This is a genomic window from Micromonospora sp. CP22, from assembly GCF_009712475.1.
In the GTDB taxonomy this organism is placed as follows: Bacteria; Actinomycetota; Actinomycetes; order Mycobacteriales; family Micromonosporaceae; genus Micromonospora.
The window spans coordinates 1-56,971 of record NZ_VCJO01000023.1 but is presented as its reverse complement, the minus strand read 5'-3'; the positions used below and the strand labels follow the sequence as shown (position 1 = coordinate 56,971).

Sequence of the window (56,971 nt, the reverse complement as noted above, 5' to 3'; positions counted from 1 at the left end):
CGGATCCGGTGGCCGAAGTATTCGGTCATCGTCTCGGGTAGCTCGGTCGTCGCCGGCCGTTCATCGAGCCCTGCAATGCGGCTGCGCACCGTCTCCCAGGGCTTCAGATCACCCGTGGGGTTCTTGGCGTGAGTAGGGGCTGGCAGCGGGATCTGGCCGACTCGCGAGCCGATGACGATTGTCCGGGGCCGTCGCTGGGCTACGCCGTAGTCCGCCGCAAGCAGGACCCCGGGGGTGAGGACGTAGTCCTTGATCATGCCGTGGTCTGCCTCTGCGAGCAGAAGCTGGAACTCGCTGGTACGGGAGAAGCGCTCGACGTTCTCGATGACGAAGACCTGGGGGCGGGCCGTCACGACGAAGCGGAGATACTCCTTCCACAGCTTGTTACGAGGGTCATCGACGTCCTTGCTGCCGAGGTTGGAGAATCCCTGGCATGGGGGGCCACCGATGATGACGTCCGCTGGGGGAATCTCTTCCTCCCGCACCTTGGCGATGTCGGCCCACCGGGTGTGTGCCTCGCCGAAGTTCGCCGCGTAGGTGGAGGCCGCTGCCTGATCCCACTCGACCGCCATTACCGATCGGAAGCCCTCACGATGGAAGCCGACGGTCATGCCGCCGCAACCTGCGAACAGGTCGATCACGCTTGGCTGGTCGCTCACCTGAACCATGCTAGAGCTCCTCGTTGCTGAGATGTTGGGGGCACACCGAAGGAGTGTCGAACACATGTCTGACAAGTCGTGGGCGTCCTCCAGCGGGGTCCGCAAGTCGATGCAGGGCAACAAGGGACGTGACACCAAGCCAGAGCTTGCACTGCGCCGCGCGGTGCACGCCCTGGGGCTGAGGTACTTCGTAGGCAAGCGCCCCATCCCGTCCGTGCGTCGGACAGCAGATCTCGTCTTCCCGCGTCTTCGGGTGGCGGTTTTCCTTGACGGATGCTTCTGGCACGGGTGTGCGCAGCACCACACCGTTGCTAAGACCAACGCCGAGTTCTGGGCGGCGAAGGTCGCTGGCAACCGACGCCGGGACGCCGACACCGACGCACGGCTGGCTGCCGCAGGATGGACTGTGGTCAGAATCTGGGAGCACGAATCACCCGAGCACGCCGCTGCTCGGGTAGCAGAGGTCGTACGTGGCTCGGTGGGCAGCGGTCCAGTGAAACAGCAACCGAGCGATCCGCAGGAGCTACGACGCGACGACCACGAGCCGCCCGAGATCGACACGGCCCGAGAGATTCCATCGCCCGGAGCCAGGGATTAGAAGGTGGCTGTACAGCCATCCGTACAGCCAAGCCAGCCGACGGCCATGGTCCAGGATCGACGGTGGACGACACCGCGAGCAGGCCAGCGACTGTCACCGACGCCGGTCGACGGCAGTCTTGATCTTTGCAAGGCAGGGGTTAGGGGTTCGAGTCCCCTGGGCTCCACCACATCATCCGGCCAGGTCGCGGGCCATCTTCTCCCTTGGCCGGCTTTCCCGATAGTGCCCATGTGTACCTCCTTCAAGTTCCCGGTGAGCGGATCATGAAGGCAAGCGAGGGCGGACGCGCGAGAGCGCTCGGGTGCGGCAGACCCTGACCTCATCGGAAGGTCTGACTGCGCTGGTCAGAGGGTGTTCATCCGGCCGATGTCGCCCCAAGGCCGCCCCGGATCGGCTGCGATGGAAGGGTGGCGAGCAGTCGGCGGTTTTCGGATGGACGCTTCGGGGCTGGGGTGCTCCGGGGCCCGGAGAGCGCGCAGCAGGCCACCTACGTGGAGCTGTTCTTCGACCTGGTGATGGTGTTCGCGCTCAACCGGCTGGTGGCGTACGCGGAGTCCGCTCTTGAAGGTCCGGGCCTGACGAGTTCGGACGTGGCCAGACGATGGATCGCGATCGGGCAGATACTGCTGCTGTTCGCGCCGCTGATCTGGACGTGGATGCTCACCGCCTACGTCACGGCGCGGTTCGACCCACGGTCCCCGAACACGCAGCTGGTGGTTCTGGGTACGGCGTTCGCGCTGCTGGTCATGGGTACGAGCGTGCCGTACGCCTTTGACGCTGGCGGCCTTTCCTTCGCGCTGGCGTTCGCCGTCACCCACGTCGGCCGGGTTCTGGTGACCGGCTACCTCGTTCGCGGACACAAGCTTGCTCGGCTGCTCGTCCGGCCGATGATCTGGTCCGTCCCGGTGGCGCTGCTGTGGATCATCGGTGCGCTGAACACCGGATCGGTGCGGGTGACGTGGTGGATCGTGGCCGTGGCCGTCGACGTCGCCGGGGCACGGCTGGGCTGGCCGCTGCCCCGTCTGGGGCGTGGGAAGGATACGGCGTGGGCGCTTTCGCCGCACCACCTCGCTGATCGGTTCCAGCAGTTGCTACTGATCGCTCTCGGCGAGACGATTCTCGCGGTCGGCATCGTCTACGCCAGTAAGTCGGATCGGCCGGGCGGCTACCAGAAAGTTGGGCTGTATCTCGCGTTCGTCGTCGCGATCCTGCTGTGGCGTATCTACTTCCATCGTGCGGGGCAGCTGCTGGGGGTCGCCGTTGCCAGCGCCCGCGACCCGGCTTCGCTGGGTCGCTTCATCGGCACCGCTCACGTGGTGATGATTATCGGGATCATGTTCGTGGCGGCCGGGCACGTACTGATCCAGAACCATCCGCTCGGACGCATCTATCCGACCTGGCTCGCCGTGATCATGGGCGGTCCCATCTGCTTTCTGCTCGGCAGAGCCGCCCTCGAACGGGCGGTCTTCGACCGCGTCTCGCCGCGCCGCTGGAGGGCTGTCGCCCTGCTGATCGTGGCCGGGGTGCCGCTACTGGCTGCCCCGCCGTTGGCGGCGGGGATCACCGCTGCGGTCGTCCTGTTCGGCATCGCCCTCCTCGACGCCCTGCGGTCCGCTGGTTGTCCCCCCGAAACCCCGCGACCGGCCAACGCGCTGGCGAACCTGTCCTGGTGGCGGCGTGGCTCCGGTTAGGGCGGGCGGTGGGCGGCAGGCTAGCGTCTGAGCGTGAGCATCGGATCTCCTCGTGTCCTGCCCGCCGACGGTGACCTCGGTGAGGCGGCAGCCCTGCTGCGTACCGGTGGGTTGGTGGCCTTTCCGACGGAGACCGTCTACGGGCTGGGCGCGAACGCGTTGGACGCGCGGGCGGCGGCCCGGATCTTCGAGGCGAAGCAGCGGCCGAGCTTCGACCCGCTGATCACTCACCTCGCCGACGCGGCGGACCTGGAGCCGCTGGTGGGTCCGGTGTCGCCGGCCGTGGCGGCGCTGGCTGCCCGGTTCTGGCCCGGGCCGCTGACCTTGATCGTGGACCGGCCGGAGCAGATCCCGCCGATCGTGACTTCGGGGCTCGACAGCATGGCGGTGCGGGTGCCGGATCAGGAGCACGCTCGCCGGTTGATCGCCGCCGCCGGGGTTCCGGTGGCCGCGCCGAGCGCGAACCGGTTCGGCCAGCTCAGTCCCACCCGTGCGGAGCATGTGGTGCACGGGTTGGGTACGGCGGTGGACCTGGTGCTCGACGGCGGTCCGAGCCGGTGCGGCATCGAGTCGACGATCGTCGACGCCCGGGGGGAGCGCCCGGTGGTGTTGCGGCTCGGTGCCTTGCCGGTTGAGGAGTTGGAGAAGGTGACCGGTCCGGTGACGGTGCGACCCGGCAACTCGGGGCAGCCGGTCGCGCCGGGCACGTTGGCCGCGCACTACGCGCCGCGTACGCCGTTGCGGCTGGTGCCGGGGGCGGAGCTGGCGGATGCCGCCGGTGCGGGTCGTGGTTGTCTGGCGTTCCGGGATCGACCGGCGGGTGCCTGGACGGCGGTGGAGGTGCTCTCCGCCGCCGGTGATCTGACCGAGGCGGCGGCCCGCCTCTTCGACGCGCTGCATCGACTGGACGCGGCCGGGGTGGTCGAGATCGTCGCGGAGCCGGTGCCGGAGATGGGGGTGGGGCGGGCCGTCAACGACCGGCTGCGCCGCGCCGCCGCCACCTGGCATCCCGCCAGCGGAGACTGACCGTCAGTTGTCGTCGGTGTGGTCGCCTTCGAGCTGCGGGAACCCCGCGACGAGCCGGCTGAGGGCACCGTTGGCGAGGGTCGCGCCGAGCGCGGACCCGGTGGCGATGGTCCAGCCGACCGGCCCCAGCGGGGTGCAGCCGAAGAACTGACTCAACCCGGGGGTCTGCACCACCGCAGCCAGCACGCCGAAGGACGCGGCGGTGGAGGCGAGCACGGTCGGGCTGGTGCCGCCGGCCAGCACGGTCTGGCCGAGTTGCGTACCGACGAGGGAGACCAGGGCGACGGTGCCGGCGCGTCGCCGGGTGCCGGTGTATCGGGCCAGCATCCAGCCGGTGGTCGCACCGAGCGTCGTGCCGGCGGCTCGCAACCCGATCTCCCGGGTCATGGTCTGGCCGAGTGAGCTGTCCGGGCCCTCGCGGAGCAGTCCGTCGACGTTGTCGCCGCCGGGTGGCCGGACGGCGATGGCCAGCGCGGGTGCCATGTCGGTGAGCAGGTTGACCAGCAGCAGTTGACGTCCGTTGAGCGCGGCCCGCCCGGTTGCGGCGGCGGTCAGCACGCTGAACGCGATCTCGCCGAGGTTGCCGCCGACGAGGATGCTCAGCGCGTGGCGGACCGAGGACCACATCGCCCGGCCCTCGACCAGGGTGGCGATGATGGTCTCCAACCGGTCGTCGGTGACCACCAGGTCGGCTGCGGCGCGAGCCGCCGGGGTGCCCCGTTGGCCGAGGGCGATGCCCACGTCCGCCAGCCGGATGGCGGGGGCGTCGTTGGCGCCGTCGCCGGTCATCGCGACGGTACGCCCGCATTTCTGCAACGCCTGGATGATCCGGACCTTGTGCGTCGGAGTGCAGCGGGCTACCACGTCGGTGCCGGCCAGCCGCTCGGCGAGGGCGTTGTCGTCGAGTTGGTCGAGTTCGGCGGCGGTGACCACCCGTTGTGCCTCCCCGTCGCTGATGGTGGCGGCGATCGCCTCGGCGGTCGCCGGATGGTCGCCGGTGATCATGATCGTGTGCACGCCTGCCTGGCGGATCCGGCGGACAGCCGGCGCGGCGCTGTCGCGTACCCCGTCGGCGATCGCCAGGAAACCGGTGAAGACCAGGCCGTGTACGCCGTCGTCGGTGATATCCGGGTCGGCTACGGTGCACTCGGCGACCGCGAGGATCCGGTGCCCCGCGCCAGCCCGTTCGCCGAGTTGCCGCTGTAGGTCGGCCCGGCCCGCGTCGTCTAGCGGCTCGTCGCGTGCGGCGGTGCGACGGGCGGCGCAGCGGGGAAGCACCGCCTCCGGGGCACCCTTCACGCTGAGCAGCAGTCCGTCGTCGGTCGCGCCGACGGTGGCGTGGTAGCCGCGCGACGGTTCGAACGGCAGACCGCCGACCGCCCGCCAGCCGGGTGCCCCGTCCTGTTCGTCGACCCCGGCGGCGCGGGCCCCGCGAAGCACCGCGCGGTCGGTCTGCATGGACAGTTCCTCGGGGTCGTCGGCGGCGGGGGTGGCGCGCAGCGCCGCAGCGAGGGTGCGTCGCAACCGGTCGTCGAGTTGCTCCAGCGGGGCGTACGAGTCGCCGCCGCCCACTCCGGCCAGCATCAGGTGACCTTCGGTGAGGGTGCCGGTCTTGTCGAAGCAGAGCACGTCGACCCGGCCCAGTGCCTCGATGGTGCGTGGGTTGCGCACCAACGCGCCGTGCTCGGCGAGCCGTCGGGCGGCGGCCAGTTGGGCGGCGCTGACCAGGAACGGCAGTCCTTCGGGCACCGAGGCGACGGCCAGGTTCGCGGCGGTCGCGGCCGTCTGGGCCAGGGGTACGCCCCGGAGCAGCCCGGCACCGGCGACCGCTACCGCCGACCCGGCGGCTAGGGGGATCGCGGTGCGGGTCAACCGACCCAGTCGGGCTTCGACCCCGCTGACCGGTGTTGCCTGCCCGGCCAGGGCGAGACTGCGCCCGGCCTCGGTGTCGGCGCCGGTGGCCACGACCACGGCCTCGCCGCAACCGGCGGCGATGCTGGTCCCCTCGTAGACCATGGAGGAACGTTCGGCCACGGCGGCGGCGACCACCGGCTGGTCGGTCTTGCCGACCGGCAGCGACTCACCGGTCAGGGAGGACTCGTCGGCTTCCAGCCCGACGGATTTCAGGACCCGGCAGTCGGCCGGTACGGCGTCGCCGGATTCGAGCAGGATCACGTCACCGGGGACCAGGTCGTCCGCGGGTACCACCCGGGCGACGCCCTCGCGGCGGACCCGGGCGGTCACCGCCGAGCGGGACAGCAACTCGGCCAGCGACTTCTCGGTGTTGCGCTGGTGCACCGCGCCGACCAGTGCGGACGCTCCGACGACCCCGCCGACCAGGGCGGCGTCGATCAGTGAACCGAAGCTGGCGGAGAGCACCGCCCCGGCGGCGAGCACCGGGGTGAGCGGGTTGGCGAGTTCGTCGACGAAGGCGCGGAGCAGCCCACCCGGGCCCGCCGCCTGACCTGGTCGGGTGGCGTGTCGGCGCTGGGCCTCGGCCTCGGTCAACCCGTCGTGGCTGGTGCCGAGTTGGTCGATGATGGTGGGCACCGGCATCAGATGCCAGGCGGTGATCGCAGGTGCGGGCGCGTTGGCCGTCTCGGTCAGGCGACCGGCCCGCCACACGCCGTGAGCGAAGGCCAGCGCCGCCGCGCCGTTGACCGAGGCGAGCGTCCGGCCGGGCAGCAGGGCCGGGTCGGCGGTGAAGGCGGAGAGCGCGCCGAGGCCGGTGCCGGCCAGCCCGATCCGCATGTTCTGCGCGGTCATCCGCCGGGCCACCCCGGCCGCTTCGATGATCAGGGCGACGATCCGCAGATCGGTGCCGACCAGCAGGTGTGCTCCCCACGGCGGGGGATCGTCGTGGTCGGCGATGCCCAGTCCACAGTCGGACGCGGCCAGCGCGGATCGGTCACCGGAGACGAGCATCACCACCGCGCCCTCGCGTTGCAGGGTGCGTACCGACTGGGTGAGCTGGTCGTCGCCGGGCACCAGCGCGTCGGCGGAGGCGTGCCGTTGCGGGTCGCCGCCGGCCACGACGAGTCGCAGGCCGGCCTGCCGGGCGACGGTCGGCAGGGCTTCGACGCCGGGTGCCGGCTCCGGCTCCACCCGCAGCACGGCCGTGAGGGTGTCGCCGTGGGCCAGACCGAGCAGGGTGCCGCCGCGTTCGCGCAGCTGCCGACTGTCGTCGGTGTCGCCGGGATCCCGCACGTCGAGTCGGTCGAGCGGACCGAGTCGCCAACCGTCGAGGTGGCGTACCTCGTTCGGTGTGGTCGGGTCGAAGAGGGCGAACGCCTGGGCGGCCACCTGGGAGGTGTCGGCGTCGGTCAGGGGGGCCAGGTCGGCCAGGACGGCCCGGTCGGAGCCGAGGATCCGAGCATCCAGCACCAGCGTGTCGATGCGGTCGAGTTCGCGGAGCACGCTGCGGTCCATCGCGATGACGCCACGGCGGGCGAGGATCCGGCCGAGTTGGGCCGCGTAGCCTTCGCGTCCGCTGCCCGGCGCTTTGGGCAGGGCGGACAGGCCCAGTGCGGCGGCCCGTTTCGGACCGACCACGGGCGTCGCCGCGGCGAAGGCGGCGGCACCACCGGCGAGCATTCGGTTGATGTACTGCTCGACGGAGCCGTCGGGTTTCGGGCAGGGACGCTCGTCGGCGGGTACCCGGGCGATGGCGCGATCCGGTTCGCCGGTGAGCCGGGACTCGGCCTTCTCCCAGGCTCGCAGCTGGGCCAGCCCTTCACCCCACTGCACGATCCGCTGTGCGCCGTCGAGCACTATTCCCGTCCAGCCACCGGTGAGGCCCTGCACCACCGCTTCGGCGAGGGGGAAGAGGACCTCGGCGCGTGGGTCGCGGCGTAGTCCCAGACCGGTGAGGGCGTGCAGCTTCGGGTGCAGGTCGATGGCGCTGAGCAGTCCGGAGACCTCACCGGGGACCGGCGTGATGGGCAGGATCCGGGTGGCCGCGGAGATGGTCAGGCCGAGCGCGTCGGAGGCGAGGGCGCCGAGCGTACGCGGGGTGCGCGGTCCTTCCTCCGGTGGGTGCGGCGGCGGGATGTCCGGATCCGGTTCGTGCGGGCAGGTGCGTTCCACCCGGGCGATGGTGGCGACCAGCTCACGTACCTTCGGGCCGGGTGTGTCGACGGCGACGACCACCCGACCGGAGGGGGCGTTGACCCGCGCCCAGTTCACGCCCGGTACGCGTTCCAGCGCCGTCTCGACCTGTCGGGCGAGGGTGTCGCCGCCGTCCTGGCAGACGCCGTGGACCTCGATGTGGTGTCGGCCGGGGCGTGACCATATTCGCCGGCTGGTCAGCCCGATCGCTCGGGCGAGGCGGGTCGCGGCGGCACCGACGCTGCGGGAGGCGGCTCCCACCACCGGAGGTGCTCCGACGGCGCCAAACCGCATTCTCGCCTCCTACCGTTCGTGCCCGGCGGCCTGGCTTCCCGGCCGGACGTCCCTTATGCCCCCAGGAGCTGGGAAAACTTTCCTGCTCGGGCACGCATGGAGATGGGCGGTGGAGGAATCCGTGGTGCGTCGTCCGGCATGGGGAGGCGAGATGAGTACGTTGACACGACAGCTCAGTGGGACCAATGAGACGGTGCAGGCGTTCACCCGCCGAGTGAACGTGCCGTGGCTCGGTGAGGTGGCTGTGCCCCCGCCGGACAAGCTGACGTACTACGCCGGTATCGGGGTGTTGGCCGCACTCCAGGTGATCGAGTGGCCCCTGGCGCTGGTGATCACGGCCGGGCACCTGCTGGCCGACCAGCACCTGTCCGGGCTCGCCAAGGGGCTGGGTGAGGCGATGGAGTCCGCCTGAGGTGACGCCCCGTTGGCGGTTGAGTGCGCCGCGTCACTCTTGACTTGAAGGTGGGTTCAGGGCCGAGTCTTGAGCTGCGGTCGATCGGTCGCGGGCCCGACCCGCTGGTCCTGTCAGAGCTCTGGCGCGGACCGGTGTGCCCTGTGGGGCGGGTGAGCGTCGCACTGTTGCACATCGGGGGTCAGCAGCGTGACGTGCCGGGGTCGTGCCCATGCCGCGATCGGCCTGACCGGGCCCGGTGCCTCCTGCCAGGGGGTGCCGGTCCGGTCGCAGCACCGCCTGGTGACCAGGCGGTGGCTGGATCGCCGTTGCGGCCACGCGTGGCCGGTGCGACCGGCAGGATGAGCTGGCGTGACCTTTCTGACGTTGCTGCCGATGGCGGTGGTGATGGTCGCCGGCAGCCAATTGGTGGCGGCGGTCTTCCTCGCTTCGTCCGACCGGCCACGGGCGGCCTCGCTGGGCTATCTGGCGGGCGCGGCGATCGTCGTGTTCGGTGGTACGACCCTGGCTTGGCTGGCGGTCCGACTCTTGAAGATCAATTTCACCGGGGTGGGGCGCGGCGCGCTCGAACGGTGGCTCGACTGGTTGGTCCTGGCGCTGCTCGTGGTGCTGGCGGTGGTCGTCTTCCTGCGGCGGCATGGCGGACCGCCACGCTGGATGGGCCAAATCCAGCACGCGAGCCCCGGGTACGCGTTGAAGATGGGTCTGCTGCTCTTCCTGGCCATGCCGTCCGACGACCTGACCATGGCCGCCGTCGGTGCCAGTGCCGCCCGACACGGTCAGCCGTGGTGGCATCTGCTGCCCTTCGTACTGCTCACCCTGACCCTGCTCGCCCTTCCGCTGCTGGCCCTGCTGTTGCTCGGGAGCCGGGCGGCCGTGGTGCTGCCGCAAATTCGCCAGTGGGCGGACAGCCACTCCTGGGTGGTCAGCGAGGCGGTCATCGCGCTGTTCGTGGTGATCACCGCAGGGAATCTGGTGCGGTGAGTCCTGGGTACGGCCCGACCCGACACGTACGGGCGAACGCCGACCTGATGACACCTGCCCGGATTCACGTTCGCCCTACCGTCGAGCCATGCTCACGTTCGTCGTCACCAGTCTCCTGTACGTCTGCGGATTCGTCTTCCTCTACGGGGTGATCCGACTCGCGGTGCGGCACGCCATGGAGGACATCGAGGTGCGCCGCGTCCAGGCCGCGCGGGCGGAGGAGATGGCCGCCGCCCGGGACCGGGCGCTGCTGGAACGCCACGGCTTCCTGACCAACGAGGGCTGACGGTCTGGTCCCCGTACGCCTCGCCGACGTCGGATGCGACGATCACAGACGTGATGGGAACGTTGAAGACCGAGCCCGCGCGTACCCGTGCCGATCTGCTGGCTGCGCCGGTCGCCGCCGCGCTCGACCAGTGGCCGACCGACTCCCCGGTGGGTGTGGACGCGGTGCTGGTCGCGCCGATCGACGCCGACCTCGCCGACACGGCGGCTTTCTGTGCCGCGTACGACGTCGGGTTGGACGAATCGGCCAACTGTGTGGTCGTGGCCGGTAAGCGTGAGGGGGTGACCCGTTACGCTGCCTGCCTCGTGCTGGCCACCACTCGGGCGGACGTGAACGGGGTGGCCCGGCGGGCGCTGGACGTCCGCAAGGCGAGCTTCGCGCCGATGGCCGACGCGGTCGAGTTGACCGGCATGGAGTACGGCGGGATCACGCCGATCGGGCTGCCGTTGCAGTGGCCGATCCTCGTCGACGCACGGGTGGTGGCCACGCCGCACGTGGTGATCGGGTCGGGCGTACGACACAGCAAGATCGTGCTGCCGGGCGCGGCGCTGGCCGCGCTGCCCGGGGCGCGAGTGGTGGAGGACCTGGCCAAGCCGGCGTGACGATCGCCATCTGTCGATGTCGTTGCACGTGAAACATCAACGACGTCGATGGCTGGCGGTCAGCTGGCGGCGGCTTCCCGTCGTTCGACCTCGGCGAGCGCCGCGAGCAGGGTGTCCGCCTCCTGCGCCCCGGTGATCGCGTACTTCCCGGCGAGCACGAAGGTCGGCACGCTGGTCACCCCGAGCTGTCGGGCGGCGGCCAACTCGGCCGTCAGCTCGGCCACCCCTTGCTCGGAGTCGAGGAAGTGGCGGGCGTCGTCGCCGTCCAGCCCGACGGTGGCGGCCACCTCGGCCAGCGCCTCCCGGGAGCCGATGTCGACGCCATCGGTGAAGTGGGCTCGGTGCAGCGCCTCGACCAGTTCCCCGTCACGGTCCTGCTGGCCAGCCCAGTTGGTCAGTCGGTGGGCGTCGAAGGTGTTGGCCGCGATCATCCGGTCGTAGCGCAGGTCCAGACCGACGCTCGCCCCGACCTCGACGACCCGGTCGACCATCTGCCGAACCTGCTCCCGGCCACCGAACTTCTCGGCCAGCACGTCGAGCATCGGGCGCGGCGACGGAACCGGTGACGGGTCCAGCTGGAAGGGCCGGTTCCGGATGGTCACCTTTCCCTCGTACGACGCGAGCGCCTGGGTCAGGCGGCGTCGACCGATCCAGCACCAGGGGCAGACCAGGTCGGCGTAAATGTCGATCTCCATGCCCGGGGACAACCCGCTGACCGGCGGGTCTGTTCCCGACTGCCGCGCAGGTCACGGTGGCAGTCGGTGGTTCCCGTGCCGGGTGGACCTGGGCTCCGCCCTCGGCGCGTCGAGGGCGGGTCGACCCGTTCAGGCCGTCTGCTCGCGGACCTGTCGCTTGAGCCGGGCCAGGATGGCGGTGCCGCCGCGTACCCGCAGCGGGCTGATCGCCTGCGCCAGGCCCATCCGCTGGTAGAGGTCGTCCGGAACGGCGAGGACCTGCTCCGCGGTGGCGCCGGCCAGCCCTTCGGCGAGGATGCCGGCGAAGGCCCGGGTGGTCGGTGCCTCCGGTGGGCAGTCGAACAGGGTGTCGACGGTGCCCTCGGGTGTCACCTCGGCCCGCAGGAAGAACGGCGTCTGGCACTCCACGACCTGTTCCATGCCCTCGTGCCCGGGATGCCCGGCGGGCAGCGGCGGTACGGCGTCGGAGTATTCCAGCAGCATCTCCAACACCACGTCACGCGGCGCTGCGACGAACTCGTCCACGATCTCGGCCAGCCTGCTCGGCATCTCGGGCATCCCGCCAGGTTACCGGCCGCTGTCTGGAACCGAGTCACGTGTTAGGAAGGGGCCCTTCCTATACCGCAGGCGTTAATAAGGTGCCCTTCCTTACACCGTGGGGGACTGTTCGGTGATTTCGCTGAGTGCGGAGGTGGGGTCGAGCTGCATGGCCAGATCGCCGAGGGAGACGATGCCGACCAGCTTGCGCTCGTTGTCACAGACGAGGACGCGGCGGATGCCGCGCTCCCGCATCAGTGAGGCGGCCTCGCTGGCGGTGCAGAACTGCTCGATCATCACGACCTCACGGGTGACGATCGAACCGATGGTGGTGTCGGTGGCGGAGGCGTTCTCGGCCACCGCGCGTACCACGATGTCGCGGTCGGTGAGGATGCCGGCCAGGTTGGCGCCGTCGGTGACGACGACATCGCCGATGTCGGCCTCCTTCATGACCTTCGCCGCCTCGTCCAGGGTGGTCTCCGCCGGCAGGTAGATCACCTGCCTGGTCATCACGTCAACGACCCGGTAACCGGTCATGAGAGCCTCCAGAGATGCGTCGAGCCGATCAGACTGCGGTACCCCGTCCCCCGATCGCTACACCCCGACTCCGCCTACCCGCCTGACAGGTTCTCCACCAGGTCCGCCACCGGCAGTTCGGTGCGCATCCCGGTCGCCCGGTCACGCAGCTCGACGTACCCGTCGGCCAGTCGGCGTCCGACCACGACGGTGCGCGGGATACCGATCAGTTCGGCGTCGGTGAACTTCACCCCGGCGGAGACGGCCGTCCGGTCGTCGACCAGCACCCGCAGGCCCGCCTCGGCGAGTCGGTCGCCGAGCGCGAGCGCGGCGTCGAGCTGTGGTCCCTTACCGGCGGCGACCAGGTGTACGTCACAGGGCGCGACCGACGTCGGCCACACCAGCCCCCGGTCGTCGTGGTGCTGCTCGGCGATCGCCGCCACGACCCGGGAGACACCGATTCCGTAGCAGCCCATGGTGGGTCGGACCGGCTTGCCCTGTGGACCGAGGACATCCACGGCGAAGGCATCGGTGTAGCGACGACCGAGTTGGAAGATGTGCCCGATCTCGATCCCCCGGCGCATGGTCAACCGGCCGATCGTGCAGGCCGGACAGGGGTCACCGGCGCGCACCTCGGCCGCCTCTACCGTGCCGTCCGGGACGAAGTCCCGGCCACACACCACGTTGGTGGCGTGCCGACCGGGCTCGTTCGCGCCGGTCAGCCAGGCGGTTCCGGGCACCACCCGGGGGTCGACCAGGTAGCGGACGCCGAGCTTGGCGAAGATCTGCGGCCCGAGGTAGCCCCGGACCAGTTCGGGATACGCGTCCCAGGCGTCGAAGACGTCCACGGTGGCCGGTGCCAGCGCGGCGGCCAGCCGCTTCAGGTCGACCTCCCGATCGCCGGGCAACCCGACCACGAGCAGTTCGGTCTCCGTGCGGCCCGGTCGGCGTACCGTCAGCACGACGTTCTTGAGGGTGTCGGCGGCGGACCAGTCGCTGCGACCGGCCAGCCGACGGTCGTTGGCCAGCGCGACCAGGCTGGCGATGGTCGGCGTCTCCGGGGTGTCGTGCACTTCGGTGGCCGGTGGTACGTGCGGGTCACCGGCCGCCGGAGCGGGTGTCGTCACCGCCTCGGTGTTGGCCGCGTAGTCGCAGTCGGTGCAGCCGACATAGGTGTCCTCGCCGACCGGCGTGGTGGCCAGGAACTCCTCCGACGCGGAACCACCCATCGCTCCCGACGTCGCGTGCACCGTCGTGTAGTCGAGGCCGAGCCGGTCGAAGATCTCCTGGTAGGCCGCCCGGTGCCGGTCGTACGCAACGCGCAGGCCCGCGTCGTCCAGGTCGAAGGAGTACGCGTCCTTCATCAGGAACTCGCGCCCGCGCAGCAGACCCGCACGCGGGCGGGCCTCGTCGCGGAACTTGGTCTGGATCTGGAACAACGTCACCGGGAAGTCCCGGTAGGAGGTGAACAGATCCTTGACCAGCAGCGCCGCCAACTCCTCGTGGGTCGGTGCCAGCAGGTGTTCGGCGCCGCGTCGATCGGCCAGCGTGAAGATGTCGTCGCCGTACTCCGTCCACCGGCCGCTGGTCCGGTACGGCTCGGCGGGCAGCAGCGCCGGAAAGTGCACCTCCTGGTCGCCGATCGCGGTCATCCCGGCGCGCACGATCTCGGTGACCCGGTCCAGCACCAGCCTGCCCAGCGGCAGCCAGGTGTAGCCGCCGGGCGCGGCCCGTCGGATGTATCCGGCCCGCAGCAGCAGCCGATGACTCGGCACCTCCGCGTCGGTCGGATCTTCTCGTAGGGTCCGGATCAGCGACATCGACATCCGCAGCAACACCCCCGCACCCTAAGACCCCACCCCCGTCTCCACAGGGGTGATCAAGAAGTTTTCGTCGTGGATCGCGCGGATCCACGACGAAAACTTCTTGATCAACGCGGCGGTGGGTGGGTGAGGCCGGCGCGGTGGGCGATGACGGCGAGCGCGGTGCGGTCGCGGGCGTTCAGCTTGGTGAGCAGGCGGCTGACGTACGTGCGGGCGGTCGCCGGGCTGATGAACAGCGCCCGGCCGATCTCGTCGTTCGTCTCGCCCAGCCCGACCCGGGCCAGCACGGCACGCTCCCGGTCGGTGAGCACGGACAGTCGAGGATCGGGCGGCGGCTGTCGTGGTGCGGCGGCGAGCCGTTCCATGACCCGCCGGGCGACCGTGGGCGAGAGCAGGTTTCCGCCGGCCGCAGCGGTGTGCACCGCTCGACGCAGATCGTCCGAGGGAGTGTCCTTGAGCAGGTAGCCGGCCGCACCCAGACTGACCGCCTCGATGATGTCCTCGTCGTCGTCGAAGGTGGTCAGGATCAGGACTCGGGTGTCCGCCAGGGTTTCGTCGGCGCGGATCGCCGCGGTGGCGGCCAGGCCGTCCATCACCGGCATCCGGATGTCCATGAGTACGACGTCCGGCCGCAACTGGCGGGCCAGGCGCAGACCGGAACGGCCGTCGGCGGCCTCCCCGACCACGGTGAGCTGCGGGTCGACCGTCAGCAGGGTGGTTATCCCGGCCCGGACGAGATCCTGGTCGTCGACCACCAGCACGCTGGTCATACCGGCTCCCGCAGGGGTAGTACCGCCCGCACCACGAAACCTGTCCGCCGCTGCTCGGCGGTGAGCGTGCCACCGAGGCTCTCGGCCCGTTCCCGCATTCCGGCGATACCGTGCCCGCTGCCGCTGCCGCTGCCGCTGCCGCTGCCGCTGCCGCTGTTGGCTGGCGGCTCGACCGTGCCGGTCGCGGCAGCGCCGCGAGCCGACGGTTCGGCCCGCTCCGCGCCGCCTGCTGACACCGCGTGGTGCGCCGGCTCTGCGCTGGGGAGCGGGTCGGAGCCGGAGTCGGCGACGGTGACGGTGAGGTGGGTGCTGTCCTGCTCGGCGCGGATCTCGACGCGGCTGCCGGTGGAGTGCCGGACGACGTTGGTGACCGCCTCCTGCACGATCCGGAACGCGGCGGCCTCCACCGGCGCTGGTAGCGGCGTGTCCACGGCCACGTGCACGTCGACGTCGAACCCGGCGGCGGAGGCGGCTCGGGTGACCGCGTCGAGGTTGGCCAGCGAGACGACCGTGCGGGGCGCATCGTCGGCTGACCGCAGCAGCGTCACGGTGCGCCGGAGATCGTCCATGCTGCGACGGGCGGTGGACCGGATCAGCTCAAGCGCCGACCGGGCGGCGTCGTCGTCACGGCCCAGCGCCTCCCGGGCGACGTCGGCGTGCAGCGCGATCACCGAGGTGGTGTGGCCGAGGGAGTCGTGCAGGTCCCGGGCGATGGCGATCCGCTCGTCCCGCAGCCGGGCCTGGGCCTCCTGCCGGTATCTGGCCTCGGTCAGCTCGGCGATGCGGCGGGCGTCCGCCTGCGCGGCCCGCCGCGACCGCAGGCTGTCACCGAGGGCGATCGCCGCACCCATCAGCAGGACGTGACCGGCCAGCTCGTAACCGACGACGAAGGAGAAATCCTGCCCCTCGGCGAGCCGGAAGATCACCGAAACCGTGGTCACCAGCAGGGCGGCGACGACCGAGGCGGTGATCCGGCCGTGTTCGGCCGCCGAGAAGAGCGCGGCGGCGACCGGCACGGCCAGGCCGATGGCCGGGTAACCGGCGGCGTAGTAGGCGAACAGGCCGAGCACACTGACCGCCAGCACCACCACCGGGTAACGCCGCCGGACCAGCATCAGTGCGCCAAGACCGACCGCCCAGAGGTACGCGACCGGGTCAGGACCGTGTCGGCCACCCTCGTTCGCCGTGATGACGATCGACACGGTGACGGCGACGCCCACGGCGAGGAGCGCGTCGGTGACCTTGGGGGGTACCCTCCGCGGCGTCGACTGGCTGGTCACCAGCCCAGCGTACGGCGGGGTCGGCGGGGTCGGAGTCGTCGGAAGGCGACACCGTTGGTCGCTTTCCGACGTACCGGGACCGAGTCCGTCGACGGATGGCGTGGCCAGCGATCGTTCCTAGCGTTGCCGGCATGAACACGTCACCTCGCCCGGCCCTCGGGCTTCCGTTGCTCACCCTGCTCGGGTTGGCACTGCTCGGCCTGCCCCGAGTGGTGTTGCATGACCTGGGCCTGGTGCACGAGCGCACCTTCGTCAACCTGCTGCTGGTGGTCATACCGCCGGTCGTGTGGATCGCCGTGGTGCTGGCGAAGCGGGTGCCGAACCCGTTCCTGACCCTGCTCGTCGTCGGTCTGATCTACGGCGTCCTGCTGGCCGCGACCCATCAGCTGCTCTGGCAGGTGGCCTTCGACGAGCAGCCGACCCTCGGCGGCAACCTGGCCGATCTAGCTCCGGGGGCGCAGGCCGTCATCGTGCGGATCTTCGCCGCGATCAGCAGCGTCTTCACCGGCGTCATCGTCGGCGTCGTCGCGGGCCTGGTCGCCTGGGGCCTCTCCCGCGCCGACCGGCCGGGTGCGCCCCGCGCCGACCATCGCCAGCACCCCTGAAATCCTGGTTCGGCAGCGCCCGCTGAGGCGCTGCCGGTCCAGGATCTGGCTCAGCCGAGCTTGGCGTGCTCGACAAAGCGACGCCAGGCGGTCGCAGTGAAGGCGAGCACCGGGCCGGTGGCGTCCTTGCTGTCGCGTACGCCGACCACGCCGGGCAGGTCGTCGGCCACCTCGATGCACTCGCCGCTGCCGCTGCGGGTGGACTTACGCCAGGTCGCGCCGGTCAGATCGTGGACCACGACTCCATCACTTCCTTCATCAGCAGCTCGGACTGTCCCTTGGGGAGAGCCATGCTGCGGATGCTCTCCCACCTCGCCAGCAGCGTAGCGATTTCACCGTCCTTGTCGATGGTCGCGCCACCGACATGGTTCTCCAGGTGGCCGACCCAGTCACCATCGACTCCACGGGCCAGGGTGAGCGGGCCGATGAGCCCGACGTGCACGCTGACTTCGGCCGAGATGACGTGGACCAGAACGCCGCCGCGCTGCACGCAGTCGAGCAGGTGGCCAATCTGCTGGGCCATGATGCCCCGGAAGCTCTCGTCGGCCCGGCGTAGCGTCGCCTCCTCGATCACCGCGACCAGGATCGGCGGGTCCGGCCGGGTCAGCACCGCCTGCCGGTCCATCCGTACTGCCAGCCGCCGCTCCACCTCGTCGTCGCTGAGCAGGTCGTCGGCGCGGATCACCGCGCGGGCGTAGTGCTCGGTCTGGAGTAGACCGGGGACCAGCGTCGGGTGGTAGCAGCGCAACTGCTGAGCGACGCGTTCGGCGTCCAGCCACGGGCGCAGGAAGTTCGGTTGGCCGTGCAGTTCGGCGATGCGCAGCAGGCCCAGCAGCAGGCCGTCGCTGTTCAACACCTCGTCGGCCCGCTTGAGGAAGAGCCGGTCGAACGGACGCTGACCCAACTCGATCGCGGAGATCTGCGAGCCGGAGAAATGCACCTGCTTGCCGAACTCCTCCTGGCTCAGGTTGGCGGCCAGCCGCAGCCGACGCAATTGTGCCCGGATCAGTTCGGCGGTCGGCTCGGATTCCACAGTGCCTCCACGATCGTTCGGCTGCTCGGGTGGGCTTCCCGGCTGGCCTTCGACCCCGCCACGGCCAGCGCTAACGCCTTCCGAGAGTAGTCACGCGATCACCACACTGTCACCTGGTGGTCCTGCTCCCATCCATCGGGGACGGGGTGGGGTTGCCCTGGGGCCGCCCTCACTTCCCCCGTGTCGGGGCGGCCCCTTCCTGCTCACCGCCGGAGGTGAAGATGCCCGAACCGAACGAGCCGCGCCCTGACGTCGTCGGCGCTCCGACCGACCCGGAACAGCCTCAGCGACCGGGCGTACCGTCGCGTGGTCGCCTTGCCGGGATGCCCGTGCCGCGTCGCGGCCTGGCGGCCGCGTGGCCCCGGCGGCATCCGGTGAACAGCCCGAAGCATCTGCCGTTGCGCCCGCTCTGGTTGTGCCGCGCCTGCGGGCTGTCCTGGCCGTGCGCCGAGGCCCGTCTGCTGCTCCGCGTCGAGTACGACGACCGCTGGCTCGACCTGTCGATTTACCTGTCCGGGCTCTACTACGAGGCGACCCACGACCTGTTCCGGCTCGACCCGGAGGGCGGCCCGACCCCGCGTGAGCTGTTCCAGCGGTTCGTGGCCTGGGCCCCGTACCGTCGCCCGGCGGTCGCTATGCCGCCAACCTGCACCGGCCGCTGCCGTACCACCTGACCCGGACCAACCCGGGGCTGGTCCAGGTCAGGGCTGGTCCGGGTCAGGACCGTTTCGGGTCAGGACGGTGGCAGAGAGGTCAGGAAGCGGTGGTGTCCTCGCCGGAGACGAACGCGACAGGTCGGCGGCGTCGAGCGAGCAGCAGCGCGATACCCCCCGCGACCATGACGAGACCCGCTCCGGCGATCAGCCCGGCCTGCGGCCCGGTCACCGGCAGACCCCCGCCGTCGCCGCCCCCGTTTCCGCTCTCGGCGGCGGCGACCACCACGGCGTACCCGTCCTTGTTGTCGCTGGCGTCGACGTCGGCTGCCGGTACGGCGACGGCGTTCGCCGGGAGCACGGTCCGCTCCGGGGCGGAGCGGGCACCGATGCCGTCGGACAGGCCCTCGACCTGCACGCTTCCGCCCGCCAGGGTGACCGGTGCCTTGACGTCGGCCGGCACCGTCACCAGGTTGTACAGCTCGACAGCGGAGTGGACGTCCCAGTCCGGCTCGCTGTTCCGATTGGGCGGTACGAGCGCGAGCGAATCGTAGGTGCAGACCGCCGAACGTCCGTCGTCGTCGATCACGCACTCCTGCGGCGGCCGGGTGAACGTCACGTTCTCAGGCAGGCGCAGGGTGACGGTGACACCGCTGACCGGCTTCACGCCGTGGTTGACGATCCGGTACCGGACCGCGCCGGTCTCGCCCGGATTCAACGTTCCGGTGTTTTCGAGTCGGCCACCGGCGCCGACGCGCACCGACTGCTTGACGTCCGGCGCCACCACCCACAGGTCGGCTTCGGCGTCGTCGACGAGGCTGACGGTGAACTCCCTGGTCTCGGTGATCCGCTTCCCGTTCTCGCCCCAGATCATGTAGATCTCGATCTGGATTTTGCCCTCGAAGGGCTCCTTCACCGACCCGGTACTGACGGAGATGGGGTAGTCCACCGTGCCGCCGGGCGCCGGGCGCAATTGCGGAGCACTGACCGCGTCGGAGCGGCAGTACCAACCAGCAGAGTCGCCATCACACTGGCCGGAACCACCACCCTCCCCCCAGAGGAACCAGGCTCTGTCGTCCCAAGCAGCATCGTCGGGCCGGACGGAATACTCGATGACGCTCGGGGTTTCATCGGTCAGATTGGTCACCTTCAGGTGCATCGTCTTGTGCGTGAATCCGACCGGAATCGTCGTACCGGTCAGTTCGAAGGTGAACTTCGGATCCGGGTCGACCGCCGAGGCGGGACCGGCGGGGACTGCGACCCCGCCGACGAGAAGCAGCGTGGCAGCCGTCCGGGACAGCCAACGACGACCAACAGCCACAGCGGTCTCCTTCGAGAGTGTGGGGGGGTGTGTGGGTGAGGACACTACTCGCGACGCGCCCGTGGCGTGGACCCATTAAGCCGGAGCGCGCCACCCACCAGGGGCGCTTCCGGCCGCACCAGCGTTCGTGCAGGATCGATGACGTCCGCCACGTTCCGCCGCACGGGGCACCGCCAGGTGGGTGCCCGATGCAAAACTTCCAGCGGTAGGCGGGAGCTCTTCCTGCCCGCCCCTACTCGCACGTCGGAGGAGTGAGCAGTGCGCTGGCGCAGTTTCGTCGCGGTCGGGGACAGCTTCACCGAGGGCCTGGACGACGCCTACCCGGACGGCAGTTTTCGCGGCTGGGCGGATCTGGTGGCCACCCGGCTCGCCGCCGAGGCCGGGCCCGACTTCGCGTACGCCAATCTGGCCATCCGGGGACGTACCTTCCCGAGCGTGGTGGCCGAGCAGGTCCCGGCGGCGCTGGCGATGAAGCCCGACCTGGTCAGCTTCGCGGCTGGCGGCAACGACGTGCTGCGGCGCAGCTTCGACCCGGACAGCCTGGTCAGCCGGTTCGACGAGGTGGTCGGTCGACTGCGTGGCGGCGGTGCCGACGTGGTGTTGTTCCGGTTCGCCGACGTGATGGCGCGGCTGCCCGGCCAACGGCTGATCGCACCCCGGGTCGCCCTGCTCAACCGAGCCGTCGGGGAGACCGCCGAGCGACACGGGGCCATCCTGGTCGACCTGTACGCCGACGACACGTACCTGAATCCGTTGCTCTGGAGCACCGACCGGTTGCACCTCTCCCCGGCCGGGCACCGCCGCGTCGCCGGCCAGGTGCTCACCGCCCTCGGTGTCGGCTGCGACGAGGAGTGGCTGCTGGTCCCGCCGCACCCGGAGCCCACTCCCTGGCTCTCCGCCCGCACCGCCGACCTGCGCTGGGCGGGCCAGCACCTGGCCCCCTGGATCACCCGCCGCCTCACCGGCCGCTCCTCCGGCGACACCCGCACCGCCAAGCGCCCCACCCTCACCCCCCTCACCCCACCGAGTTGATCAAGAAGTTTTGGTCCTCGGAGGGCGAGGAATCCGACCAAAACTTCTTGATCACCGGGGCGGGGGCGGAGCACGGCGTACGTTGGGGACCATGTCTGTGCCGAACGATCCCGATCCCCGACTCCAGTCGTACGCGGACCCGCAACGACTGGTCACCACCGACTGGTTGGCCGAGCATCTGGGCGACGACGGTCTCGTGGTCGTCGAGTCCGACGAGGACGTACTGCTCTATGACAGCGGCCACATCCCTGGTGCCGTCAAGGTCGACTGGCACCTGGAGCTGAATGACCAGGTGACCCGGGATTACCTGGACGCCGAACGGTTCGCCGAGCTCTGCGCCGCCAAGGGCATCGGCCGCGACGACACCGTCGTCTTCTACGGCGACAACTTCAACTGGTGGGCCGCGTACGCCCTGTGGGTCTTCACTCTCTTCGGCCACCCGGACGTGCGGCTGCTCGACGGTGGCCGGCAGAAGTGGATCGCCGAGGGGCGGGAGTTGACCCGCGACAAGCCGAACCGACCCCGGGCGAACTACCCGGTGCCGCAGCGTGACGACGCACCCGTGCGGGCGTTCCGCGAGGAGGTGGCGGCACACGTCGACGCCGGCCGACCGCTGGTCGACGTGCGGTCGCCGGGCGAGTACACCGGCGAGATGCTGCACATGCCGGACTACCCGCAGGAGGGTGCGCTGCGCGGCGGTCACATCCCGGGCGCGGTGAACAAGCCGTGGAAGTCCGCCGCCAACGACGACGGCACCTTCAAGCCGGCTGACGAGCTACGTGCGATCTACGCCGACCAGCTCGGGCTGACGCCGGAGGACGACGTCATCGCGTACTGCCGGATCGGCGAACGGTCCAGCCACACCTGGTTCGTCCTGCGGCACCTGCTCGGCTACCCGAAGGTGCGCAACTACGACGGCTCCTGGACCGAGTGGGGCAACCTGGTGCGCGCCCCCGTCGTCAAGGGCCCCGACCCGAAGTGACCCGTCGCGTGGTCTCGGTGCTGCCGTCGATGCGGCACCGAGACCCCGCTCCGGCCTCGACCAACGCCTGAGCGCAGGCGCAGGTCCCGGCAATCGGACCGGCGGGTAACCACGGTCCCACGCTGTCGACAGTCGGGTCTACGCTGGCCCGGTGACGGTGGAGCAGCAGGCCCGGGGCACGAGCGGCGGGGCCACGGGCGCGGGACGACGCCGCTCCCGCAAGGACGAGATTCTTGAGATCGCGGTAGGTCTGTTCGCCTCCCGGGGCTACCACGGCGTGTCGATGGACGACATCGGCGCGGCTGCCGGGGTGACCGGCCCGGCGCTCTATCACCACTTCGCCGGCAAGGAGGCGATGCTGGTCGCCGCGCTGACGCCGGTCAGCGAAGGGCTGCTCGACGGTGGTCGGCAGCGTTCCGCCGCCCACCCCGGCGACCCGCGCGCCGCCCTCGAGTCTCTGATCGACTTCCACGTCGACTTCGCGCTCGCCAACCCGGCCGTCATCGCGCTGCACCTGCACGAACTGGACCGCCTGCCGGAGGAGCCCCGTCGGCGTATCCGTCGGCTCCAGCGGCTCTACGTCGAGGAGTGGGTCACCGTGTTGACCGCGCTGCACCCGGGGCTGCCCGATGGCGAGGCGCGGGTGTTGGCGCACGCGGCGTTCGGCCTGATGAACTCCACCCCGTTCCTCGGCGGAGAGGTCGACCATCGGCGTCGGGCCGAGCTGCTGCGCGCCGCCACGCTGGCCGCGCTGCTCGCGCCCACCCGCCCAGCCTGACCGGCGTCAGCTCGCCGGGGGCAGGCCGCCGGTCACAGGGCTCGACACCCACGGCCGAATACCGGCCACGGCGTCGGTAGGGGGTCTTTCTCGCGCTCGGCGTGACGTGATTGGCTAGCCCGCGTCCCACAAAATGGAACGCTCGGAGGAACCATGATCGAGTCGCTGCTGGTCGCCAACCGGGGCGAGATCGCCCGCCGGATCATCCGTACCGCCCGGCGACTCGGGGTCCGAGCGATCGCGGTGCACTCGGAGGCCGACGCCGACCTGCCGTTCGTCGCCGAGGCGGACGAGGCCGTCTGCGTCGGCCCGGCCAACCCGGCCCAGAGCTACCGCAACACCGAGGCGATCCTCGCCGCCGCCCAGTCGACCGGCGCGCAGGCGATCCACCCCGGCTACGGCTTCCTGTCAGAGAACGCCGACTTCGCCCGTACCGTCGAGGCCAGCGGCCTGATCTGGGTCGGGCCCGGCGCGGACGCGATCACCGCGATGGGCGACAAGATCAATGCCCGGAACCTGATGGCGGCGGCCGGTGTGCCGGTGGCGGCCGGGACCACCGAGCCGGCGGCCGACCTGGCGGCGGCGGTCGCGGCGGCGGCGGAGATCGGCTACCCGGTGATGGTGAAGGCCGCCGCCGGTGGCGGGGGCATGGGCATGGGCGTCGCCGTCGACGAGGCCGCGCTGCGCACCGAGTACGACAAGGTGCGGACCTTCGCGGAGCGGATGTTCGGTGACGGCTCGGTGCTGTTGGAGCGGTACTTCCCCCGGGTGCGGCACGTCGAGGTGCAGATCCTCGGCCTGGCCGACGGTCGGGTGCTGGCGTTGGGCGAGCGGGAGTGCTCGGTGCAGCGGCGCAACCAGAAACTGGTGGAGGAGTCGCCCTCGCCTGCGGTTTCGCCGGAGCTACGGGCCCGCCTGCTGGCGGCGGCGGTGCGTGCGGGCGAGGCGGTCGACTACCGCAACGCGGGCACGGTGGAGTGCCTGTTGGTGCCGCGTCAGCGGGACGCCAAGGGCGACGCCGACGAGTTCTTCTTCCTGGAGATGAACACCCGGCTTCAGGTGGAGCACCCGGTGACCGAGCTGGTGCACGGCATCGACCTGGTGGAGGAGCAGCTGCGGGTGGCCGCCGGTCTGCCGCCGACCTTCGACCCGGACGCGCTGACCGCCCGGGGTCACGCCATTGAGCTGCGGGTCAACGCCGAGGACCCGAAGCGGTTCCTGCCCGGCCCGGGAACGATCACCACCTGGGTGGAGCCGACCGGCGAGGGGGTACGCGTCGACTCCGGCTATGTGGAGGGGAACACCGTCACCCCGTTCTACGACAGCCTGATGGCGAAGCTGATCGTGCACGGCCAGGACCGGGACGAGGCCATCGCCCGCGCTCGTGCCGCGGTGGCCGCCTTCGAGCTGACCGGCCCCAAGAACAACCTTCCCTTCTTCGTCGACTTGCTCGACGACCAGCAGTTCCTCTCCGGCGACTACGACACCACCATCGTCTCCCGTCTCCGCTGACCCTCGCCCGTACCGACCAGTTGATCAAGAGGTTTGGGTCTCCTGCGGCGTGGCTCCAGACCCAAACTTCTTGATCGACATGGCGGGTGGGTGGCGTGACATGCTTGGGGTGTCAGCGACAGAGACGTGTCACAGCGAGGTGGCCGCATGGCGGAGATGCCGAAGTACGTGTCCATTCGTGAGGTCGGGCCGCGCGACGGTTTGCAGAACGAGGCGCCGATCCCCACCGACGCCAAGGTGCGGCTGCTCGACGCGCTCTCCCAGACCGGGGTACGACGCATCGAGGCGGTGTCGTTCGTGCACCCCAGGGCCATCCCGCAGATGGCCGACGCCGACGAGGTGTGGCGACAGGCGAAGCGCGTCGACGGGGTGCGGTACTCCGCGCTGGTGCCGAACACGCGCGGAGCGCAGCGCGCACTGGCGGCCGGTTGCACCGAGATCGAGGTGGTCGTCTCCGCCAGCGACACGCACAACCGGCGCAACGTCAACCGCTCCACCGACGAGTCGCTGGACGACATCGCCGAGTTGATCGACCTGCTGCACGGGGCCGGTGCCCGCGCCGAGGTGATCGTCGCGACCAGCTTCGGCTGCCCCTACGAGGGCGACATCGATCCGGCGCGGGTGGCCGCCATCGTGGACCGGGTGGTGCGCGACGGCGCCGACCGCGTCGCGTTCGGCGACACCACCGGCATGGGTACGCCCCGACGTGTCCGTGACCTGATCACTGCGGTACGCGACCGCAACGCGGACGTTCCGGTGCTGCTGCACTTCCACAACACCCGGGGTACCGCGCTGGCCAACCTGCTGACCGCGCTGGAACTCGGCGTGACCGAGTTCGACGCCAGCGTCGGCGGCCTCGGCGGCTGCCCGTACGCGCCCGGGGCCAGCGGGAACCTGGCCACCGAGGAAGCGGTGCACATGCTGCACGACATGGGCGTCGACACCGGCATCGACCTGGACGCCCTGATCGAGGTGGCCGAGCTGGCCGAGGAGTTGACCGGCCGCAGCCTCCCCTCGGGAGTGCTGCGCGCCGGGCCACGATCCCGACTCACCGCCCTGCCCGCCTGACTTCTCGACACCCGAGCCGCGCGGCGGGTGCCCGGCTACCGGCCGTCCACCTGACACGGATCGATCCGTACCCGCGTTCCGGATGGTGTCCCGACAACGAGCCGGGCGCGTCGGCGTAGGGTCGCCGCCGTGGGCCGCGATGCGTTACCCTAACGATCGTTCAGGCTGGTTGGGGCCCGTGCCGTGGCGGCGACGGGAGGCGGCGAGGGGGCGGCGTGACGCTCGACGGTGAGGCACTGGAGCAGCTGCGCAAGCGGATCCGTGCCGGTGGCGCGGAGAAGTACCACGCGGCGAACGCGGCCAAGGGGAAGCTGTTCGCCCGGGAGCGGGTCGCGCTCCTCGTCGACGAGGGCAGCTTCGTCGAGGACGGCCTCTACGCCAACGCCCTCGCCGAGGGGCTGCCGGCGGACGGGGTGGTCACCGGCACCGCCTCCATCGACGGTCGTCAGGTCTGCCTGATGGCCAACGACTCCACGGTCAAGGCCGGCAGTTGGGGTGCCCGCACCGTCGAGAAGATCATCCGGATCATCGAGCGGGCGTACGACACCGGAGTCCCGATGGTCTACCTGGTCGACTCGGCCGGAGCCCGGATCACCGACCAGGTCGAGCTGTTCCCCGGTCGGCGCGGCGCCGGGAAGATCTTCTGGAACCAGGTCCGTGCCTCCGGCTCGATCCCCCAGGTCTGCGCACTGTTCGGGCCCAGCGCGGCCGGTGGGGCATACATCCCGGCGTTCTGCGACGTGGTCGCCATGGTCGACGGCAACGCCAGTATGTATCTCGGCTCGGACCGGATGGTCGAGATGGTCACCGGCGAGAAGACCACCCTGGAAGCGATGGGCGGGGCACGGGTGCACTGTGCCGAGTCCGGCGTCGGGCATTTCCTCTGCAAGTCCGAGGAAGAGGCGCTCGACGTGGTGAAACGCTACCTGTCCTACCTGCCGGCGAACTGGACGCAGCAACCACCCGTGGCCCCGGCCGTCGAGGCACCGGCCAAGACCGACCTCGCCGCGCTGGTGCCGGCGAGCGAGCGCCAGGCGTTCGACATGCGGCGGTACGTCAAGGGCCTGCTCGACGAGGGCAGCTTCTTCGAGATCCAGGCCCTCTGGGCCAAGGAGCTGACCATCGGCTTCGGCCGGCTGAACGGCGAGGTCGTCGGCGTGGTCGGCAACAACTCGATGTTCAAGGGCGGGGTGCTCTTCGTCGACTCGGCCGACAAGGCGACCCGTTTCGTGCAGCTCTGCGACGCGTTCAACGTGCCGCTGCTGTTCCTCAGTGACGTGCCCGGGTTCATGGTCGGCAGCGCGGTGGAGAAGCAGGGCATCATCCGGCACGGCGCGAAGATGATCACCGCGATCTCCGAGGCGACCGTACCCAAGATCTGCGTGGTGGTCCGCAAGGCATACGGTGCCGGCCTCTACGCCATGGCCGGGCCGGGCTTCGAGCCGGACGCCACCATCGCCCTGCCCACCGCGAAGATCGCCGTGATGGGTGCGGAGGCCGCGGTGAACGCCGTGTACGCCAACAAGATCGCGGCGATCGAGGACGAGGCCGAGCGGGCCGCGTTCGTCGCCGCCCGGCGCGAGGAGTACGAGCAGGACATCGACGTGGTACGACTCGCCAGTGAACTGGTGGTCGACGCGATCGTTGAGCCACAGGAGCTGCGCACCGAACTGGTACGCCGGTTCGCCGCCGCGCGTAGCAAGCAGCGGCACTTCTCCCGGCGACGGCACGGCGTCACCCCGGTCTGAGTCGCCCGTCCGGCACCAGCACGTACCCGTCCCGGCGTCACGAGCGCCCGACGGACCGTCCACACAGGAGGAAACCCGATGGACTTCCGGCTCACCGAGGAGCACGAGGCGCTTCGCGACAGCGTGCGGGACTTCGCCCGCGAGGTGGTCGCCCCGGTCATCGCCGAGCACTACGAGCAGCACACCTTCCCGTACGAGGTCATTCGCCAGATGGGCAAGATGGGCCTGTTCGGCTTGCCCTTCCCCGAGGAGCACGGCGGCATGGGCGGGGACTACTTCGCCCTCTGCCTGGCCCTGGAGGAGTTGGCCCGGGTGGACTCCAGCGTGGCGATCACCCTGGAGGCGGCGGTGTCGCTGGGTGCGATGCCGATCTACCGGTTCGGCACCGAGGAGCAGCAGGCCCGGTGGCTGCCGAAGCTGCTCAGCGGCGAGGCGCTGGCCGGATTCGGGCTCACCGAGCCGGGCACCGGCTCGGACGCCGGGGGCACCGAGACCCGGGCGGTGCTGGACGGAGACGAGTGGGTCATCAACGGCTCGAAGGCGTTCATCACGAACTCGGGTACGGACATCACCGCCCTCGTCACCGTCACCGCCGTCACCGGCACCCGGCCGGACGGCTCGAAGGAACTGTCCACGATCATCGTGCCGAGCGGTACGCCCGGCTTCACCGTCGCGCCCGGCTACTCCAAGGTCGGCTGGACCGCCTCGGACACGCACGAGTTGACCTTCGACGACTGCCGGGTGCCGGCGGAGAACCTGCTCGGCGAGCGCGGGCGGGGCTTCGCCCAGTTCCTGCGCATTCTCGACGAGGGGCGGATCGCCATCGCCGCGTTGGCCGTGGGCCTCGCCCAGGGCTGCGTCGACGAGTCGATCAAGTACGCGAAGGAGCGGCACGCCTTCGGTCGGCCGATCGGCAACTACCAGGCGATCCAGTTCAAGATCGCCGACATGGAGATGAAGGCGTACACCGCGCGGCTCGCCTACTACGACGCCGCTGCCCGGATGCTGGCCGGCGAGCCGTTCAAGCGGCAGGCGGCGATCGCCAAGCTGCACGCGAGCACGATCGCGGTGGACAACGCGCGCGAGGCGACTCAGATCCACGGTGGCTACGGCTTCATGAACGAGTACCCGGTGGCCCGGTTCTGGCGGGACTCCAAGATCCTGGAGATCGGTGAGGGCACCTCCGAGGTGCAGCGCATGATCATCGCGCGTGACCTGGGGATGTAGTCAGGTTTCGGCACGGGATCGTCGGGTGGCCGACGATCCCGTGTCCAATGTCGGTCCTGGCCCGTATTGTCCCTGCGCATGGCTCCCGGTCATGATCGTCAATCCATCCCGTCGCACGCCGCCTTAGCGGAGCTGTTGCGGGCGCATCGGCTGGCTGCCGGGGCGACCCAGGCTGAGCTGGCAGCCCGCGCCGGTATCGGGGTGCGGACGGTCCGTGACCTGGAACGTGCGCGTTCCACCCGGCCGCAGCGCACCACTGTCGAACTGCTCGCCAAGGCGCTCGGACTGACCGGCCCCGACCGGGCGGCCTTCCTCGCCGCCGCCCGGGGCACCGGCCCGACGACCCCACCGCCTGCGACCGGCACGCCATTGGGTTTGCCGCCCGCGCCGGAACTCATCGGGCGGGAGCGCGACCTAACCGAACTGGCCACCCTGTTGAGCGAGTCGCGCGGCCCCCGGGTGGTGAGCCTGGTGGGGCTGGCCGGCGTCGGCAAGACGGCACTGGCGTTGGCGGCGGTCCACGCCGCCGCACCCGCCCATGCCGGCGGTGTCGCGGGTGTCCTGATCGGAGCCGGATCGGACGCGGCCGACGTGCTCGCCGCCGCACTGACCGTCTTCGGCGTCGCCCGGGACACCGAGTTGGCCGCACGGCTCGGTGACCGGCCGGCGCTACTGCTGGTGGACGCCGTGGAGCGGGCGCCCGACCCGGTGGCCGGCACCCTGCGACGCCTGGTCGACGCGGTACCGTCGCTGCGGGTGGTGGTCACCGGGCGGCATCCGGTCGGGTTGCCCGGTGAGTGGGTGCGTCCCGTCTCGCCGTTGGAGGTGCCACCACCGGGAGCCACTGATCCGGCGACGCTCGCCCGCTGTCCGGCGGTCACCCTGTTCCTCTCGCGGCTGGCGCAGGTCCGGCGGGAACCGCCGACCGACGCCGAGTTGCCGGCGTTGGCCGCACTGGTGCATCGGCTGGGTGGGCTGCCGCTGGCCATCGAACTGATGGCGGCGCGCGGTCGGCTGCTCGACCTGACCGAACTTCTCGACCGGTACGGCGACCGGGTGCTGGACCTGGACACCTCGGCCGCCACGCACAGCGGGTGGGAGACGCGGCCCCGGGGCGACGAGCCCCGCACCGCAGTGGCGGAGACGCTCCGCGACGCGGTGGCCACGAGTTACCGGCTGCTCGCCGACGAGGAGCGGGCGGCGCTGCGCCACCTCGCCGCCTTCGGCAACAGGTGGTCGGTCGAGATGGCCGAGGAGATGCTCGCCGGCACCGGCGTCGACCCGGTGCCGCTGCTGAACCGCTTCCTCGATCTCGGGCTGCTGAGCGTACGAGGTGGCGGCTCGTTCCGGTTCCGACTCGTCGACGCCGTCCGGGACTACGCGGTCGAGCAGGCTTCCGGCGCCGGTGAGTCGATGATGATCCGACGCCGACACGCGCGGCTGGTGACCCGACTGGTGGAGCGGACCGCAGCGGGGATGACCGGTGCCGGTGCCGTTGCGGCGGCACACCGCCTCGACGAGGTCACCGGCGACATCAGTTCGGCACTGGCGTACGCGGCGGTCGACGACCCGCTGACCGCGTTGCGCCTCGCGGTGAGTCTGCCCCGGTGGTGGCGGTTACGCGGGCGGGACGTGGTCGGGCGGCAGTGGCTGCTGCGTCTGCTGGCCGATCCGCGTACCGCCGATGCCGACCGGGCCCTGCGGGCGCGGGCCTCGGTCGGGGTGGCGATGCTCGCCGGGGAGCACGGTGCGGCGGCGATGGAACTGCCGACGGCCCGTGCGGCGCTGGCGGAGTTCCGTCGGCTCGGTGACGTGTCGGGCGAGTTGGAGGCGCGTACGGTGCTGGGCGTCCTGCTGGCCGCCACCGGTCGGCCCGGCCTGGCGCGGGAGCAGTCGGAGGCGGTGCTGGCCCTGGCCACCGAGCACGGCCTGACCCGCCAGATGGCAGTCGCACAACACCAGTTGGCGTGGCACGAGATCAGACTCGGTGAGCTGGCCACGGCACGCCGTCGGCTGGCCGTGGTGGACCGGCTCGGTGGGCAGTGTGCCGAGCAGCGACTGCGGGTGCTGGCCCGGGGCACCGTCGCGGAGGTGCTCCGCCTGGAGGGCCGGTACGCCGAGGCGGTGGACGAGGCCAGGCGGGTGTTGGCGGCCTTCGGCGAGTTGGGCACTCCGCGTAGTCGGCGGCGGGTGTTGGGGACGCTGGGTCTGGCGCTCGCCCAGGACGGGCGGGCGGCCGAAGCCGAGCAGGTGCTCGCCGAGCTGCGTCCGCTCGACGGCACCGGGGCGCTGATCGAGGGCCACCTGGCGCTGCATCGTGGGGACCGGGAGGCCGCGGCGGAGTGGTTCGCGGCGGCGGAGCCGGACGAGGCCGGTCGGGACCGACGGACGGTGGTGGAGGCTCTGGTGGGTCTGGCGGCGAGCACCTCCGACGCGGCGGTCGCCGATCGGGTGGAACTGGCCTGCCGCCAGGGTGGCATCCGGCTGCTGAAACACGAGGAGGAACTGCTCCACGCGGTGCCGGTGACGCGGAACGCCTAGGGTGGCCGGGCGGTCGGTGATCCCGACGCCAGCGGGTGTCGGTGGCGGGGACGGGGGCGGCGCGGACGAGGAAGCCCCCTTGTTGCCACCCCTCGCTCATCGCCCGCGCCGGTGCCCCCGCTGCCCCCCGCCGGTGCGACATTAGCGAGGAGCAGTGAGGCCAGCTGTCGGGTTTGACGGCCTATCGCCTATTGATCCTTTGGTTCTGCCGGTCATTCTGCCGGTGATGTCACCCTTGGCTGTCGGCGCGAACACCGAGGGTTCGCATGGCGGCCGAGATGTCGTACGGCATCGCGGGTATCGCTCATCTCCCCTCGTCGCACTCGGTCGACGGCTCGTCGTTGCCACTGCCGGCGGTCGCGCAGGGGTGCACGGCGTCGCGTACCCGGCGCAGTCCGCTGAGCAGCGCGTCGAGTGCGGCTGGGTCGAGTTGCCCGGTGAACCAGTCCTCGATGAGCTGCAGGTGTCCGGGCAGGCTCTCGTCGAGGCGGCGCAGTCCTGCGGGCGTCACAACCGCGTACGAACTGCGTCGGTCAGAGGGGCAGGCGCGGCGAGTGATCAACCCGTCGCGTTCCATCCGGTCCACCACGCGGGTCACGCCGCTGGTGGACAGTGAGGTCTGGGCGGCGAGATCCGTCATCCGCAGCTGGTTCGCGGGTGAGCGGGTGAGTCTGGTCAGCACCTCGAACTCGACCGGTGACAGACCGTGCTCCTCCAGTTGCGCGGCGAATCGCGCGGCCAGCCCGGCGTGTACCTCGAAGAGCAGGCCAACCGCCGTGATTCGAGGATCTTCGAAGGCGTTCGCGTTCACAGGTACATCGTACCAATCCTTGACAGCTGGAATATTGCCGAAGGTATAGTTGTTGAAGCAGCTGTTGTGCTACTCAACAATATCTTCCCGGAGGGCAGTTTCTCATGACCAGCAGCACCGACCCGGTTACCCGCGAGTGGAACGGCCTCACGATCCCCGCAGCCGGCACCTACCTGCTGGACGCGGCGCACAAGCGAGTCGGCTTCGTCGCCCGACACATGATGGTAAGTAAGGTCCGCGGCGACTTCGCCGACGCGAGCGCCACCATCACGATCGCCGAGGAGCCGCTGGAGTCTACGGTCTCCGCCACCATCCAGGCCGCGAGCATCAACACCGCCCAGGCGGACCGGGACGCGCACCTGCGCAGCCCGGAGTTCCTCGACGTGGAGAAGTTCGCCACGCTGGAGTACCGCAGCACCGGTGTGAAGTCCCACGAGGGCAACGAGTTCGTCCTGGCCGGTGAGCTGACCATCAAGGACGTGACCCGCCCGGTCGACCTCAAGGTCGAGTTCGAGGGCGTCGGCCGCAGCCCCTTCGGTCAGGACATCTTCGGCTTCTCGGCGAGCACCGAGATCGACCGGGAGGAGTTCGGCCTGACCTGGAACGTCGCCCTGGAGTCGGGTGGCGTCCTGGTCGGCAAGAAGATCAAGATCGAGATCGAGGGCGAGGCGATTCGCCAGTCCTGACCCGCATACCCCGACAGGCCCGCGCCCGCACCGCGCGGGCCTGTCGGCTGTCCGGGTACGGCTCCTCGTCCCGGCCGCTCGCAGGTGCGAATTGTCACAACCTGTTCTTCGACGAATACCGAGGGCCCGACGAGGCGGCTGGGTAGGTAGTCGGGCGGGAGTGATCGACCTGGTCCGTGTCGGTGCCATCGGCCTCAACGGCGAGGCGGGCGGCGGCAATAGACCGGCCTTCGGGGTGGCCTGGCTCGACGTTTCCAGCGAGTATGGTTCACAGTGCGCTCCGGAGCGGCACCGTTTCGTGGGCGTCGCGCGCCGGGAGGAAACATGGGCAGGGACGTCGATCGAGCCGCCTTCTCCCGTGAGGATCGGATTCGGTACCGGCAGAAGGTCCGTCGCTGCCTGGACGTGTTCGCGCTGATGCTCGACGACTTCGGCTTCGACGCCGACCGGCCGATGACCGGTCTGGAGATCGAGCTGAACCTGGTCGACCCGGCGGCCGAACCAGCCATGCGCAACGAGGAGATCCTCGCCGCGATCGCCGACCCGTTGTTCCAGACCGAGCTGGGGCAGTTCAACCTGGAACTCAACGCCAACCCCCGGCTGATCTCCGGTAACGGGTTCGCGGACTACGAACGCGACCTGTGCGCCAGCCTCAACCGCGCCAACGAGCGGGCCGCGCGGTCGGACACCCGGATCGTCCTGGTCGGCATCCTGCCCACGTTGAACGAGCGACACCTGGTGGCGGACAACCTCTCCACCAACGAGCGGTACCGGGTGCTGAACGACCAGATCGTCGGGGCCCGGGGCGAGGACATCGAACTCGACATCCGAGGCGTCGAGCGACTGCGTACGCACAACGACTCGATCGCGCCGGAGGCGGCCTGCACCAGCCTCCAGTTCCACCTCCAGGTGGCACCGGACAGCTTCGCCGACTACTGGAACGCCTCGCAGGCGATCGCCGCCGCCCAGGTGGCGGTGGGTGCCAACTCGCCCTTCCTGTACGACCGCCAGCTCTGGTCGGAGACCCGAATCGCCCTGTTCGAACAGGCCACCGACACCCGGCCGGACGAGTTGAAGACCCAGGGCGTACGGCCTCGGGTCTGGTTCGGTGAGCGGTGGATCACCTCGATCTTCGACCTCTTCGAGGAGAACGTCCGCTACTTCCCGCCACTGCTGCCGATCTGCGAGAGCGAGGACCCGGTGGAGGTCCTGCACGCCGGTGGCGTACCCGAACTGGCCGAGCTGCGACTGCACAACGGCACCGTCTACCGGTGGAACCGACCCGTGTACGACATCATGGACGGTCGCCCGCACCTGCGGGTGGAGAACCGGGTGCTGCCGGCCGGACCGACCGTGGTCGACATGTTGGCCAACGCGGCCTTCTACTTCGGGCTGGTCCGGGGCATGGCCGAGGCCGATCGGCCGATCTGGAGCCAGCTCACCTTCAGCTCCGCCGAGGAGAACTTCCACGCGGCTGCCCGCCGCGGCATGGACGCGGTCCTGCACTGGCCCCGGCTGGGCGATGTTCCGGTGACCACGTTGGTGCTCGACACGCTGTTGCCGATCGCCGCGGCCGGTCTCGACGGCTTCGGCGTCGCCCCGGCCGACCGGGACCGGCTGCTCGGCATCATCGAGCAACGCTGTCGTACCGGCCGCAACGGTGCGGTCTGGCAGACCACCACGGTGTGGGCCGCCGAGCGGCAACTGGGTCTGGATCGCCGGGCCGCCCTGCACCACATGCTCCAGCGTTACGCGGAGCTGCAGTACACCAACGAACCGGTGCACACCTGGCCGCTCGACTGAGCAGCCGTGCCGGGCCCGTCCCGAAGTCACCTTTCGCGGCGGTGATTAGCGGCCCCGGCGCTGTTGCCGGCCGCGACCCCCGCCACTGCCCTGGGGCGTCGTGTCGTCGCCGGAGGGCGACGGGTCGCTCTCCGTGCCCGCCTCCACCGGACTCGGCTTCGTCGTCGAGGACTTCGGTGCGGGCGACTTCTTCGATGCGGATGACCTGGCTGCTCCCGGTTCGGCCGGTGCCAACTTGGATGTGCCGGAGGTTGGTGCGGGCTTGGACGCGGCGGGCGTCGGTGCGGGCTTGGACGCGGCGGGCGTCGGTGCGGCGTCCGTCCGGGGCTCGGTCACCTCGCCGGCTGTCGTCCCGGCCCGGGGTCGGGTACCCGGCTCGGAACGGTCGGTGTCCGGATCGGACGCCTCGGTGAGGCGGTCGGTGTCCCCGACCCGTTGCCGGGGCAGCACCGGAGCGGCGCCGGGACTGCTCGACCGGCTCTGTGCGAGCCGGGCAGACCGTTGGGCGAGCGCCGCCAGCAGGACCGACCCGCCGATGCCGACGATCACCGCGTACGGGGCGATGAGGTGGGCGGACACCTGCTCCGGGCTGATCGCCGTGAGCCTCGGCACGGCGAGGAAGTACGCGATGGCCACCAGCAGCGGTCCGGCGGCACCCGAGGCGGTGGCACCGACCCGCCGGTCGGCCGTGCGTACTCCACTGCGAGCGGCCAGTGCGCCGATGATCAGCGCCGAACCGAGCGACAGCACCGCACCGGGCCAGTAGAAGTAGTCCCGGATCCAGAACTGGTCGCTGCCGGAGCTGAGTTGCCAGATGCCGAGCTGTGCGGTGGTCAGCCCACGACCGGCGATCACCGAGTCGACGACGGCGATGACCGCGAGCAGCCAGAGCCAGCCAGCGGTGGCGATGACGTTGGTGGCGGCGGCGCGGCACCGCAGCGTCCAGACCGCCACGAGCGTCCCGACCAGCACGCCGACCGCTGCGTACCCGGCGGCCATGTCCCGGGGAGACGGGGTGTCCGGCACCACCGCGACCCGGGCCGGTACGGCGACCAGCAACACCGTGATCAGTGCGCCGAGCCCGGCGGCCACGGCCAGGGCGATCCCCCACAGCCCGCCACCGGCCGGCTTGACGATGGCGGCGGGCGGTTCACCGGCGGGCGGGACCGGCGCATCGGACGCCGCTGATTCGTCGACCACGGCGTCGGGCGGGGACGCGGCCTGACGGCGGTCGTGCAGCCGTTGCGCGCAGACCGCACCGAAGATGGTCGAGGTGGCAGCGATCCAGGTGGCCCAGATCAGGCTGGCCACCCAGGCCGCCGTACCGACGGTCGCCTCGTCGGGTGCCCAGTTGAGAATGCCCAAGCCGTACCCGAAGCCCAGTTGGGCGGCCCCGGCACCGGCTGCCACGCCGCACGCGGTGGCGATCGATCCTCCCCAGCCCTGTCTGGCCATGCCGGGCAGCGTAACGTCCTGTGGTCGGTGCGGCGAGTTGTGCGCGGGCATCGACCGGCAACGGTTACGGACAGTGCTTGGCCCGGATCGCTACGGTCGCGGGTTATGAGGTGGTGGGCGGGATGACGGACGGGACCACGGGTGGGCGGCCGGGACGCGGTGACACCGGCCCGGATCGGACGAAACTGATCATCACTGGTGGGGCCGCTGCCGTACTGCTCGCCATCATCGGTGGGACCGGCGGGTGGATGCTCGCCGGCGATCACGCGCGGCAGGACAAGGTGGCATCCGATGCCATCGACGCCCCCACCCCTACCCCCGCCGTTCGCAGCTCGCCACCACGGGAGCGGCCCAAGCCGACCGTCTCGGCTTCGCCGAGTAGCAGCCCCAGCCAGTCGCAGCCGAGCGGACTCACCGTCCCGGACCTGGTCGGCCTGGACTTCGAAGAGGCCCGGGACGAACTGCGGAAGCTGGGCCTGGGCTGGCAGCTCATCTTCGGCAGCGGTGACAGTTCCAGCGTACGCAGCACCGACCCGGCCCCGGGCACGCCGGTGCGACGCGGTGTCACCGTCAAGGTCAACGTGGCTGGGGCGGCCCCACCGAACGAGGTGCCGGACCTCGTCGGTGAGGCGTGCAACGAGGCGGGAGCCGAACTCGTCGAGGACGGCTTCTCCCCCCGCTATCCCAACGGCCGCTCCGGCACGGTCACCAGGCAGCAACCGGTGAGCGGAACGGTCGGCAGGTGGAACGACGTGGTCCAGCTCTGGTGCGGCGCGCCGCAGAGCGAGGAGGACAGCGCTCCGGCCCCGTGACGCGGACCCGACACGCTGATGCCGACCGATGACCGGCGGAACCGCTAGGTTGGCCGTCAGGGGCCTGTTGCCCGCCCGACCGGCGGAAAGGACGTGCCATGAGCGACGACCGCCAGGAGCCGACCGACGGGCAGCCGGACGACCGGACCCGCCCGATCCCCTCGGACAGTCCAGACGAGACCGCGCCGTTGGGGCGTACGCCCGACGAGTCGGCGCGGGCGGCGGACGAGACCGCGCCGCTGGGGCGTACCGCTGACGAGACCGCACCGCCGGACCGGGCGACCGACGGGCCGACGCCGCCCCCCGACGCCACCGCGCCGCTGCCACCGACCCAGCGTTCGGCGGCCTGGTCCGGTCGGGCGGAGGTGCCCTCGGTACGGCCGGGAGCGGACCAGGAACTGACCGGCGACTGGTACGCCGACGAGCAGCCCGGCCGAGCGTGGTGGCTACCGATCCTCTGGGGCATTCTGCTGTTGCTCCTGCTCGCCCTGATCGGAGGCGGTTTCTGGCTGGCGAGCCAGGGCCTGCTCGACGACGACGGGCCGGCCTCGGAGTCGCCATCGCCGACCACCCAGGCCACACCGACGACGGCATCGGCCTCGCCGACCACCGCGTCCCCGTCGGCGTCATCACCGCCGCCGACGAGCGCCGCCCCGGCGCTGGTGCCGGTACCGCCGCTGGTCGGGTTGCCGGAGGCTGCCGCGCGGGCGGCGTTGGACGGGCTCGATCTCGACTATCGGGTGGAGTACCGCCCGTCGGATCAGACGCCGGGAACCGTCGTCTCCACCGACCCGGGGGCCGGGGAACTGGTGGAGCCGGGTGACGAGGTGCTGCTGGTGGTCGCCACGGCCAGTCCGAGTCCGTCGCCGACGACGGATGAGCCGACGCCGGACGAGCCGACGACCGAGCCGTCCGTCACGACGAGCCCCACCCCGTGATCGCTGGCGTCACCACATGCGGCGTCTGGTGCCCACCAGTCCGAGACCGGCGAGGGAGATCGCCAGTCCGAACACTCCGGACCAGAAGAGTGAGCGGCGCAGTTCCTCCCGGCGGTGCTCATCCGTGGCCTGGGCGGGCGCGCCCTGGTCGGTGCGGTAGGTGGACTGCCCGGAGCCGCCGTTCGGGTCCGCCGGTGCGTCGACCGACCGCTCGTAGCGGCCGTCGTACGCGTAGGTGTCCCATACCTCCCCGGCCGGTGCGTCGGGCTCGACCGGTTCGCTCTCCACGACGGTGATCTCCGGGGCCGGTACGGGCTCGGCCAGCCGGGTGGACGACAGGGCGGGATCGCGGCCCAGCACCACCAGGGTGACGGCACCGAGCAGCACCAGGAGCCCGAGGGTGTAGGCGATACGGGACCGGTGAGGCTCCCGCGCGGACATATTGACCATGGCCATCCCAGACTCGGGGTCCGGGAGGCGCGGGGTGGAGACATGCCGGGGTGGGCACACCGATTCTATGTCGGCGGCACGCCCCCCGAATCCTTTTCACCTCGAACGAAGGCGGCGTGTGGCGGACCGCCGGGATCGCCGGCCCGCCCCGCCGACCAACTGGGCGGTCGCGCTGCTCAGCGCACCCGAACCGGAGTCCGTACGGTCGGTCGGCGTGCCGTACGCACCGTGTGTGGACGCGGCTGCGGAGCGGCCTGGACCTGCCGTAGCCCGGCCCGCTGGACGAAGATCGAGCGACGGTCGACCGCGTCCCCCGCCGCGTTCAACTCGTAGCCTTCGAGCCAGAGCCAGCCGTCGTAGGTGGGCCGGTCGAGCACCCGGATGACCCGGAACAGGATGGGTTTGCGGAACTGGACACTCGCCGCGCGAGTCACGTGCAGTACGTCACCGGAGCGGGGAAGCACATGGGCTCCTGGAAAGTCGGCCGGCGGGGAAGGGGCCGGCGAAGGACGATGGGGGGGTTGTCGCCGGGCTCCGGCGTCGAGATCGTGTCTCGGGGACCGGGGTCGGCTGGCTCGACCGTCGGTGTGGGGCCGCTGGTGGGAGGCTCCGACGCGATCGGTCGGCTGATCAGGAGGTGTCGCCGTGGCTGTCGCCGACAGGGTTGGGCGAGTGGCTCCCGATCCCGAGGGCCGTGTTGGCAGCTGACGGCCGGGAACGCCGATGACCCACCGCTCCACAAGCTTGATCACTCGTGGAGACGGATCGGAGACGGTCAGTAACCCGGGCCATAGGGACAGAGTGCATGAGGAGCGTGCGTCATGCAAGTTGCACGTCGACTTTTGCCGATACGTGAGCGGCTCGCGCGAAACGGCGCTTGAACGCGTTGGCACCCGGGCGGCACACTGAGAGCCGGCTTCGCCGCCGCGGCCGGCCGAGGACCGGCACCACCCACGCCGCGAACCCTCGCCGGGGAGGATCGCGCCACGGGCGAGTGGTGACAGGGGCGCGTCGAAGCGGAGAGGTGACACGGTGAGCGAGCGGCGCAGCCCGACCATCCGGCGGCGCCGGCTCGGCGCGGAGTTGCGCCGCCAGCGCGAGTCCGCCGGGATCACCATCGAGGCGGTGGCGGAGCAACTGGAATGCTCGGCCTCCAAGATCTCGCGCATCGAGACCGGCCACACCACGGCGACTCCCCGCGACGTTCGGGACATGCTCCGGATCTACGGAGTGGTCGGGGCGGAGAGCGACGAGCTGGTGCAGATCGCCCGTGAGGCGCGGCAGAAGGGCTGGTGGCACCCGTACAGCACGGTGCTGGTCGGGGCGTACGTGGGCCTGGAGGCGGCGGCCAGTTCGATCCGGGCGTACGAGCAGCAGGTGGTGCCGGGGCTGCTGGAGACCGAGGACTACGCCAGCGCCATGATCCGCGCGGCCCGCCCCGATTTCAGCGCTGATCAGGTGCAGCAACGGGTGCGTGTCCGACTCGGTCGTCAGTCGTTGTTGTCCCAGGACGATCCGGTCGATCTTTGGGTGGTGCTCGATGAGGCGGTGTTGAGCCGTCCGGTGGGCGGGGATGCGGTCATGCGTGACCAGCTCCTGCGGTTGGTGGAGGTGGCCCAGCTGCCGAACGTGACGCTTCAGGTCCTGCCGTTCGAGGTGGGGGCGCACGCCGGCATGGACGGCACCTTCACGATCCTCAGCTTCCCCGAACCCGGTGATCCGGATGTCGTGTACGCGGAGAACGCCACGGGTGGGCTCTTCCTGGAGAAGAGCGACGAACTACAGAAGTACAGCTTCATCTTCGATCACATTCGAGCAGCGGCCAAGCGTCCGGAGGAGTCTGTCGAGTACATCGCGAGACTGGCAGAGGAGCCGTTGTGGAAGTGGCGACGCAAGGATTCTCCGTGAACCTGGCGCAGGCGACATGGTTCAAGAGCTCGAAGAGCGGGCCGAACTGTGACAACTGCGTCGAGGTGGCGTACGTGACCGGGGCGGTCGGCGTCCGGGACTCGAAGGACAAGGCCGGACCGGCCCTGGTCTTCGCGCCGGGCAACTGGCACGCTTTCGTCGCCAGCACCAGGGACGGCGCGTTTCCCGGGCCTGACGCCCAGGGACGGTGACGACGGATCCCCGTTCGGCCAGTGGCCGAACGGGGATCCTGCTGTTGTCGGCCGAATCGCGTGGCCTGTCCCCCAGGGGTGCTCCGCCCGGCTGCCGTCGCTACATCGTGCCCGTCTCGTTGTACCTCTCGGTACGCGCTGGTCGACATCCCCCCGGCAGGGCGGGTAACCGAGCGAGGCAGGCGAGACGGATGACGAGTATCGGTTCGGAAAACCTCACCAACGGGCCGGGGAAGCCGGAACGGTTTGGCGGGAAGTATCGCGGGGCTCGGCGGGACACCGTACTGACCGAGGTGGTCTCGACGGAGACCGAGCACACGGGCCGGGAGACCCAGGCCGCGACGGAACAGTCGCCGCCACTCACCCTGCCGTCGTTGGACCCGAACCCGCTCACCGAGCCGTCCTTCCCGGCTGGCGGCTGGTCGGCGGCGGACGACGGATCCCTCGTGGACCACCCACTGCTACGCGGTCTGTTGATGGAATTGCCACCGAAGGGCAGCGTACCGCCGCCCGGGTGGCTCGACCGCTGGTTCGAGGCGACCAGGGCGATCCTGGAGCTGCTATATGTGCAGGGCGCGAGCCGGGCGCGGTGACGACACCCGCTCGGGCATGGCCCGCTCGGCCAGCCGGTTGTGACGCAACGCGTGTCGTACGCCGATCGCCGCGACGACCAGCGCCGCGACGGTGATCACCGGCCCGGTCGCCGCCGGGCCGAGGAACTGGCCGGCACCGCCCGCCGTGGCCACAGCCGGCAGTAGCGCCAGCCCGGTCACCTGCAACGGCAGTCCCACCAGCGGGTGCGCGGCGGCGGCGCGCAGTCCGTGCGGGGCGGGCGTTCCGGAGGCGACGGCCAGCGTGCCGGCTCCGGCCCACAGCCGGCGTAGCCGCCGCACCGTGCTGACCGCCACCAGCAGGGCGGGGACGGCAGCCAGCGCCAGCCCGTCGGCGGCCCGGTCGGCGAGCGTCGGGCCGACGGTGGTCAGCCCGGCGACCGGCAGAGCCACCAGCAGACCGAGCCCGGCCAGCGTCAGTACGAGCAGCCAGCCGGTGCGCTGGCGCAGCTCGCGAGCGTGGTTCAGGCGAGGGAGCCCCTCTGCGAGATAGCCAGCAGCCCACCAGACGGCGGCGACCGGAAGCAGGAGGGCGAGATGGCTCTGCATGCCCATCAGCCTTGCCCGATTTCCGGCCCGCCGAATCCGGGCCCACCCCCCGTTCGCCCCTGGACCGCCCCCGTAGGGGGAACCATCTCGTCGATGTTATGAGGGATCCGACATGTTTAACTGTCCGCGCACATCCAACTACCCTCACCGTGATCGGCATTCATCGATCAATCTGTCACGAGCAGATGGACGGTCGATGCCGGTCGGAGGGAGGTAGGAAGATGGCTCTTCCACAAAGGTCCGTGTTCGTCGGGCTGGCCGCGCTGGCCATGGTGGCGGCGGCTACGCCGGCCATGGCGGCCGAGCCGGTCGGCACCATCCGAAGCGCCGGCGGCGCGACCGCCGTCGAAAACAGCTACATCGTCGTGTTCAAGGACAGCGAGGTCAGCCGTAGCGCCGTCGGCTCCTCCGTGGACCGGCTGCTGCGCCGGCACGGCGGCGAGACCGCCCGGACCTACAGCGCGGCCGTCCGGGGCGCCGAGTTGCGCGTCAGCGCGCGGGCCGCAGCGCGGATCGCGGCGGACCCCGCCGTCGCGTACGTCGAACAGAACCACGTCGTATCCATCGCGGGCACCCAGACGAACCCCCCGTCCTGGGGCCTGGACCGGATCGACCAGCGGAACCTGCCGCTCAACAACTCGTACACCTACCCCAACACGGCCACCAACGTGACCTCGTACGTCATCGACACCGGCATCCGGACCACGCACTCGGACTTCGGCGGTCGGGCGATCTGGGGCACCAACACGGTCGACACCAACAACACCGACTGCAACGGTCACGGCACGCACGTGGCGGGCACGGTCGGTGGCTCGGCGTACGGCGTGGCCAAGGCGACCCGCCTGGTGGCGGTCAAGGTGCTCAACTGCTCCGGCAGCGGCACCAACGCCGGTGTCATCGCCGGCGTCGACTGGGTCACCGCCAACGCGGTGAAGCCGGCCGTCGCCAACATGAGCCTGGGCGGCGGGGCGAACACCGCCCTCGACAACGCAATCATCAACTCGATCAACTCCGGCATCACGTACGCGGTGGCCGCCGGTAACGGCAACTCCCTCGGCCAGCGGCAGAACGCCTGCAACTACTCGCCGGCCCGCGCCGAACCGGCGATCACCGTCGGTGCCACCCAGAGCAACGACGCCGCCGCGAGCTTCTCCAACTACGGCACCTGTGTGGACATCCTCGCCCCCGGCGTGGGCATCACCTCGGCCTGGCACTCCAACGACACCGCGACGAACACCATCAGCGGCACCTCGATGGCTTCGCCGCACGTCGCCGGGGCGGCGGCCCTGGTGCTGTCGGCCAACCCGACGTGGAGCCCGCAGCAGGTCCGCGACTACCTGGTCAACAACGCCACCCCGAACGTGATCTCGAACGTGGGCACCGGTACCCCGAACCTGCTGCTCTACGTGGTCAACGGCGACACCCCGCCGCCGGTCAACGACTTCTCGGTCTCGGTGTCGCCGACCTCCGGCTCCACCGCGCCGGGCGGTTCGGTGACCACGACGGTGGCCACCGCCACCACCAACGGGTCGGCCCAGTCGGTCAGCCTCTCGGCCAGTGGTCTGCCGTCCGGAGCGACCGCCTCGTTCAGCCCGGCCACCGTCACCTCCGGCGGGTCGTCCACGCTGACCATCAGCACCTCGGCCAGCACCCCGGCCGGCACGTACTCGGTGACCGTCACCGGTACCGCGGCCTCCGGCTCGAAGAGCGCGACGTACTCGCTGACGGTGACCGGCGGCAGTGGCGGTGGCTGCTCCGGGACCAACGGCACCGACGTGGCGATCCCGGACGCCGGCTCGGCGGTGACCAGCTCGATCACGATCTCCGGCTGCAACCGGAACGCCTCGTCCTCCTCGAAGGTCGCGGTGAACATCGTGCACACCTACCGTGGCGACCTGGTCATCGACCTGCTCGCCCCGGATGGCTCGTCCTACCGCCTGAAGAGCAACAACATCCTCGACTGGAGCCCCAACGTCAACACCACCTACACGGTGAACCTGTCCAGCGAGGCGGCGAACGGCACCTGGCGTCTCCAGGTGCGCGACGTCTACGGCGGTGACACCGGCTACATCAACACCTGGACGTTGACCCTCTGACGTCCGGACAGCGACGAACGGGCCCCGGCACAGCGCCGGGGCCCGTTTCGCCGGGTCAGGTCAGACCGCGAACTCGGTCGGGCGCTCGGTGGCCGGCGCGGGCGGCCGGGCCTTCCACAGCCCGGTCTTCTGCGCCAACAGCCGGCCCAGGTACGCGGGGTTCAGGATCACGTAGCGCCGCCACAGTCGCTTGGGCTCCAGGCCGAGGCGCCAGAACCACTCCAACCCGGCGCGCTGCATCCATGGCGGCGGCTGGCGCAGCAGCCCGGCGTGATAGTCGAAGGCCGCGCCGACCGCCATCATCGGCATGTCCAACAGCGGGCGCATCGCGTACGTGAAGATCTCCTGCCGGGGGCAGCCGAGCCCGACCAGGACCAGTCGAGCCCCGCTGGCCTTGATCCGTTCGGCGATGTCGGCGTCCTCGCCCGGCTGCACGCTACGGAACTTGGACGCCTCCACTCCGGCGATCTTCAGCGCCGGGAACATCCGCTCCAGCTCCGGGATCAGCCGGGCGAGCGTCTCCTCGGTCGAGCCGTACAGGTAGACCGGGAGCCCTTCGTCGGCGAAGCGGGAGAGTACGTGCAGGGTCAGCGTCGGACCGTAGACGCGATCGGTGAGCCCGGCACCGTGGAGCAGGTTCAGCGCCCAGCGTACCGGCTGACCGTCCGGGGTCACCACGTCGAAGGAGTTGAGCCGGGCGTTGTGCGCCGGGTCCAGCACGCCGGTCATCACGCCGTGCACGGCCAGCGCGGTCAGCGCCAGCGGTCGACGCTCCTGGGCGGCGGCCACGACCCGTTCGGTGGCCTCGGCGTAGGTGGTCGCGTCGACCAGGACGCCGAGCACGTTCTTCTTGGTCATGCCCCCGGCACCCACTTGTCCACGTTGGCCTCGTAGATCTCTCGCATGATCATCGGTACGTCGTACACCTGCTTCCAGTCCGGGTAGTCGGCCTGGAACGCCTCGTTGGAGCCGATCCACCACTTGTGGTCGCCGATCCGGTTGGCCTCGACGTACTCGGTGATCATTTCCTGGCCGGTGATCTGCTCGGCCAGCGCGAACGCCTCCCGGTTCGAGGTGTTCGAGTGCCGACCGCCGCCGAGGTTGTAGACAGCGGCCGAGCGGGGACTGCGGAAGAACGCCTCGAACGCCGAGACCACGTCCGAGCTGTGGATGGCGTCGCGGACCTGCTTACCCTGGTAGCCGAAGATCTTGTAGGTGCGGCGCTCCATGTTCGCCCGCATCACGTAGCCGAGGAAGCCGTGCAACTCGGTCGCGGAGTGCGCCGGCCCGGTCAGCGTGCCGCCCCGGAAACAGGCCGTCTTCATGTCGAAGTAGCGGCCGTACTCCTGCACCATGATGTCCGCCGCGACCTTCGAGGCACCGAAGATCGAGTGCAGGCAGGCGTCGATCGACATGTCTTCGCGGATGCCCTGCTCGTACGGGTGGCCCGGCTCGATCTCCCAGCGGGTCTCCAGTTCCACCAGGGGGAGGCTGTTCGGCCGGTCGCCGTAGACCTTGTTGGTGGAGCAGTGGATGACCGGGGCGTCGATGCAGTGTTCCCGCACGCTCTGCAGGACGTTCAGGGTGCCGGCGGCGTTCACGTCGAAATCCGTGAACGGGTCGCGCACCGCCCAGTCGTGCGAGGGCTGCGCGGCGGTGTGGATCACCACAGCCACATCCCGGCCGTACCGCCCGAACAGCGCGCCGAGCGCCGCCCGGTCCCGGATGTCGATGCTGTGGTGGGAGTACGCCCCACCCAACTCGTCCGTCAGCCGGCGGACGTTCCAGGCGGTGGACGCCTCCGCGCCGAAGAACTCCTGCCGCATGTCGTTGTCGATACCGACCACGTCGAGACCGAGGCCGGCGAAATGGCGGACCGCCTCAGAGCCGATCAGACCGCCCGACCCGGTCACGAATGCGACACTCACGAGCCACTCCTGGTGCGTCGGAGGCAGAAACCATCGGAGCATAGCGTGACGTCCGGCATGCCCTGATACGGAGCGAGGGCCCCGCAGCTGCGGAGCCCTCGTCTTGTGGTGGGGAAGGGGGGAGTTGAACCCCCACGTCCTTTCGGACACACGGACCTGAACCGTGCGCGTCTGCCATTCCGCCACTTCCCCGTGGCTGGACCCTGGTTGAACGTGCGTCTGAACCGGGGCTTCGCCGATCACCGGCGGGCCTCGGCCATACTACGTGACCTTGGTCTGTTGCCGCGAATGGCTTTCGCTGCTCACAGCGGTTACCGTTCGTGGCGGACGAAAGAGTAGCACGACAATCAGGGGCCGTCCGAACGGGCCGTGGCCTGCCGGCCGAGCGGCGTGTGAGCTGCGTGCGCTCTGGACGGATACCATCATGTCCTCGGGACCCGAGGAGGAGCCGGTGAGCGTGCTGCAACGCTTCGAGAAGCGTCTGGAAGGCCTGGTCGAAGGAGCTTTCGCCAAGGTCTTCAAAGGGGTGGTGCACCCCGTTGAGATCCTCAACGCCATGCAGCGGGAGGCCGAGGCACACAAGGCCATCCTGGCTGGTGGGCGCACGTTGGTGCCCAACCGCTACGTGATCGATCTCTCCCCGTACGACCACAGCCGGCTGGCGCCGTACGCCGCCGCACTGGCCCAGGAGCTGGCCCAGTCGCAGGCGGAGTTCATCGGCGAGCAGGCCTGGACGGTCTACGGGGATGTGATCGTCGAGATCGAGCGCGGCGAAGGACTGGACACCGGTATGTTCCGGGTCACCGCGGAGGTCTACACCGGTGGCGAGGTGGCCCCGGTCTCCGCCCCCGGCTACGACGCCGGTCCGCCCGGCTACGACGCCGGCCCGCCCGGATATCCGTCGTACGACCAGGGTGGTGGCTACGGTCCGCCTCCGGGTCACGGCGGGGGCCGCAACATCCGGCTGGTCTCCGGCGACGGCCGCACCTATCCGCTCCAGATGGGCTCGACCGTGATCGGTCGGGGCGACCAGGCCAACCTGCGCCTGCCGGACGTCGGCATCTCCCGGCGACACGCCCGGCTGGACTTCGACGGTGGCCAGGTCGTGCTGACCGACCTCGGCTCGACCAACGGCACCATGGTCAACGGCCAGCGGGTCTCCGCCGTGGCGTTGAACCCCGGTGACATGATCCAGCTCGGTACGACCACCCTGACCTTCCGCGTGGACGGCTGATCCGCCTTGCCGGAACTCGTGATCACCGTTGCCCGGTTCGGATTCCTCGTCCTGCTGTGGATCTTCGTGTTCACGGTGGTCGGCGTCATCCGCCGGGACCTCTTCGCGGGGGCCCGGTCGGGTCGACTGGTGGCCGCGCCCCGGATGGTGGGCGCGTCGACCGGTCAGGCGACGGCGAAGCCGGCGAAGGTGAAGCGGGGGCGGGCGGCGCACCAACTGGTGGTGACCGCAGGCCAGTTGGCCGGCACTCGGATCACGTTGGGTGAGGCGCAGATAACGATCGGTCGGGCCGAGGACTCCACCCTCGTCATCACCGACGACTACGCGTCCGCGCGACACGCCCGCCTCGTGCCGCGTGACGGGCAGTGGTTCGTCGAGGACCTCGGTTCGACTAACGGCACGTACCTAGATCGCGCTAAGGTCACCGGACCAACCCCCGTTCCCCTCGGCGTGCCGATCCGCATCGGCCGCACCTCTCTCGAATTACGGCCATGACTCTGACCCTGCGCTATGCGGCCCACAGCGACCGCGGTCTGATCCGAGACGGAAACCAGGATTCCGTCTACGCCGGACCGCGGCTACTCGCCGTTGCCGACGGCATGGGCGGCATGGCCGCCGGTGACGTCGCCAGCAATATCGTCATCGGTGCCATGGCGCCGCTGGACGAGGACGTCCCCGGTGACGCCCTGGTCGACGCGCTCCGCTCCGCCGTGGGCACCGCCAACCAGCAACTCCGCGAAACGGTGGAGGCCAACCCACAGTTGGAGGGGATGGGCACCACGCTGACGGCGACCCTCTTCTCCGGCAGCAAGCTGGGCATGGTCCACATCGGCGACTCGCGGGCCTACCTGCTGCGTGACGGAGAGTTCGCGCAGATCACCAAGGACGACACCTACGTCCAGATGCTCGTCGACGAGGGCCGGATCAGCCCGGAGGAGGCGAGCAGCCACCCGCAGCGTTCGTTGCTGACCCGGGCCCTGGACGGCCGCGACATCGACCCGGAGTACTCGGTCCGCCAGGTGCTGCCCGGCGACCGTTATCTGATCTGCTCCGACGGCCTCTCCGGCGTGGTGAGCGCGGAGACCATCGGCGAGACCATGCGGGAGTACGCCGACCCGCAGCAGTGTGTCGAGCGGCTCGTCCAGCTCGCCCTGCGTGGTGGCGGTCCGGACAACATCACCGTGATCATCGCCGACGCCACCGACCGGGACATCGTCGAGGCGGCGCCGATCGTCGGCGGTGCCGCGGCCCGGGACCGGGGGATGGCCACCTCGGCGGACGTCTCCACCCCGGCGGCTCGTGCCTCGGCGCTCTCTGCGCCCCGGCCACCGACCCCCGAAGAGTCCGCCGCGAACAACGACGACGAGCCCGAGGCGCGTCGCCGTCCGCTGCGTGCCCTGGCGATGACGACCGCCCTGATGGTGCTCGTCGGCGGCGGGGTGTTCGCCGGCTGGAGTTACACCCAGCGTCAGTACTACGTGGGCGCGACGGAGAACGGCCAGGTGGCCGTGTTCCGTGGCATCCAGGGCCAGATCGCCGGAGTGGATCTCTCCCGGGTGCACTCGGAGAGCACCGCGCAACTGGACGACCTCACCCTGGCCGCCCAGGAGCAGGTCAAGCAGGGCATCCCGGCCAAGAGCGAGCCGGACGCGGAACGTCGGCTGGCGGAGCTGACGATGGACAGCCCGACGAACGTCAACCTCAAGCCGATCTGCCCGCCGACTCCGAGCCCCACCCCCTCGGTGGTGGATTCGCCGTCACCGCCACCGAGCGCCCCGGCCGGCTCGCCGAGCCCGGTGGGCAGTACCGCACCGAGTGGCGAGGCCACGGCCTCGCCGCCCGTCGACGCCTCCACCGCCCCGGACAGCACCCCCGACGCGCCGCCCGTCGACACCTTCACGCCCACGGTCGATCCGGCGGCCTGCCGGTCGCCCGAGTAGGCCACCGGCTCCGACCCGAGGACGAACGTGACCGCACCGGCCACCCCGGCTTCCTCGCCCGCGACCGCGGGCGAGCGGCCCGGCGTACGCATGGCCCGGTCCCGGCGCAACGCCGAGCTGTCGCTGCTGCTGTTGGCGATGGCGCTGGTCGCCGCGTACGGGGCGATGGTCGAGGCGAAGGTGCTCGACACGGTCACCCCGGGCTTCTGGGTGCCGGCGGCGACGCTCACCGCCGTGTTCCTCGGCGTGCACCTGGTGATCCGGTTCCTGGCACCCTTCGCCGATCCGGCCCTGCTGCCGGCGGTAGCCCTGCTCAACGGGTTGGGCGTCGGCTTCCTCCGCCGCCTCGACCTCGCCAAGGCGGCTCCCGAGGAGCGAGCGGATCTGGCCATCTTCGCCGGCATCGGCGGCCGACAGCTCGCCTGGACGTTGATCTCGGTGGTCCTCGCCGCCGGGCTGCTGGCGCTGATGCGCGATCACCGGTCGGTCTCCCGGTACGCGTACACGCTGGGCCTGGCGGGCATCGTGCTGGTCATGCTGCCGGCGGTGCTGCCGCCCAGCATCTCCGAGATCAACGGCGCGAAGCTCTGGGTACGCATCGGCAGCTTCTCCATCCAGCCCGGCGAGTTCGCCAAGCTCGCGCTGCTGGTCTTCTTCGCCTACTACCTGGTGCGCAAGCGCGAGGTGCTGTCGTTGGCGAGCCACCGGTTCCTCGGCATCGACTTCCCGCGTGGGCGTGACCTCGGCCCGGTGCTCGTCGTCTGGGCGATCAGCCTGCTGGTCCTCGTCTTCGAGAAGGACCTGGGCACCTCACTGCTCTACTTCGGCATGTTCGTGGCCACGGTCTACATCGCCACCGAGCGGGTCAGTTGGCTGCTGATCGGCCTGGTCCTCTTCTTCGGTGGTGCCTATCTCGCGTACGTCCTCGGCGACGCGGTGGGCGGTCCGTTCGCGAACTTCTACCTGCGGGCGCAGATCTGGCTCGACCCCTTCGCCCAGCCCTACGACGACGGTTACCAACTGGTCCAAGGGCTGCTCGCCCTCGGCTCGGGCGGGCTGTTCGGCGCCGGGCCGGGTGGTGGCCAGCCGCTGTTGTTGCCGGAGGTGCAGAACGACTTCATCTTCGCCGGCATCGGTGAGGAGATCGGCCTCTTCGGCCTCTCCGCGCTGCTGGTGATCTACCTGCTCATCGTCGAGCGGGGTCTGCGGGCCGCCCTGGCGGTTCGGGACTCCTTCGGCAAGCTGCTCGCCGGTGGCCTGGCGTTCACCCTGGCGCTCCAGGTCTTCGTGATCGTCGGCGGGATCAGCAAGCTCATCCCGCTGACCGGCCAGACCACGCCGTTCCTCTCCGCCGGTGGCTCCTCGCTGATGGCGAACTGGCTGCTCATCGCGGTGCTGTTGCGGGTCTCCGATGCCGGCCGTCGCCCGGTCGACGGAGTCGGGGGCAGGGTGACTCGGCCCTCCGGTCCGCCCGAGCAGCTGCACGGTGCCCCCACGGAGGTGATCAAGCCGTGAACGCACCCCTGCGCCGGGTCGGCGTCGTCGTCATCGTCCTGTTCGGGCTGCTCTTCGCGAACCTCAACTGGATCCAGGCGTACAAGGCAGACGAGTACCGCACCAGCGACTACAACGGTCGGGTCCAGGTCGCCAAGTACGACCGCAAGCGCGGCAACATCGAGGCCGGCGGTACCGCCCTGGCGGTCAGCAAGGAGACCGACGGCGAGCTGAAATACCTGCGCACCTACCCGGGCGGCGGCAAGTACGCCCACGTGCTCGGGTACGAGCCGGTCAACGGGTCGGCGACCGGCCTGGAGCGGGCCGAGAACGACTTCCTCGCCGGCACCAGCGACCAGCTCATCGTCAACCGGTTGCGGGACATGGTCACCGGCGACACCACCGCTGGTGGCAACGTGCTGCTGACCCTGTCCAAGCGCGCCCAGGACACCGCGTACGACGAGCTGCGGAACAACAACCGTGGGGCGAGCAAGGGTGCGGCGATCGCCCTCGACCCGGCCACCGGGGCGGTGCAGGCGTTGGTCTCCATCCCCAGCTTCGACCCGAACCCGCTGGCCAGCCACAACACCAACGAGGCCACCTCGGCGTACAACAAGCTCGAAAAGGATCCGGCACGCCCGCTGCGGAACCGGGCGCTCGGCGAGGTGCTGCCACCCGGCTCCACGTTCAAGATCGTGGTGGCTGCGGCAGCGCTGGAGAACGGGATCGGCACGGATACGAACATCCCGGCCGGGCCCAGCTACACCCCGCCCACCTCCGGCGAGGCGATCACCAACGCGGTGCCGTCGATCTGCCCGCAGGCACAGGTCACCCTGATGAAGGCGGTCACCGACTCCTGCAACACGGGGTTCGCCAAGCTCGGCGTGCAACTCGGTGCCGACGTGCTCAAGGAGAAGGCTCGGCAGTTCGGGTTCGAGCAGGAAGACCTGACCGTCGGCCGGCTCGGCGAATCCGGCCTGGGCGTGGCGGCCAGCCGCACCGGCAGCATGGCGAACCCGGACGGCGGCACCGACCCTGCGGCACTGGCCCAGTCCTCCATCGGCCAGCGTGACGTGCGGATGACCCCGTTGCAGGGAGCCATGATCGCTGCGGCGGTGGCCAACGGCGGCAGCCAGATGCGGCCGTACCTGGTGCGTCAGTTGTTGGCGCCGGACCGCACCACCGTCTACGACACCGCCAACCCGCGCGAGCTGCGTCGGCCGGTGAGCGGACAGGTCGCCGCCGACCTGCGGGACATGATGGTCAGCGTGGTGCAGAACGGCACGGGCCGCAGCGCCGGGATCAACGGCTACACCGTCGGCGGCAAGACCGGCACCGCGCAGTCCGCGCCGGACCGCCCCGACCACGGCTGGTTCATCGGATTCGCGATCGACTCCGACGGCAAGCCGGTCTCCGCCGTCTGCGTCGTCCTGGAGGAGGCCGGTAGCGGGGGCAGCGCCGAGGCCGCCCGGATCGCCGGCCAGATCATGCGAGCCGCCATCGCCGACCCCGGGGGGCGCTGACATGCTCAGTCCCGGTGTGCAGCTCGGTAACCGCTACCGCCTCGACGAGCGGATCGCCAGCGGAGGCATGGGCGACGTCTGGCGCGGCACCGACCAGGTTCTCGGGCGTACGGTGGCGGTCAAGAGCCTGCTCCCGGCGCTGCTGGACGAGCCCGGCTTCGCCGAGCGCTTCCGTGGCGAGGCCCGCACCATGGCGACGATCAACCACCCGGGCGTGGTCGACGTCTACGACTTCGGCAACGACCAGCACATCGCGTTCCTGGTGATGGAGTACGTCGAGGGCGATCCCCTCTCGGCCACGCTGAGCCGGGTCGGCCGGCTCACTCCGGCGCGGACCATGGCACTGGTCGCCCAGGCCGCCGACGCGTTGCACGCCGCTCACGTGAAGGGCATCGTGCACCGGGACGTCAAGCCCGGCAACCTGCTGGTCCGTCCCAACGGCACGCTGGTGCTGACCGACTTCGGCATCGCCCGGTCGGAACTGGTCGGGCAGCTCACCGCGGCGGGATCGGTGCTCGGCACCGCGTCCTACATCTCGCCGGAGCAAGCCACCGGGCAGGTAGCCACCCCCGCCTCCGACGTCTACGCGCTCGGCGTGGTGGCCTACCAGTGCCTCGCCGGCCGGCGTCCCTTCGAGGGCGACAACCCGCTCGACATCGCTATGCGGCACGTCCGGGAGATTCCCCGGCCGCTGCCCGCCGACATCCCGCCCCAGGTGCGGGCGGTGGTCGAGCGGGCGTTGGCGAAGGACCCGAAGGATCGTTGGCCGAGTGCCGCCGCGTTGGCCGGTGTGGCGCGGCAGTTGAAGAGCGCGCTGTCCCGGCAGGCCCGAGCCGGTGGTCAGGCCACACCCATCTCAGCCGCGCCCGCCTCGCCGGCACCGGCTCGGGCGCAGGTTCCGCCGCCACAACCCCCACAGCCGCCGCGTCCGGTCGCGGCTCCGCACTCCCCGGCTCCGGTGCATCCGCAGGCCGTGGGGCACCGGCCGCCAGCCCACCCGCAGGCCCGCCCGCCAGCGGCGCCGCATCCCACCACTGTGGCACCGGCCGCCGCCGGCTACCCGCGTGGCGCGGCGACCGTGCCATCCGGGTACGCTCCGCAGCCCACACCGTCACACCCTGTACCCCGACGGTCACGATCCGGCATGGTCTTCCTGGCCATCATGTTGGGCGCACTGGTCCTAATCTGCTCCGGCGTGATTTCCTACCAAATACGGAACAACCTCGGTGCGGGCATGCCGGGCTACGTTTCCGTGCGAACGGTGACGTCCGACGCGCTGCGGCTCGACGGGCGAGACGATCCGGTCGGTACGGCGTACCGTCGACTGGATCAGCCCCGACCGGGCGGCGACAAGACGACGACGAGCGAAGGACGACAGACGCGATGACAGCGCAGGCCCGCCTGCTCGGTGGCAGGTACCAGGTCGGCGAGTTGCTCGGCTATGGCGGCATGGCCGAGGTGCATCGTGGTCGTGACCTGCGGCTCGGGCGGGACGTCGCGATCAAGATGCTGCGGGCCGACCTGGCCCGGGACGCCACCTTCCAGATGCGGTTCCGGCGGGAGGCGCAGAACGCCGCCTCCCTCAACCACCCGGCCATCGTCGCCGTCTACGACACCGGCGAGGAGCAGGCGCCGACCGGCGAGACGCTGCCGTTCATCGTGATGGAGTTCGTGAACGGGCGCACCTTGAAGGAGGTGCTCGGCGCCGAGGGCCGGTTGCAACCCCGGCGGGCCCTGGAGATCTCCGCCGACATCTGCGCCGCGTTGGACTTCAGCCACCGGCACGGCATCATCCACCGCGACATCAAGCCGGGCAACGTGATGCTCACCCAGACCGGCCAAGTCAAGGTGATGGACTTCGGCATCGCCCGGGCGCTGGCCAGCGGTGCCACCACGATGACCCAGACCAGCGCGGTCATCGGCACTGCGCAGTATCTCTCCCCGGAACAGGCGCGCGGCGAGGCGGTCGACGCCCGCTCCGACGTGTACGCCGCCGGCTGTGTGCTCTTCGAGCTGATCTGCGGACATCCGCCGTTCGTCGGCGACAGCCCGGTCAGTGTGGCGTACCAGCACGTGCGGGAGGCTCCGCCGACCCCGAGTGACCTGAACCCGGACGTGAATCCGGCGGTCGACGCGATCGTGCTCAAGGCACTGTCGAAGAACCCGTTGAACCGCTACCAGAGCGCCGGGGAGATGCGGGCGGACCTGCTTCGGGCGGCGGCTGGTCGGCCGGTGATGGCGACCCCGGTGATGCGCGAGGACGAGACCGTGGCGATGGCCGCAGCCGGTCGTCCGGGCTACCCGCCTGCGGGTGCCGCGCAGACCCGGCAGATTCCCGCGCGGGTGGGTGATCCGCGCCAGCGGAAGGCGTCGTCGTGGCTGATCGCCACGTTCGCCGCGCTCGGCGTGCTCGCGGTCATCGCCCTGGTCGCCGCCCTGCTGCTGAACCAACGTGACACCCCGCAGGACGCGGCGGTGCCCACGGTCACCGGGCTGAGCCAGGCTGACGCGTTCGCCCAGATCCAGCAGGCCGGCTTCGTGCCGGCGCGGGGAGAGCCAGAGTTCAGCTCGGACTGCAAGGAGGGGACCGTCACCAGGCAGTCCCCAGCCGCAGGTGAGCGGGTCGCGCCGAACAGCACGGTGACTGTGAACATCTGCGGCGGCAAGCCGGAGGTGACCATTCCGCCGGGCCTGGTCGGCAGCACCCGCGAGAGCGCCGAAACCCAGCTCGAGAACCTCAATCTCAAAGTCGAGATCCAGGAGAAGAACAGCGCGGAGCGCGCGGGCCAGGTGCTCGACGTCTCCCCGCCCTCCGGGGAGAAGGTCGCCGAGGGAACGAAGGTCATCCTCACCATCTCCAAGGGCAACATCGTGCCGGTGCCGTCGGTGGTGGGTTTGCCCGAGGCAGAGGCGAAGCGGACGTTGGAACGCGCCGGCTTCAAGGTCGACCCCGAACTGGGTCCGGAGGTCCCCGCCGACGAGGCCGGACGGGTGGTCGACCAGAGCCCGAACGCCAACACCGAGCGCACCAAGGGCAGCACGGTGAAGATCATCGTGTCAGTGGCGGAGCCGGAGAACCCGGACCCGCCGACCCAGACCCCGCCGACTAGCACGCCGCCGACCACCCCGCCGCCGGATGACGACGACGGTGGCGGCAGTGGCGGAGGTTCAGGCTCGCTGACATCGCCCTTCCGCCTGTCGAGAGAGTGACGGGATGCGGTCTGGCAACGTCGGGACGCACTTAAATATTTAAGTACCTTGACGGAGATTACCCCCTGTGATGATATTGGCCCCGTCGCAAGTCGTGGCGATCGCATCACAGTACGGGGATCCTCTTCATGCATAAACCTGTCCGCGCGTCCCTGCTGCTCACCGCACTGATCCCGCTTCTCCTCGTTGCACCCGGGCAGTCGCTGGCGGCCGGGCCGTCGGACGCGGCGGCCTCTCCTGTCGTTGCGTCAGCCGAACCTGCCATGCCGAAGCGGGAGGAGGCTATCGCCAAGGAGCGTGACGGCCGGGCGGATGTCACGCTGCCCAGCCGCACCATCAAGCACGCCGACGGAAGCGTCGAAACGATCGCAGACCCCGCCGCCGTGCGGGCCCTCCGCTCAACCCTCGCGGTCGCCAGCTCCTGCGGCCCAGCCTGCGACGGCAAGGACCCCGCGTCGTTCCTGGCACCGATGCCGGGAGGCCCGTCCAACTACGTCTACTGCAGCACCGACGCTGTGACCATCTACAGCAAGCACAACGGCTACGAATCGCGAGTCGAGCTGCGGTACAGTCCGACCTGCAGAACGGCGTGGAGCCGCGGCTGCTGCTACACCGCCATCGCTGGCTTCGGGTACTACGCCAACGGGAATCTCCGCCTCTCGGTCTACAACTACGACGGCCGGTTCAACGGCACCAACGTATGGACCGCGATGCTCGACGATGCGGGCTACACCTACAAGGCTTGCTACGACACCCAGATCGGCGGTCCCTCGATCTGGTCCTGCACCAGTCGTTACTAGCCTTCACTCGGCCCACGAGATCAGCAGACAGAATTCCGGGCCCGCCGCGACTCACGCGGCGGGCCCGGATGTCGCTGTGTGCGGCGTCAGCGTGGACGCGGCACCCTCCGCGCCTTGTCACGGCGTGCGGGAGTTGCCGGATCCGCTACCGCCCCTGCCCTCTGATGGGTGACCAGGCTCTGCCCGCTGGAATCCAGTTGCGCGGCAACGCGGGCAAGTTCCTCGCTGCCGGGACGGGCGGCGAGGTGGAAGTGTGACACCTTGGCTGGTCGCAGGTCACCGCCCCAGACGACCGTACCCTCGCAGTCGACCAGGATGTCCCGCACGATCTGCTCATGATGAGGCCAGAGTCCTTCACTACCGCCGGCTGGATACGCGGTCGGATGCAGTGCGATCGCCGTGCCGGACAGGTAGTTGGACTCGTATTCGGCCCCGACCTTCCGGCGGGCGGTGTAGCCGGTGACGCCGCCACCCTCGCCGGTGTCGAGCGGTGCGATCTCGTAGTGCCAGCGGCGGGCGACGTGCAGCAGCACTGCGGCAGCGGGGCCCTGCCGCAGCGCGACTGACGCCAGAGAACCTTCGATCCGGTACGTGGTGATGGCGGTACGGTCGATCCGCCAGCCGTTGGCGGAGACCGCACGGGTCCACTTCGCCGCACCGTTTGCGGCAGCGTGGGCTGGAAGTTGAGGGGCGAGGGCGAGTACGCCGGCACCAGCGGCGGCACCGAGGAGTTGTCTTCTACTGAACATCAGGTTCCCTCACTACTCGCTGACGAGGCGGGACACGCCGGGGTCGGAGTTGTTCCGCCACACGTTGTGATCCAAGCCCCAGCCCGGCTGGAACGTGTACTCCCGAATCTGGTTGAACGACCAGTTCTCCGGCAGCGGGAAGCCGAGGTTGCCGGAGAAGCCCCACGACATGCCGGAGACGAACGACCAGCGGACACCGACCTCGTGCGATATTCGGCTGCACACGTTGCGGGAGCCGTACACCCCGCAGATGTAGCGGTTGCCCAACTCGGCGAGGCCGGCCTTGACACCTTGGAAGTACGGCAGGATGTTGCTGTCGATGTCGACGTCCAGTGCGTCGTAGTCGACCGCGAAGTAGATGCACGTACCGGGAGGGATGCGATACTCGACGGCCTTCTGGTGGGCGATCCTGCCTTGGTCGTAGCCCTTCTCGTAGGTGAAGTTGAAGAGCTGGGTGCCGTTGTACTGGAAGATCGGGTAGAACCGCAGCCCGGCGTCGAGGATGGTCTGCGGCTCGTGGGGCTTGAGCGCCTTCCCGAGGTAGCCGTCATCGCCCGGGCTGAGGTGCTCATCCAGGTAGCGGCCGACGATCCGGTAACCGGCAGCCATGAGTTGGGCGCCGCGGGTAGCGGTGATCTCGGTGATGCAGTCACACCCGGTCGCTGGCCGATCGACGTCTCCGGAGGAGACCAACAACTGGGCCCAGGTGGTGTAGTCGTTGGTGCCGGTGACCGGGATCTGCGAGAACTGCTGAAAAGCGCGTACCCAGGCCAGGTGGGTGGGGGTCGCGGTGTCGGTGTTGATGTCGTCCGGGCGGTACATCAGCGGTGTCTGGGGATCGCCCGGCAACATGGTGGGCGAGTTGAAGTAGCAGGCCGATCGGAACAGATATCTCAGGTTCCCGCTGAGTGCGTGTTTGAGATGAGGTTGGTCAGGTCCGGTTGAAGGTGCGGCGGGCTTGTCGGTGTGCCGGTTGACCACG

53 protein-coding genes and 1 tRNA gene (1 of these 54 cut by a window edge) are annotated in these 56,971 nt (G+C 70.2%); 33 read left to right on the top strand and 21 right to left on the bottom strand.

The window, feature by feature from the left end:
- Positions 1-668, bottom strand: the 5' portion of a protein-coding gene (locus FF096_RS23820; protein WP_155221785.1) for a DNA cytosine methyltransferase. 439 nt of this gene lie to the left of the window's left edge; 668 of the gene's 1,107 nt are visible here — the first part of the coding sequence; its start codon is at positions 666-668; its stop codon lies off the left edge, out of view.
- Between the two features lie 55 nt (positions 669-723).
- Between FF096_RS23820 and FF096_RS23815 the strand changes: the two genes are divergently transcribed.
- The 3 genes from FF096_RS23815 (at position 724) to FF096_RS23805 (ending at position 3,974) form a co-directional block, all read left to right on the top strand.
- Entirely contained in the window at positions 724-1,257 is a 534-nt protein-coding gene (locus FF096_RS23815; protein WP_155221784.1) for a very short patch repair endonuclease, read from the top strand.
- 407 nt (positions 1,258-1,664) lie between these two features.
- Positions 1,665-2,948, top strand: coding sequence for a low temperature requirement protein A (locus FF096_RS23810; RefSeq protein WP_155221783.1), 1,284 nt, complete (start codon positions 1,665-1,667; stop codon positions 2,946-2,948).
- A 57-nt stretch (positions 2,949-3,005) separates the two neighbouring features.
- Positions 3,006-3,974 carry an L-threonylcarbamoyladenylate synthase gene (locus FF096_RS23805; protein WP_155221802.1) on the top strand — a complete coding sequence of 323 codons (969 nt, stop codon included), beginning with the start codon at positions 3,006-3,008 and terminating at the stop codon, positions 3,972-3,974.
- Positions 3,975-3,977: 3 nt separating this feature from the next.
- Here FF096_RS23805 and FF096_RS23800 read toward each other — a convergent pair whose 3' ends face one another.
- Positions 3,978-8,375, bottom strand: coding sequence for an HAD-IC family P-type ATPase (locus tag FF096_RS23800; RefSeq protein ID WP_155221782.1), 4,398 nt, complete (start codon positions 8,373-8,375; stop codon positions 3,978-3,980).
- 151 nt (positions 8,376-8,526) lie between these two features.
- On the opposite strand from FF096_RS23800, the gene FF096_RS23795 reads away from it, so the two are divergent.
- The 4 genes from FF096_RS23795 (at position 8,527) to FF096_RS23780 (ending at position 10,659) form a co-directional block, all read left to right on the top strand.
- Positions 8,527-8,787 (top strand): hypothetical protein, encoded by a 261-nt coding sequence (locus tag FF096_RS23795; protein WP_155221781.1) that lies wholly within the window; start codon positions 8,527-8,529, stop codon positions 8,785-8,787.
- A 351-nt stretch (positions 8,788-9,138) separates the two neighbouring features.
- Positions 9,139-9,771 (top strand): GAP family protein, encoded by a 633-nt coding sequence (locus tag FF096_RS23790; protein ID WP_309223849.1) that lies wholly within the window; start codon positions 9,139-9,141, stop codon positions 9,769-9,771.
- Between the two features lie 88 nt (positions 9,772-9,859).
- A complete protein-coding gene (locus FF096_RS23785) occupies positions 9,860-10,057 on the top strand; it encodes a hypothetical protein (protein ID WP_155221780.1) in 198 nt (65 codons plus the stop codon).
- Positions 10,058-10,110: 53 nt separating this feature from the next.
- Complete coding sequence (locus tag FF096_RS23780; protein ID WP_155221800.1) at positions 10,111-10,659, top strand: YbaK/EbsC family protein; 549 nt, start codon at positions 10,111-10,113, stop codon at positions 10,657-10,659.
- Positions 10,660-10,718: 59 nt separating this feature from the next.
- On the opposite strand, the gene FF096_RS23775 is transcribed toward FF096_RS23780, so the two are convergent.
- The 6 genes from FF096_RS23775 to FF096_RS23750 form a co-directional block, all read right to left on the bottom strand.
- Entirely contained in the window at positions 10,719-11,354 is a 636-nt protein-coding gene (locus FF096_RS23775) for a DsbA family protein (protein WP_155221779.1), read from the bottom strand.
- Positions 11,355-11,483: 129 nt separating this feature from the next.
- Positions 11,484-11,912 carry a SufE family protein gene (locus FF096_RS23770; protein WP_155221778.1) on the bottom strand — a complete coding sequence of 143 codons (429 nt, stop codon included), beginning with the start codon at positions 11,910-11,912 and terminating at the stop codon, positions 11,484-11,486.
- Between the two features lie 90 nt (positions 11,913-12,002).
- Positions 12,003-12,428, bottom strand: coding sequence for a CBS domain-containing protein (locus FF096_RS23765; RefSeq protein ID WP_155221777.1), 426 nt, complete (start codon positions 12,426-12,428; stop codon positions 12,003-12,005).
- Positions 12,429-12,502: 74 nt separating this feature from the next.
- Positions 12,503-14,245: a proline--tRNA ligase gene (locus FF096_RS23760; protein WP_309223848.1), complete on the bottom strand. Its 1,743-nt coding sequence runs from the start codon at positions 14,243-14,245 to the stop codon at positions 12,503-12,505.
- A 92-nt stretch (positions 14,246-14,337) separates the two neighbouring features.
- A complete protein-coding gene (locus FF096_RS23755) occupies positions 14,338-15,000 on the bottom strand; it encodes a response regulator transcription factor (protein ID WP_155221776.1) in 663 nt (220 codons plus the stop codon).
- Entirely contained in the window at positions 14,997-16,280 is a 1,284-nt protein-coding gene (locus FF096_RS23750) for a histidine kinase (protein ID WP_309223847.1), read from the bottom strand. The genes FF096_RS23755 and FF096_RS23750 overlap by 4 nt, the downstream gene beginning before the upstream one ends.
- 131 nt (positions 16,281-16,411) lie before the next feature.
- On the opposite strand from FF096_RS23750, the gene FF096_RS23745 reads away from it, so the two are divergent.
- Positions 16,412-16,885, top strand: coding sequence for a hypothetical protein (locus FF096_RS23745; protein WP_155221774.1), 474 nt, complete (start codon positions 16,412-16,414; stop codon positions 16,883-16,885).
- 50 nt (positions 16,886-16,935) lie between these two features.
- On the opposite strand, the gene FF096_RS23740 is transcribed toward FF096_RS23745, so the two are convergent.
- Positions 16,936-17,124, bottom strand: a complete 189-nt coding sequence (locus FF096_RS23740) for a DUF397 domain-containing protein (protein ID WP_309223846.1) — start codon at positions 17,122-17,124, stop codon at positions 16,936-16,938.
- Positions 17,109-17,918, bottom strand: a complete 810-nt coding sequence (locus FF096_RS23735) for a helix-turn-helix transcriptional regulator (RefSeq protein WP_309223845.1) — start codon at positions 17,916-17,918, stop codon at positions 17,109-17,111. The genes FF096_RS23740 and FF096_RS23735 overlap by 16 nt, the downstream gene beginning before the upstream one ends.
- Before the next feature lie 323 nt (positions 17,919-18,241).
- Here FF096_RS23735 and FF096_RS23730 point away from each other — a divergent pair, with 323 nt between their 5' ends.
- A complete protein-coding gene (locus FF096_RS23730; protein ID WP_155221796.1) occupies positions 18,242-18,592 on the top strand; it encodes a hypothetical protein in 351 nt (116 codons plus the stop codon).
- 79 nt (positions 18,593-18,671) lie between these two features.
- On the opposite strand, the gene FF096_RS23725 is transcribed toward FF096_RS23730, so the two are convergent.
- Positions 18,672-19,892 carry a hypothetical protein gene (locus tag FF096_RS23725; RefSeq protein WP_155221773.1) on the bottom strand — a complete coding sequence of 407 codons (1,221 nt, stop codon included), beginning with the start codon at positions 19,890-19,892 and terminating at the stop codon, positions 18,672-18,674.
- 258 nt (positions 19,893-20,150) lie between these two features.
- On the opposite strand from FF096_RS23725, the gene FF096_RS23720 reads away from it, so the two are divergent.
- The 8 genes from FF096_RS23720 (at position 20,151) to FF096_RS23685 (ending at position 30,780) form a co-directional block, all read left to right on the top strand.
- On the top strand, positions 20,151-20,924 hold the full coding sequence (locus FF096_RS23720) for an SGNH/GDSL hydrolase family protein (protein ID WP_309223844.1): 774 nt from the start codon (positions 20,151-20,153) through the stop codon (positions 20,922-20,924).
- A 91-nt stretch (positions 20,925-21,015) separates the two neighbouring features.
- Positions 21,016-21,906, top strand: coding sequence for a sulfurtransferase (locus FF096_RS23715; protein WP_155221772.1), 891 nt, complete (start codon positions 21,016-21,018; stop codon positions 21,904-21,906).
- Between the two features lie 151 nt (positions 21,907-22,057).
- Positions 22,058-22,684 (top strand): TetR/AcrR family transcriptional regulator, encoded by a 627-nt coding sequence (locus FF096_RS23710; protein WP_309223843.1) that lies wholly within the window; start codon positions 22,058-22,060, stop codon positions 22,682-22,684.
- A 153-nt stretch (positions 22,685-22,837) separates the two neighbouring features.
- Positions 22,838-24,196: an acetyl/propionyl/methylcrotonyl-CoA carboxylase subunit alpha gene (locus FF096_RS23705; protein ID WP_155221771.1), complete on the top strand. Its 1,359-nt coding sequence runs from the start codon at positions 22,838-22,840 to the stop codon at positions 24,194-24,196.
- 147 nt (positions 24,197-24,343) lie between these two features.
- Complete coding sequence (locus FF096_RS23700; RefSeq protein ID WP_155221770.1) at positions 24,344-25,264, top strand: hydroxymethylglutaryl-CoA lyase; 921 nt, start codon at positions 24,344-24,346, stop codon at positions 25,262-25,264.
- A gap of 215 nt (positions 25,265-25,479) precedes the next feature.
- The gene (locus FF096_RS23695; protein ID WP_309223842.1) at positions 25,480-27,012 is read left to right on the top strand and encodes an acyl-CoA carboxylase subunit beta; all 1,533 of its coding nucleotides are present in this window, start codon (positions 25,480-25,482) and stop codon (positions 27,010-27,012) included.
- Between the two features lie 78 nt (positions 27,013-27,090).
- Complete coding sequence (locus FF096_RS23690; protein ID WP_155221769.1) at positions 27,091-28,239, top strand: acyl-CoA dehydrogenase family protein; 1,149 nt, start codon at positions 27,091-27,093, stop codon at positions 28,237-28,239.
- A gap of 78 nt (positions 28,240-28,317) precedes the next feature.
- A complete protein-coding gene (locus FF096_RS23685; protein WP_155221768.1) occupies positions 28,318-30,780 on the top strand; it encodes a helix-turn-helix domain-containing protein in 2,463 nt (820 codons plus the stop codon).
- Between the two features lie 304 nt (positions 30,781-31,084).
- Here FF096_RS23685 and FF096_RS23680 read toward each other — a convergent pair whose 3' ends face one another.
- Positions 31,085-31,591, bottom strand: coding sequence for a MarR family transcriptional regulator (locus FF096_RS23680; RefSeq protein ID WP_309223841.1), 507 nt, complete (start codon positions 31,589-31,591; stop codon positions 31,085-31,087).
- Positions 31,592-31,695: 104 nt separating this feature from the next.
- On the opposite strand from FF096_RS23680, the gene FF096_RS23675 reads away from it, so the two are divergent.
- Both FF096_RS23675 and FF096_RS23670 read left to right on the top strand, forming a co-directional pair.
- Positions 31,696-32,277, top strand: coding sequence for a YceI family protein (locus FF096_RS23675; RefSeq protein WP_155221767.1), 582 nt, complete (start codon positions 31,696-31,698; stop codon positions 32,275-32,277).
- Between the two features lie 324 nt (positions 32,278-32,601).
- The gene (locus tag FF096_RS23670; protein ID WP_155221766.1) at positions 32,602-34,080 is read left to right on the top strand and encodes a glutamate--cysteine ligase; all 1,479 of its coding nucleotides are present in this window, start codon (positions 32,602-32,604) and stop codon (positions 34,078-34,080) included.
- 45 nt (positions 34,081-34,125) lie between these two features.
- Here the strand turns inward: FF096_RS23670 and FF096_RS23665 are convergent, their stop codons facing one another.
- Positions 34,126-35,535, bottom strand: a complete 1,410-nt coding sequence (locus FF096_RS23665) for a hypothetical protein (protein WP_230462897.1) — start codon at positions 35,533-35,535, stop codon at positions 34,126-34,128.
- A 122-nt stretch (positions 35,536-35,657) separates the two neighbouring features.
- Here FF096_RS23665 and FF096_RS23660 point away from each other — a divergent pair, with 122 nt between their 5' ends.
- Positions 35,658-36,347, top strand: coding sequence for a PASTA domain-containing protein (locus FF096_RS23660; protein ID WP_155221765.1), 690 nt, complete (start codon positions 35,658-35,660; stop codon positions 36,345-36,347).
- 98 nt (positions 36,348-36,445) lie between these two features.
- Positions 36,446-37,285 carry a PASTA domain-containing protein gene (locus FF096_RS23655; protein ID WP_155221764.1) on the top strand — a complete coding sequence of 280 codons (840 nt, stop codon included), beginning with the start codon at positions 36,446-36,448 and terminating at the stop codon, positions 37,283-37,285.
- Positions 37,286-37,294: 9 nt separating this feature from the next.
- On the opposite strand, the gene FF096_RS23650 is transcribed toward FF096_RS23655, so the two are convergent.
- Together FF096_RS23650 and FF096_RS23645 are read right to left on the bottom strand one after the other, a co-directional pair.
- A complete protein-coding gene (locus FF096_RS23650; RefSeq protein ID WP_375335384.1) occupies positions 37,295-37,735 on the bottom strand; it encodes a hypothetical protein in 441 nt (146 codons plus the stop codon).
- Positions 37,736-37,911: 176 nt separating this feature from the next.
- Entirely contained in the window at positions 37,912-38,199 is a 288-nt protein-coding gene (locus tag FF096_RS23645; protein WP_309223840.1) for a hypothetical protein, read from the bottom strand.
- Between the two features lie 568 nt (positions 38,200-38,767).
- Between FF096_RS23645 and FF096_RS23640 the strand changes: the two genes are divergently transcribed.
- The 3 genes from FF096_RS23640 to FF096_RS23630 all read left to right on the top strand — a co-directional run bounded on the left by FF096_RS23640 (position 38,768) and on the right by FF096_RS23630 (position 40,448).
- Positions 38,768-39,643 carry a helix-turn-helix transcriptional regulator gene (locus tag FF096_RS23640; protein ID WP_309223839.1) on the top strand — a complete coding sequence of 292 codons (876 nt, stop codon included), beginning with the start codon at positions 38,768-38,770 and terminating at the stop codon, positions 39,641-39,643.
- Positions 39,619-39,855, top strand: a complete 237-nt coding sequence (locus FF096_RS23635; protein ID WP_309223838.1) for a DUF397 domain-containing protein — start codon at positions 39,619-39,621, stop codon at positions 39,853-39,855. The genes FF096_RS23640 and FF096_RS23635 overlap by 25 nt, the downstream gene beginning before the upstream one ends.
- 191 nt (positions 39,856-40,046) lie before the next feature.
- Positions 40,047-40,448 (top strand): hypothetical protein, encoded by a 402-nt coding sequence (locus tag FF096_RS23630; protein WP_155221762.1) that lies wholly within the window; start codon positions 40,047-40,049, stop codon positions 40,446-40,448.
- Here FF096_RS23630 and FF096_RS23625 read toward each other — a convergent pair.
- A complete protein-coding gene (locus tag FF096_RS23625; RefSeq protein WP_155221761.1) occupies positions 40,416-41,015 on the bottom strand; it encodes a hypothetical protein in 600 nt (199 codons plus the stop codon). The genes FF096_RS23630 and FF096_RS23625 overlap by 33 nt on opposite strands.
- 221 nt (positions 41,016-41,236) lie before the next feature.
- On the opposite strand from FF096_RS23625, the gene FF096_RS23620 reads away from it, so the two are divergent.
- Positions 41,237-43,111, top strand: coding sequence for a S8 family serine peptidase (locus tag FF096_RS23620; RefSeq protein ID WP_155221760.1), 1,875 nt, complete (start codon positions 41,237-41,239; stop codon positions 43,109-43,111).
- Between the two features lie 60 nt (positions 43,112-43,171).
- Here the strand turns inward: FF096_RS23620 and FF096_RS23615 are convergent, their stop codons facing one another.
- The 3 genes from FF096_RS23615 to FF096_RS23605 all read right to left on the bottom strand — a co-directional run bounded on the left by FF096_RS23615 (position 43,172) and on the right by FF096_RS23605 (position 45,231).
- Positions 43,172-43,969 carry a WecB/TagA/CpsF family glycosyltransferase gene (locus FF096_RS23615; RefSeq protein WP_155221759.1) on the bottom strand — a complete coding sequence of 266 codons (798 nt, stop codon included), beginning with the start codon at positions 43,967-43,969 and terminating at the stop codon, positions 43,172-43,174.
- Positions 43,966-45,081: an NAD-dependent epimerase/dehydratase family protein gene (locus FF096_RS23610; RefSeq protein WP_155221758.1), complete on the bottom strand. Its 1,116-nt coding sequence runs from the start codon at positions 45,079-45,081 to the stop codon at positions 43,966-43,968. The genes FF096_RS23615 and FF096_RS23610 overlap by 4 nt, the downstream gene beginning before the upstream one ends.
- 64 nt (positions 45,082-45,145) lie before the next feature.
- A tRNA-Leu gene (locus tag FF096_RS23605) sits at positions 45,146-45,231 on the bottom strand.
- A gap of 232 nt (positions 45,232-45,463) precedes the next feature.
- Between FF096_RS23605 and FF096_RS23600 the strand changes: the two genes are divergently transcribed.
- The 8 genes from FF096_RS23600 (at position 45,464) to FF096_RS23565 (ending at position 55,240) form a co-directional block, all read left to right on the top strand.
- The gene (locus tag FF096_RS23600) at positions 45,464-46,273 is read left to right on the top strand and encodes a DUF3662 and FHA domain-containing protein (protein ID WP_093409193.1); all 810 of its coding nucleotides are present in this window, start codon (positions 45,464-45,466) and stop codon (positions 46,271-46,273) included.
- 6 nt (positions 46,274-46,279) lie between these two features.
- Positions 46,280-46,768: an FHA domain-containing protein gene (locus FF096_RS23595; protein WP_155221757.1), complete on the top strand. Its 489-nt coding sequence runs from the start codon at positions 46,280-46,282 to the stop codon at positions 46,766-46,768.
- Positions 46,765-48,213, top strand: coding sequence for a PP2C family serine/threonine-protein phosphatase (locus FF096_RS23590; RefSeq protein ID WP_155221756.1), 1,449 nt, complete (start codon positions 46,765-46,767; stop codon positions 48,211-48,213). Before FF096_RS23595 ends, FF096_RS23590 begins: the two co-directional genes overlap by 4 nt.
- 27 nt (positions 48,214-48,240) lie before the next feature.
- Positions 48,241-49,728: an FtsW/RodA/SpoVE family cell cycle protein gene (locus FF096_RS23585; protein ID WP_375335383.1), complete on the top strand. Its 1,488-nt coding sequence runs from the start codon at positions 48,241-48,243 to the stop codon at positions 49,726-49,728.
- Positions 49,725-51,230, top strand: coding sequence for a penicillin-binding transpeptidase domain-containing protein (locus FF096_RS23580; RefSeq protein WP_309223837.1), 1,506 nt, complete (start codon positions 49,725-49,727; stop codon positions 51,228-51,230). Before FF096_RS23585 ends, FF096_RS23580 begins: the two co-directional genes overlap by 4 nt.
- A 1-nt stretch (position 51,231) precedes the next feature.
- Complete coding sequence (locus FF096_RS23575) at positions 51,232-52,617, top strand: serine/threonine-protein kinase (protein ID WP_155221755.1); 1,386 nt, start codon at positions 51,232-51,234, stop codon at positions 52,615-52,617.
- The gene (gene pknB / locus FF096_RS23570) at positions 52,614-54,440 is read left to right on the top strand and encodes a Stk1 family PASTA domain-containing Ser/Thr kinase (protein WP_155221754.1); all 1,827 of its coding nucleotides are present in this window, start codon (positions 52,614-52,616) and stop codon (positions 54,438-54,440) included. Before FF096_RS23575 ends, pknB begins: the two co-directional genes overlap by 4 nt.
- 128 nt (positions 54,441-54,568) lie before the next feature.
- On the top strand, positions 54,569-55,240 hold the full coding sequence (locus FF096_RS23565; protein WP_155221753.1) for a DUF2690 domain-containing protein: 672 nt from the start codon (positions 54,569-54,571) through the stop codon (positions 55,238-55,240).
- Between the two features lie 86 nt (positions 55,241-55,326).
- Here FF096_RS23565 and FF096_RS23560 read toward each other — a convergent pair whose 3' ends face one another.
- Together FF096_RS23560 and FF096_RS23555 are read right to left on the bottom strand one after the other, a co-directional pair.
- Entirely contained in the window at positions 55,327-55,989 is a 663-nt protein-coding gene (locus FF096_RS23560) for a hypothetical protein (protein ID WP_155221752.1), read from the bottom strand.
- Positions 55,990-56,001: 12 nt separating this feature from the next.
- A partial coding sequence (locus FF096_RS23555) for a glycoside hydrolase domain-containing protein (RefSeq protein ID WP_155221751.1) occupies positions 56,002-56,971 on the bottom strand: 970 nt, incomplete at its 5' end.

Coding starts and splice junctions, on each gene's coding strand:
- FF096_RS23660 (WP_155221765.1), top strand. CDS start 35,658: ATGACGGACGGGACCACGGGTGGGCGGCCGGGACGCGGTGACACCGGC.
- FF096_RS23775 (WP_155221779.1), bottom strand. CDS start 11,354: ATGGAGATCGACATTTACGCCGACCTGGTCTGCCCCTGGTGCTGGATC.
- FF096_RS23565 (WP_155221753.1), top strand. CDS start 54,569: ATGCATAAACCTGTCCGCGCGTCCCTGCTGCTCACCGCACTGATCCCG.
- FF096_RS23815 (WP_155221784.1), top strand. CDS start 724: ATGTCTGACAAGTCGTGGGCGTCCTCCAGCGGGGTCCGCAAGTCGATG.
- FF096_RS23620 (WP_155221760.1), top strand. CDS start 41,237: ATGGCTCTTCCACAAAGGTCCGTGTTCGTCGGGCTGGCCGCGCTGGCC.
- FF096_RS23755 (WP_155221776.1), bottom strand. CDS start 15,000: ATGACCAGCGTGCTGGTGGTCGACGACCAGGATCTCGTCCGGGCCGGG.
- FF096_RS23690 (WP_155221769.1), top strand. CDS start 27,091: ATGGACTTCCGGCTCACCGAGGAGCACGAGGCGCTTCGCGACAGCGTG.
- FF096_RS23705 (WP_155221771.1), top strand. CDS start 22,838: ATGATCGAGTCGCTGCTGGTCGCCAACCGGGGCGAGATCGCCCGCCGG.
- FF096_RS23785 (WP_155221780.1), top strand. CDS start 9,860: ATGCTCACGTTCGTCGTCACCAGTCTCCTGTACGTCTGCGGATTCGTC.
- FF096_RS23610 (WP_155221758.1), bottom strand. CDS start 45,081: ATGCTCCGATGGTTTCTGCCTCCGACGCACCAGGAGTGGCTCGTGAGT.
- FF096_RS23745 (WP_155221774.1), top strand. CDS start 16,412: ATGAACACGTCACCTCGCCCGGCCCTCGGGCTTCCGTTGCTCACCCTG.
- FF096_RS23765 (WP_155221777.1), bottom strand. CDS start 12,428: ATGACCGGTTACCGGGTCGTTGACGTGATGACCAGGCAGGTGATCTAC.
- FF096_RS23800 (WP_155221782.1), bottom strand. CDS start 8,375: ATGCGGTTTGGCGCCGTCGGAGCACCTCCGGTGGTGGGAGCCGCCTCC.
- FF096_RS23675 (WP_155221767.1), top strand. CDS start 31,696: ATGACCAGCAGCACCGACCCGGTTACCCGCGAGTGGAACGGCCTCACG.
- FF096_RS23685 (WP_155221768.1), top strand. CDS start 28,318: ATGGCTCCCGGTCATGATCGTCAATCCATCCCGTCGCACGCCGCCTTA.
- FF096_RS23665 (WP_230462897.1), bottom strand. CDS start 35,535: ATGGCCAGACAGGGCTGGGGAGGATCGATCGCCACCGCGTGCGGCGTG.
- FF096_RS23560 (WP_155221752.1), bottom strand. CDS start 55,989: ATGTTCAGTAGAAGACAACTCCTCGGTGCCGCCGCTGGTGCCGGCGTA.
- FF096_RS23700 (WP_155221770.1), top strand. CDS start 24,344: ATGGCGGAGATGCCGAAGTACGTGTCCATTCGTGAGGTCGGGCCGCGC.
- FF096_RS23630 (WP_155221762.1), top strand. CDS start 40,047: ATGACGAGTATCGGTTCGGAAAACCTCACCAACGGGCCGGGGAAGCCG.
- FF096_RS23780 (WP_155221800.1), top strand. CDS start 10,111: ATGGGAACGTTGAAGACCGAGCCCGCGCGTACCCGTGCCGATCTGCTG.
- FF096_RS23670 (WP_155221766.1), top strand. CDS start 32,602: ATGGGCAGGGACGTCGATCGAGCCGCCTTCTCCCGTGAGGATCGGATT.
- FF096_RS23770 (WP_155221778.1), bottom strand. CDS start 11,912: ATGCCCGAGATGCCGAGCAGGCTGGCCGAGATCGTGGACGAGTTCGTC.
- FF096_RS23655 (WP_155221764.1), top strand. CDS start 36,446: ATGAGCGACGACCGCCAGGAGCCGACCGACGGGCAGCCGGACGACCGG.
- FF096_RS23795 (WP_155221781.1), top strand. CDS start 8,527: ATGAGTACGTTGACACGACAGCTCAGTGGGACCAATGAGACGGTGCAG.
- FF096_RS23575 (WP_155221755.1), top strand. CDS start 51,232: ATGCTCAGTCCCGGTGTGCAGCTCGGTAACCGCTACCGCCTCGACGAG.
- FF096_RS23590 (WP_155221756.1), top strand. CDS start 46,765: ATGACTCTGACCCTGCGCTATGCGGCCCACAGCGACCGCGGTCTGATC.
- FF096_RS23650 (WP_375335384.1), bottom strand. CDS start 37,735: ATGGTCAATATGTCCGCGCGGGAGCCTCACCGGTCCCGTATCGCCTAC.
- FF096_RS23625 (WP_155221761.1), bottom strand. CDS start 41,015: ATGCAGAGCCATCTCGCCCTCCTGCTTCCGGTCGCCGCCGTCTGGTGG.
- FF096_RS23715 (WP_155221772.1), top strand. CDS start 21,016: ATGTCTGTGCCGAACGATCCCGATCCCCGACTCCAGTCGTACGCGGAC.
- pknB (WP_155221754.1), top strand. CDS start 52,614: ATGACAGCGCAGGCCCGCCTGCTCGGTGGCAGGTACCAGGTCGGCGAG.
- FF096_RS23730 (WP_155221796.1), top strand. CDS start 18,242: ATGCCCGTGCCGCGTCGCGGCCTGGCGGCCGCGTGGCCCCGGCGGCAT.
- FF096_RS23600 (WP_093409193.1), top strand. CDS start 45,464: ATGTCCTCGGGACCCGAGGAGGAGCCGGTGAGCGTGCTGCAACGCTTC.
- FF096_RS23615 (WP_155221759.1), bottom strand. CDS start 43,969: ATGACCAAGAAGAACGTGCTCGGCGTCCTGGTCGACGCGACCACCTAC.